59 protein-coding genes and 3 tRNA genes (2 of these 62 running past the window's edge) are annotated in these 54179 nt (G+C 66.4%); 40 read left to right on the forward strand and 22 right to left on the reverse strand.

The window, feature by feature from the left end:
* Positions 1–636 carry the 5' portion of a DedA family protein gene (locus ACHMXB_RS19840; RefSeq protein ID WP_395401217.1) on the reverse strand. 24 nt of this gene lie to the left of the window's left edge, so only the first 636 of its 660 coding nucleotides appear in the window; the start codon lies at positions 634–636; its stop codon lies off the left edge, out of view.
* Positions 637–790: 154 nt separating this feature from the next.
* Between ACHMXB_RS19840 and ACHMXB_RS19845 the strand changes: the two genes are divergently transcribed.
* From ACHMXB_RS19845 to ACHMXB_RS19855, 3 genes are read left to right on the forward strand one after another with little or no spacing between them, the layout of a single operon-like run.
* Positions 791–1993, forward strand: a complete 1203-nt coding sequence (locus tag ACHMXB_RS19845; RefSeq protein ID WP_395401219.1) for an outer membrane lipoprotein carrier protein LolA — start codon at positions 791–793, stop codon at positions 1991–1993.
* Positions 1990–3030 (forward strand): ABC transporter ATP-binding protein, encoded by a 1041-nt coding sequence (locus ACHMXB_RS19850; RefSeq protein ID WP_395401221.1) that lies wholly within the window; start codon positions 1990–1992, stop codon positions 3028–3030. The genes ACHMXB_RS19845 and ACHMXB_RS19850 overlap by 4 nt, the downstream gene beginning before the upstream one ends.
* The gene (locus tag ACHMXB_RS19855) at positions 3017–4012 is read left to right on the forward strand and encodes an ABC transporter permease (RefSeq protein WP_395401223.1); all 996 of its coding nucleotides are present in this window, start codon (positions 3017–3019) and stop codon (positions 4010–4012) included. The genes ACHMXB_RS19850 and ACHMXB_RS19855 overlap by 14 nt, the downstream gene beginning before the upstream one ends.
* 52 nt (positions 4013–4064) lie before the next feature.
* Here the strand turns inward: ACHMXB_RS19855 and ACHMXB_RS19860 are convergent, their stop codons facing one another.
* The 4 genes from ACHMXB_RS19860 to ACHMXB_RS19875 all read right to left on the reverse strand — a co-directional run bounded on the left by ACHMXB_RS19860 (position 4065) and on the right by ACHMXB_RS19875 (position 8068).
* Complete coding sequence (locus ACHMXB_RS19860) at positions 4065–5618, reverse strand: C40 family peptidase (protein WP_395401225.1); 1554 nt, start codon at positions 5616–5618, stop codon at positions 4065–4067.
* A 219-nt stretch (positions 5619–5837) separates the two neighbouring features.
* Entirely contained in the window at positions 5838–6758 is a 921-nt protein-coding gene (locus ACHMXB_RS19865) for a cation diffusion facilitator family transporter (RefSeq protein ID WP_395401227.1), read from the reverse strand.
* A 10-nt stretch (positions 6759–6768) separates the two neighbouring features.
* Positions 6769–7197: a metallopeptidase family protein gene (locus ACHMXB_RS19870; protein WP_395401229.1), complete on the reverse strand. Its 429-nt coding sequence runs from the start codon at positions 7195–7197 to the stop codon at positions 6769–6771.
* A gap of 10 nt (positions 7198–7207) precedes the next feature.
* Positions 7208–8068 (reverse strand): DMT family transporter, encoded by an 861-nt coding sequence (locus ACHMXB_RS19875; protein ID WP_395405366.1) that lies wholly within the window; start codon positions 8066–8068, stop codon positions 7208–7210.
* 364 nt (positions 8069–8432) lie between these two features.
* Between ACHMXB_RS19875 and ACHMXB_RS19880 the strand changes: the two genes are divergently transcribed.
* The 10 genes from ACHMXB_RS19880 (at position 8433) to ACHMXB_RS19925 (ending at position 14385) form a co-directional block, all read left to right on the forward strand.
* Positions 8433–8505, forward strand: a tRNA-Glu gene (locus ACHMXB_RS19880).
* Positions 8506–8599: 94 nt separating this feature from the next.
* Positions 8600–8673, forward strand: a tRNA-Asp gene (locus ACHMXB_RS19885).
* A gap of 48 nt (positions 8674–8721) precedes the next feature.
* Positions 8722–8797 (forward strand) — tRNA-Phe (locus ACHMXB_RS19890).
* Between the two features lie 875 nt (positions 8798–9672).
* Positions 9673–11268: a glycoside hydrolase family 68 protein gene (locus ACHMXB_RS19895; protein ID WP_395401231.1), complete on the forward strand. Its 1596-nt coding sequence runs from the start codon at positions 9673–9675 to the stop codon at positions 11266–11268.
* Between the two features lie 244 nt (positions 11269–11512).
* Positions 11513–11980, forward strand: coding sequence for a hypothetical protein (locus ACHMXB_RS19900; protein ID WP_395405368.1), 468 nt, complete (start codon positions 11513–11515; stop codon positions 11978–11980).
* Between the two features lie 108 nt (positions 11981–12088).
* A complete protein-coding gene (locus ACHMXB_RS19905) occupies positions 12089–12544 on the forward strand; it encodes an Asp23/Gls24 family envelope stress response protein (protein ID WP_307025052.1) in 456 nt (151 codons plus the stop codon).
* Positions 12541–12732 (forward strand): DUF2273 domain-containing protein, encoded by a 192-nt coding sequence (locus tag ACHMXB_RS19910; RefSeq protein WP_190604309.1) that lies wholly within the window; start codon positions 12541–12543, stop codon positions 12730–12732. The genes ACHMXB_RS19905 and ACHMXB_RS19910 overlap by 4 nt, the downstream gene beginning before the upstream one ends.
* Entirely contained in the window at positions 12729–13130 is a 402-nt protein-coding gene (locus ACHMXB_RS19915) for a hypothetical protein (RefSeq protein ID WP_395401234.1), read from the forward strand. The genes ACHMXB_RS19910 and ACHMXB_RS19915 overlap by 4 nt, the downstream gene beginning before the upstream one ends.
* Positions 13127–13777, forward strand: a complete 651-nt coding sequence (locus ACHMXB_RS19920; protein ID WP_395401236.1) for a hypothetical protein — start codon at positions 13127–13129, stop codon at positions 13775–13777. Before ACHMXB_RS19915 ends, ACHMXB_RS19920 begins: the two co-directional genes overlap by 4 nt.
* Positions 13774–14385 carry a hypothetical protein gene (locus ACHMXB_RS19925; RefSeq protein ID WP_395401238.1) on the forward strand — a complete coding sequence of 204 codons (612 nt, stop codon included), beginning with the start codon at positions 13774–13776 and terminating at the stop codon, positions 14383–14385. Before ACHMXB_RS19920 ends, ACHMXB_RS19925 begins: the two co-directional genes overlap by 4 nt.
* 75 nt (positions 14386–14460) lie before the next feature.
* On the opposite strand, the gene ACHMXB_RS19930 is transcribed toward ACHMXB_RS19925, so the two are convergent.
* Complete coding sequence (locus tag ACHMXB_RS19930) at positions 14461–16308, reverse strand: glycoside hydrolase family 13 protein (RefSeq protein ID WP_395401240.1); 1848 nt, start codon at positions 16306–16308, stop codon at positions 14461–14463.
* Between the two features lie 126 nt (positions 16309–16434).
* On the opposite strand from ACHMXB_RS19930, the gene ACHMXB_RS19935 reads away from it, so the two are divergent.
* The 5 genes from ACHMXB_RS19935 (at position 16435) to ACHMXB_RS19955 (ending at position 21062) form a co-directional block, all read left to right on the forward strand.
* Positions 16435–17727: an ABC transporter substrate-binding protein gene (locus ACHMXB_RS19935; RefSeq protein ID WP_395401242.1), complete on the forward strand. Its 1293-nt coding sequence runs from the start codon at positions 16435–16437 to the stop codon at positions 17725–17727.
* A 7-nt stretch (positions 17728–17734) separates the two neighbouring features.
* On the forward strand, positions 17735–18772 hold the full coding sequence (locus ACHMXB_RS19940; protein WP_395401244.1) for a carbohydrate ABC transporter permease: 1038 nt from the start codon (positions 17735–17737) through the stop codon (positions 18770–18772).
* The gene (locus ACHMXB_RS19945) at positions 18769–19668 is read left to right on the forward strand and encodes a carbohydrate ABC transporter permease (protein ID WP_395401246.1); all 900 of its coding nucleotides are present in this window, start codon (positions 18769–18771) and stop codon (positions 19666–19668) included. The genes ACHMXB_RS19940 and ACHMXB_RS19945 overlap by 4 nt, the downstream gene beginning before the upstream one ends.
* A complete protein-coding gene (locus ACHMXB_RS19950; RefSeq protein ID WP_395401248.1) occupies positions 19665–19928 on the forward strand; it encodes a hypothetical protein in 264 nt (87 codons plus the stop codon). Before ACHMXB_RS19945 ends, ACHMXB_RS19950 begins: the two co-directional genes overlap by 4 nt.
* Positions 19929–20006: 78 nt before the next feature.
* Entirely contained in the window at positions 20007–21062 is a 1056-nt protein-coding gene (locus ACHMXB_RS19955; RefSeq protein ID WP_395405369.1) for a LacI family DNA-binding transcriptional regulator, read from the forward strand.
* A gap of 42 nt (positions 21063–21104) precedes the next feature.
* Here ACHMXB_RS19955 and ACHMXB_RS19960 read toward each other — a convergent pair whose 3' ends face one another.
* Positions 21105–22019 carry a hypothetical protein gene (locus tag ACHMXB_RS19960; RefSeq protein WP_395401250.1) on the reverse strand — a complete coding sequence of 305 codons (915 nt, stop codon included), beginning with the start codon at positions 22017–22019 and terminating at the stop codon, positions 21105–21107.
* Between the two features lie 33 nt (positions 22020–22052).
* A complete protein-coding gene (locus tag ACHMXB_RS19965; protein ID WP_395401252.1) occupies positions 22053–22859 on the reverse strand; it encodes an exodeoxyribonuclease III in 807 nt (268 codons plus the stop codon).
* A gap of 287 nt (positions 22860–23146) precedes the next feature.
* On the opposite strand from ACHMXB_RS19965, the gene ACHMXB_RS19970 reads away from it, so the two are divergent.
* The 6 genes from ACHMXB_RS19970 to ACHMXB_RS19995 all read left to right on the forward strand — a co-directional run bounded on the left by ACHMXB_RS19970 (position 23147) and on the right by ACHMXB_RS19995 (position 28752).
* Positions 23147–24646: a CoA-acylating methylmalonate-semialdehyde dehydrogenase gene (locus tag ACHMXB_RS19970; RefSeq protein WP_395401254.1), complete on the forward strand. Its 1500-nt coding sequence runs from the start codon at positions 23147–23149 to the stop codon at positions 24644–24646.
* The gene (locus ACHMXB_RS19975) at positions 24646–25704 is read left to right on the forward strand and encodes an enoyl-CoA hydratase/isomerase family protein (RefSeq protein ID WP_395401256.1); all 1059 of its coding nucleotides are present in this window, start codon (positions 24646–24648) and stop codon (positions 25702–25704) included. Before ACHMXB_RS19970 ends, ACHMXB_RS19975 begins: the two co-directional genes overlap by 1 nt.
* Positions 25697–26653 carry a 3-hydroxyisobutyrate dehydrogenase gene (mmsB, locus tag ACHMXB_RS19980; RefSeq protein ID WP_395401258.1) on the forward strand — a complete coding sequence of 319 codons (957 nt, stop codon included), beginning with the start codon at positions 25697–25699 and terminating at the stop codon, positions 26651–26653. The genes ACHMXB_RS19975 and mmsB overlap by 8 nt, the downstream gene beginning before the upstream one ends.
* A gap of 57 nt (positions 26654–26710) precedes the next feature.
* Positions 26711–27490 carry an enoyl-CoA hydratase gene (locus ACHMXB_RS19985; RefSeq protein ID WP_395401260.1) on the forward strand — a complete coding sequence of 260 codons (780 nt, stop codon included), beginning with the start codon at positions 26711–26713 and terminating at the stop codon, positions 27488–27490.
* Positions 27491–27552: 62 nt separating this feature from the next.
* Positions 27553–28308 (forward strand): type II CAAX prenyl endopeptidase Rce1 family protein, encoded by a 756-nt coding sequence (locus tag ACHMXB_RS19990; RefSeq protein ID WP_395405371.1) that lies wholly within the window; start codon positions 27553–27555, stop codon positions 28306–28308.
* 180 nt (positions 28309–28488) lie between these two features.
* On the forward strand, positions 28489–28752 hold the full coding sequence (locus ACHMXB_RS19995; protein WP_102972959.1) for a hypothetical protein: 264 nt from the start codon (positions 28489–28491) through the stop codon (positions 28750–28752).
* Here ACHMXB_RS19995 and ACHMXB_RS20000 read toward each other — a convergent pair.
* On the reverse strand, positions 28749–29162 hold the full coding sequence (locus ACHMXB_RS20000; protein WP_395401262.1) for an ArsR/SmtB family transcription factor: 414 nt from the start codon (positions 29160–29162) through the stop codon (positions 28749–28751). The two genes, ACHMXB_RS19995 and ACHMXB_RS20000, sit on opposite strands and share 4 nt — an antisense overlap.
* Positions 29163–29492: 330 nt before the next feature.
* On the opposite strand from ACHMXB_RS20000, the gene ACHMXB_RS20005 reads away from it, so the two are divergent.
* Together ACHMXB_RS20005 and ACHMXB_RS20010 are read left to right on the forward strand one after the other, a co-directional pair.
* Entirely contained in the window at positions 29493–29768 is a 276-nt protein-coding gene (locus tag ACHMXB_RS20005) for a YegP family protein (protein WP_395401264.1), read from the forward strand.
* A gap of 17 nt (positions 29769–29785) precedes the next feature.
* A complete protein-coding gene (locus tag ACHMXB_RS20010) occupies positions 29786–30493 on the forward strand; it encodes a PAS and ANTAR domain-containing protein (RefSeq protein ID WP_395401266.1) in 708 nt (235 codons plus the stop codon).
* 6 nt (positions 30494–30499) lie between these two features.
* Here the strand turns inward: ACHMXB_RS20010 and ACHMXB_RS20015 are convergent, their stop codons facing one another.
* Together ACHMXB_RS20015 and ACHMXB_RS20020 are read right to left on the reverse strand one after the other, a co-directional pair.
* Positions 30500–31006, reverse strand: coding sequence for a MarR family winged helix-turn-helix transcriptional regulator (locus tag ACHMXB_RS20015; protein WP_307025083.1), 507 nt, complete (start codon positions 31004–31006; stop codon positions 30500–30502).
* Positions 31007–31009: 3 nt separating this feature from the next.
* Complete coding sequence (locus ACHMXB_RS20020) at positions 31010–32806, reverse strand: AMP-binding protein (protein ID WP_395401268.1); 1797 nt, start codon at positions 32804–32806, stop codon at positions 31010–31012.
* A gap of 187 nt (positions 32807–32993) precedes the next feature.
* Here ACHMXB_RS20020 and ACHMXB_RS20025 point away from each other — a divergent pair, with 187 nt between their 5' ends.
* On the forward strand, positions 32994–34157 hold the full coding sequence (locus tag ACHMXB_RS20025) for an acyl-CoA dehydrogenase family protein (RefSeq protein WP_395401270.1): 1164 nt from the start codon (positions 32994–32996) through the stop codon (positions 34155–34157).
* A gap of 6 nt (positions 34158–34163) precedes the next feature.
* Here ACHMXB_RS20025 and ACHMXB_RS20030 read toward each other — a convergent pair whose 3' ends face one another.
* From ACHMXB_RS20030 to ACHMXB_RS20050, 5 genes are all read right to left on the reverse strand, one after another.
* Entirely contained in the window at positions 34164–34751 is a 588-nt protein-coding gene (locus tag ACHMXB_RS20030; RefSeq protein WP_395401271.1) for a DinB family protein, read from the reverse strand.
* A 79-nt stretch (positions 34752–34830) separates the two neighbouring features.
* Positions 34831–35034: a cold-shock protein gene (locus ACHMXB_RS20035; protein WP_003799085.1), complete on the reverse strand. Its 204-nt coding sequence runs from the start codon at positions 35032–35034 to the stop codon at positions 34831–34833.
* A 185-nt stretch (positions 35035–35219) separates the two neighbouring features.
* A complete protein-coding gene (locus ACHMXB_RS20040) occupies positions 35220–35540 on the reverse strand; it encodes a putative quinol monooxygenase (RefSeq protein ID WP_395401273.1) in 321 nt (106 codons plus the stop codon).
* An 80-nt stretch (positions 35541–35620) separates the two neighbouring features.
* The gene (locus ACHMXB_RS20045) at positions 35621–36247 is read right to left on the reverse strand and encodes a response regulator (RefSeq protein WP_395401275.1); all 627 of its coding nucleotides are present in this window, start codon (positions 36245–36247) and stop codon (positions 35621–35623) included.
* The gene (locus ACHMXB_RS20050) at positions 36244–37458 is read right to left on the reverse strand and encodes a sensor histidine kinase (protein WP_395401277.1); all 1215 of its coding nucleotides are present in this window, start codon (positions 37456–37458) and stop codon (positions 36244–36246) included. Before ACHMXB_RS20050 ends, ACHMXB_RS20045 begins: the two co-directional genes overlap by 4 nt.
* A gap of 222 nt (positions 37459–37680) precedes the next feature.
* On the opposite strand from ACHMXB_RS20050, the gene ACHMXB_RS20055 reads away from it, so the two are divergent.
* Together ACHMXB_RS20055 and ACHMXB_RS20060 are read left to right on the forward strand one after the other, a co-directional pair.
* Positions 37681–38262 carry a heme-binding protein gene (locus ACHMXB_RS20055; protein ID WP_395401279.1) on the forward strand — a complete coding sequence of 194 codons (582 nt, stop codon included), beginning with the start codon at positions 37681–37683 and terminating at the stop codon, positions 38260–38262.
* 10 nt (positions 38263–38272) lie between these two features.
* Positions 38273–39085, forward strand: a complete 813-nt coding sequence (locus ACHMXB_RS20060; RefSeq protein WP_395401281.1) for an ankyrin repeat domain-containing protein — start codon at positions 38273–38275, stop codon at positions 39083–39085.
* A 69-nt stretch (positions 39086–39154) separates the two neighbouring features.
* Here the strand turns inward: ACHMXB_RS20060 and ACHMXB_RS20065 are convergent, their stop codons facing one another.
* A complete protein-coding gene (locus ACHMXB_RS20065; RefSeq protein WP_395401283.1) occupies positions 39155–39829 on the reverse strand; it encodes a CoA transferase subunit B in 675 nt (224 codons plus the stop codon).
* Between the two features lie 13 nt (positions 39830–39842).
* Positions 39843–40574 (reverse strand): CoA transferase subunit A, encoded by a 732-nt coding sequence (locus tag ACHMXB_RS20070; protein ID WP_395401285.1) that lies wholly within the window; start codon positions 40572–40574, stop codon positions 39843–39845.
* A 176-nt stretch (positions 40575–40750) separates the two neighbouring features.
* On the opposite strand from ACHMXB_RS20070, the gene ACHMXB_RS20075 reads away from it, so the two are divergent.
* From ACHMXB_RS20075 to ACHMXB_RS20085, 3 genes are all read left to right on the forward strand, one after another.
* On the forward strand, positions 40751–41533 hold the full coding sequence (locus tag ACHMXB_RS20075) for an IclR family transcriptional regulator (RefSeq protein ID WP_395401287.1): 783 nt from the start codon (positions 40751–40753) through the stop codon (positions 41531–41533).
* A gap of 357 nt (positions 41534–41890) precedes the next feature.
* The gene (locus tag ACHMXB_RS20080; RefSeq protein ID WP_395401289.1) at positions 41891–42847 is read left to right on the forward strand and encodes a plastocyanin/azurin family copper-binding protein; all 957 of its coding nucleotides are present in this window, start codon (positions 41891–41893) and stop codon (positions 42845–42847) included.
* Positions 42848–42936: 89 nt separating this feature from the next.
* On the forward strand, positions 42937–43848 hold the full coding sequence (locus tag ACHMXB_RS20085) for an NADP-dependent oxidoreductase (RefSeq protein ID WP_395401291.1): 912 nt from the start codon (positions 42937–42939) through the stop codon (positions 43846–43848).
* On the opposite strand, the gene nadE is transcribed toward ACHMXB_RS20085, so the two are convergent.
* The gene (nadE, locus tag ACHMXB_RS20090) at positions 43845–44747 is read right to left on the reverse strand and encodes an ammonia-dependent NAD(+) synthetase (RefSeq protein WP_395401293.1); all 903 of its coding nucleotides are present in this window, start codon (positions 44745–44747) and stop codon (positions 43845–43847) included. The genes ACHMXB_RS20085 and nadE overlap by 4 nt on opposite strands.
* A gap of 195 nt (positions 44748–44942) precedes the next feature.
* Here nadE and ACHMXB_RS20095 point away from each other — a divergent pair, with 195 nt between their 5' ends.
* From ACHMXB_RS20095 to ACHMXB_RS20115, 5 genes are all read left to right on the forward strand, one after another.
* Positions 44943–46205, forward strand: coding sequence for an FAD-dependent oxidoreductase (locus ACHMXB_RS20095; RefSeq protein WP_395401295.1), 1263 nt, complete (start codon positions 44943–44945; stop codon positions 46203–46205).
* A 10-nt stretch (positions 46206–46215) separates the two neighbouring features.
* Complete coding sequence (gene pyrE / locus ACHMXB_RS20100) at positions 46216–46797, forward strand: orotate phosphoribosyltransferase (RefSeq protein ID WP_395401297.1); 582 nt, start codon at positions 46216–46218, stop codon at positions 46795–46797.
* An 84-nt stretch (positions 46798–46881) separates the two neighbouring features.
* Positions 46882–47640, forward strand: a complete 759-nt coding sequence (locus tag ACHMXB_RS20105; protein WP_395401299.1) for a GAF and ANTAR domain-containing protein — start codon at positions 46882–46884, stop codon at positions 47638–47640.
* A 91-nt stretch (positions 47641–47731) separates the two neighbouring features.
* Positions 47732–48295, forward strand: a complete 564-nt coding sequence (locus ACHMXB_RS20110) for a hypothetical protein (RefSeq protein ID WP_395401301.1) — start codon at positions 47732–47734, stop codon at positions 48293–48295.
* 121 nt (positions 48296–48416) lie between these two features.
* Positions 48417–49466 (forward strand): thioesterase domain-containing protein, encoded by a 1050-nt coding sequence (locus tag ACHMXB_RS20115; protein ID WP_395401303.1) that lies wholly within the window; start codon positions 48417–48419, stop codon positions 49464–49466.
* On the opposite strand, the gene ACHMXB_RS20120 is transcribed toward ACHMXB_RS20115, so the two are convergent.
* Positions 49463–50293, reverse strand: coding sequence for an HAD-IIA family hydrolase (locus ACHMXB_RS20120; protein ID WP_190604379.1), 831 nt, complete (start codon positions 50291–50293; stop codon positions 49463–49465). The two genes, ACHMXB_RS20115 and ACHMXB_RS20120, sit on opposite strands and share 4 nt — an antisense overlap.
* A 52-nt stretch (positions 50294–50345) precedes the next feature.
* On the opposite strand from ACHMXB_RS20120, the gene ACHMXB_RS20125 reads away from it, so the two are divergent.
* The 3 genes from ACHMXB_RS20125 to ACHMXB_RS20135 all read left to right on the forward strand — a co-directional run bounded on the left by ACHMXB_RS20125 (position 50346) and on the right by ACHMXB_RS20135 (position 52639).
* Entirely contained in the window at positions 50346–51032 is a 687-nt protein-coding gene (locus ACHMXB_RS20125; protein ID WP_395401305.1) for a TrmH family RNA methyltransferase, read from the forward strand.
* Between the two features lie 162 nt (positions 51033–51194).
* Positions 51195–52214 (forward strand): class II fructose-bisphosphate aldolase, encoded by a 1020-nt coding sequence (gene fbaA / locus ACHMXB_RS20130; protein WP_190604383.1) that lies wholly within the window; start codon positions 51195–51197, stop codon positions 52212–52214.
* 2 nt (positions 52215–52216) lie between these two features.
* Positions 52217–52639, forward strand: a complete 423-nt coding sequence (locus ACHMXB_RS20135; protein WP_395401308.1) for a DUF3151 domain-containing protein — start codon at positions 52217–52219, stop codon at positions 52637–52639.
* A gap of 146 nt (positions 52640–52785) precedes the next feature.
* On the opposite strand, the gene ACHMXB_RS20140 is transcribed toward ACHMXB_RS20135, so the two are convergent.
* Together ACHMXB_RS20140 and ACHMXB_RS20145 are read right to left on the reverse strand one after the other, a co-directional pair.
* Positions 52786–53418, reverse strand: a complete 633-nt coding sequence (locus tag ACHMXB_RS20140; protein ID WP_395401310.1) for a uracil-DNA glycosylase — start codon at positions 53416–53418, stop codon at positions 52786–52788.
* Between the two features lie 220 nt (positions 53419–53638).
* On the reverse strand, positions 53639–54179 hold the final stretch of the coding sequence (locus tag ACHMXB_RS20145; RefSeq protein WP_395401312.1) for a cobalamin-independent methionine synthase II family protein. 680 nt of this gene lie beyond the right edge of the window; 541 of the gene's 1221 nt are visible here — the last part of the coding sequence; its start codon lies off the right edge, out of view; it ends in the stop codon at positions 53639–53641.

Below are 54179 nucleotides of genomic sequence, written 5' to 3' on the forward strand. Positions count from 1 at the left end.
TCCGCGCCGGATGTGCCGGACCACGAGCCAGACCACGAAGAGGGCCAGAGCGGCGTAGACGGCGTAGTTGAGGTAGCGGGAGTACTGCTCCACCATCGCGTACTGCCGGCCCAGCAGTACGCCGAAGCCGATCAGCGCGCCGTTCCAGATGCCGCTGCCGGCAATGGTGAAAATGCTGAAGGTGCCCAGGTGCATCCTCTCGGCGCCCGCCGGCAACGAAATGAGGCTCCGCACGCCGGGCAGCAGCCGGCCGAAGAAAATCGCCGACCTGCCGTGGCGGCGGAACCAGATGTCGGCGCGCTCGAAGTCCTCGCGGTCCACCAGCGGTAGCCTGGACAGCCAGCGGATCGAACGCTCCAGCCCCACCTTCGCGCCCAGGAGATACAGCGCAAGGGCGCCCATATATGCCCCCAGCGTGCTGGTCACGAAGACCAGGGCCAGGTTGAGGGACCCCTGCCGGGTCAGGAACCCGGCGAGCGGAAGAATCACTTCGCTGGGAATCGGCGGAAACACCGTCTCCAGGAAAGTGAAGAGCCCCACACCCCATTCCCCGAGCGAATCGATGGCTTGGGCGGCGAAGCCCACGATGCCTGTCAGTTCGTCGGCTGGACTGGATGTGGCACCGGGAATGCGCATTGGCGAAGGCTCCTGGAAGCTGGAAAACGGCGTCCCACCCAGTCTGGCCCACTGGACGCGGCACGCGAAAGCGGGCAGCCCTGCCGGGGGCTGCCACATGGGAGGCCGAGGCGTACCCTGAGGGTATGAGCTGCGACGTCGGAGCGGAGTTGACATGACTGCGACCTGGCTGCGGTGGACACCCGCCGTGGCCGTACCTGCTGTGATAGCTGCCGGAGTCCTGGCGGGGTCGTTGCCCGCGAGCGCCCGGGATCCATTGCCGGAGAAGACACCTGCCCAGGTGCTGGCGATGATCGGGCAACACCAGACCAAGTCCTTCTCCGGCACGGTGGAGCAGTCCTCCGAAGTCGGCTTGCCCGATGTCCCCCAGGTAGGGCCCACCTCCGGTGCAGGAACGGGTTCCCTCGCCGAACTGCTGACCGGGCCGCACAGCGCCCGGGTCTATGTCGATGGACCAACCAAGGCCCGCATCCAGGTGATGGACCGGATGGCCGAGCGCGACGCCGTCCGGCAGGGCAATGAACTGTGGCTGTACAACTCCAAGGACAACTCGGCCACGCACGTCACGCTTCCCGCAGAGGCGTCGAAGGAATCCCACAGCCATGACATGCCGGCAGGTGTGGCAACCCCGGAGGAACTGGCCGCGAAGATGCTTGAAAAGCTGGACGGCAGCACAGACGTGGCGGTGGCCGAAGACACCGAGGTGGCGGGCCGGGCGGCATACAGCCTGGTTCTCACGCCGAGGTCGGCCGTGACTCTGGTGGGCTCCGTGGCCGTGGCCGTGGACGGTGAGAACGGCCTGCCGCTGAGCGTGGAAGTGCGGGCCCGCGGGCAGCAGGAACCTGCCTTCCGGACGGCTTTCTCCAGCCTGACGCTTGGGGCTCCAGATGCGGCTTTGTTCAACTTCTCGCCGCCGCCAGGTGCCTCGGTGAAGGAAGTTGCGGTGCCGGCAAAGCCCAACGGCACGACCGGCCAAGCCGACAAGAACCGAACAGGCAAGGATCTGGCTGACAAGGACATCGCTGACAAGAACATCGCTGACAAGAACATCGCCGGCAGGAACACGGACCATAAGGACCTGCGCGGACACGCCCCCACCGTCACCGGCTCCGGGTGGGAAAGGATCGTCGGCATACCGGCCCCTTCCGCTTCCGCGCCTTCCGAGCCCCGTGAGTCCGGGAAGCTATCAGTCGACAGGCTGCTCAATGATCCCCTTCTTCGCCAGGCGACAGTGACCGTCCAGGGCGGCCGGGCTATCTCCACGTCACTGGTTAATGTCCTGCTGACCGACGACGGCCGGACATTCGTGGGTTCCGTGCCCCTGGAGCGGCTCCAGGCTGCCGCTGCCGCGAGGTGACAGCCGCTGGCCGCGCTCTTGCGCTCGAGACAAAGGGGCTGAGTAAGCGGTTCGGCCACCAGCTGGCTGTCAACAGCATCGACCTGGCCGTGCCCCGGGGCTCTGTTTACGGCTTCCTCGGGCCCAACGGTTCAGGCAAGACCACCACTATCCGCATGATGCTGGGCCTCGCCGCGCCCACCGCGGGCGAGGTAAGGGTGCTGGGGATGGACATGCCGCGGCAGCTGGATGAGGTCCTGCCCCGGGTCGGTGCGCTGGTGGAGGGACCGGCTTTCTATCCTTTCCTCTCGGGTGCGGCAAATCTGCACCGCTTTGATGCCGCGGACCGCCACGCCGCGCCGTCCACCCGCCGCGCGCGGGTGGGTGAAGCACTGGAACGCGTGGGGCTTTCCCACGCCGCCCGAAAGAAGGTGCGGGCCTACTCCCTCGGCATGAAGCAGCGGCTGGGAATCGCCAACGCCCTGCTGGCACGCCGCGAACTGTTGGTCCTGGACGAACCGACCAATGGGCTGGATCCGCAGGGCACGCGCGAGGTGCGGAACCTGGTCCGGTCCCTCGCCGCCGACGGCGCCACCGTGTTCGTCTCGAGCCACCTGCTGGCCGAAGTGGAGCAGATCTGCACCCATGCGGCCATCATGAGCGCCGGCAGGCTGGTGGCGCAGGGGCCCCTGGCCGAGCTCCGCGAGTCGGGCACCGCGCAGCTCCGCCTGGTGACGCCCGACGCCGGTACGGCCTCGGGCGTTTTGGTGCGGTTTGGTCTGACCCCGGTTGTGGGTCATCCAGACGGAGTGGATGCCGTCATTACCTCCAGCCTGCCTATTGGGGCAGGGGTCGACCGGACAGCAGGGCACTCCGGTGGCGCAGGGTTTGACGGTGGGGCGGGGCTCCCAGCCGCCAACGGAGGCGTGGCACCGGAGGCCATAGTCGCGGCCCTCGTGGCGGACGGCGTACGCGTGCGCGGGTTCACCGTCGAGCGTGGCAGCCTGGAGGACCGCTTTGTGGCTTTGACGGGGGAGGGGTTCGATGTCGCACAGTGATCGGCCGCCGGTGCAGAACCATGAAGCGCAAGAGCCGCCAGCGCAGGAGCCTGCAGCGCAGGAGCCCGCAGCGCAGCAACCGGATGGACACGGGCCTGCGGCGCGGGAACCGGCGGTGCAGCGGCTCACCGTGCGGGACAGCCCGGCGCCGGGTACCAGGCGCCGGCCGTCCAGCGGTTCGCTGCTCGCCTCGGAGCTGAAGCAGCTGTTCCGCCGCCGCAGGACCCAGGCCATGCTCCTGGCGCTGGCCGCCATCCCGGTGGTAATCGCCGTCGTCGTACGCGTTTCTTCAGCTGTCCCCCCGGGGAGGGGGCCGGCGTTTCTGGACCGGATCAGCCAGAACGGCCTGTTCGTAGCCGTCACCGCCATGCTGGTTTCCGTCCCGCTGTTCCTCCCGCTGACCATTGGCGTGGTCGCGGGTGACACCATTGCCGGGGAAGCCGGACTGGGCACGCTGCGGTACCTGCTGGTGGCTCCGGCGGGCAGGGTGCGCCTGCTGCTGGTGAAGTATGCCGGGGCCGCTGTGTTCTGTATTTCCGCTCCGCTCGCAGTGGCGCTCGCCGGCGCGGGCATCGGCTGGGTGCTCTTCCCGGTGGGACCGGTGGCACTGCTCTCGGGCGACCTCGTGGAGCCGGACGAGGCGCTGGTGAGGATGCTCCTGATCGCCGCTTATCAGGCCGTGTCGCTGCTCGGTTTATCCGCCATCGGGCTGTTTCTGTCCACGCTGACCGACGTGCCAGTCGGCGCCATGGCCGCCACCATCGTCCTGTCCGTCGTTTCCCAGGTGCTCGACCAGCTGCCCCAGCTGGAGTGGATGCACCCGTGGCTGTTCACGCACAACTGGTTCGGCTTTGCAGACCTGCTTCGCCAACCCATCGGCTGGGATTCGTTCGGTGACAATGCGCTGCTGCAGGCGGGCTACATCGCCGTGTTCGGCGCGCTCGCCTACGGCAGGTTCGTGAGCAAGGACGTGCTGTCCTAGGGGTATCCCTGAGCAGGGTTTCCGGTTTCGGGGGTGGAGTGGCCGGGCCGAGCTAGTACCGCGCGGCGACCGGGTGGAGCTGCATGCCGGCCATCATGCTCAGATCCGTCACGGTGATGCCAGCAGACGGGTTCAGTGCCTGAACTACCTTGCCGCCGCCGAGGTAGATCGCCACATGGTAAAAACCGGGCGCCGATCCCCAAACCAGCAGGTCACCGGGCTGCGCCTGGGACAGCGGTACGTGGACGGGCGCCTGGGCGAACTGCTCCGCAGCCGTGCGCGGAAGTTGCTTCCCGATGGCCGCGAACGCATTCTGGACCAGGCCTGAACAGTCGAAGCCGTAAGCGCCAGTGCCGCCGTACTGGTAGAAGTACGGGGACCCCACCTTGCCCATCGCCACGGAAATGGCCGCCTGGTTGGAACCGCCGGGCGACGGGGCAGGCTGAACCGGCGCCGGCTGAACGGGCGCAGGCTGTGGCGCGGGAGCCGGGGCAGGTGCAGGCTGTGCGGGTGCCGGCCGTGCGGGTGCGGGAGCCGGGCGGGCAGGCGCGGGAGCTGCAGGAGCCGCGGGCGCCGCAGGTGAAGGTGCTGCGGGAGCTGCTGGAGCCGCAGGTGCGGGCGTTGCCTGTGAAGGAGCGGCCTGGGCCGGCGTCCGGGACGGCGCGGAAGCGGACTGTTCCGCCGGAGCCGCATTCCCGCTGTCGGAAGCCGCAGCATTCACTGCCGCTGCTTTGTCTGCGGCCGCCTGGGCCGCGGCGGCACGTTCAGCTGCTGCAGTTACGGCGGCGAGACGGGCCTGCTGGCGCTGGCGTTCCAGACCGTCCACGCGAGCGGACTCAAGCGCCGCCGTCGTGTTTCGCAGCGAAGCAAGCTGCCCCACGAGGACAGTCCGCTGCGCCTTCGCGTCCGCCACCGCCTGCACCTGGGCCGCATTGGCCTGATCGGCCTGTGCCTTGAGCGTCTCGGCGGTTTTGGCGGCGTCGTCTGCAGCGCGGCGGGCGTCGGCGGCAGCGGCGGTGAGGGATTCGGCGGCTGCCGCCGTGGTTTCTGCTGCGGCGAAGGCCCTGCTCCGGCCTGCGGTGAGGGCCTGCAGTGTTGCGGCTTTGGCAAGGACGTCGCCCGTGCCCGCGACCAGGCCGCTCAGCTCGGGATTGAGGCCACCGTTCCGGTACAGGTCCCCGGCCAGCTGCCCCACTGCCCTGCGGCTTTTGGACTGTTCCTTGTCCGCGGCGGCAGCCCTGGCCGTGGCCACGGCGGCCGCGTCCGACCTCGTGTCCAGTTCCACCAGGGCGTTGCTGTATGCGTTGTTGGCTTCGAGCGTGCGTGCGAACGTGACTTCCTGGGCCGTGGCGGCGTCTGCCAGGATGCCCTCGATGTCGGCGACCTTGGCCGCCGTCGAACTTTCACTGGATTTGGCGGAAGCGATGTCCGCGGGGGAGGGGATGTCCGTCGTCGCCGGTGCCGCCAGGGCTGTTGCCCCAAGGACCGATGTGGGCGGGCTGACCGGGAGCGCCCGGTCAGCGCTGGCAGGTGCCGCGAGGGTTCCAAAGAGGACGACGGCGGTGCACAGGACGGCCGCTGTGCGGCCGGGGCCGGTCAAACTCATTCATAACCTCGCAAGTCAGGGCGGGGCGAACGAGTCGGGAGGCAGCACGGAAGTGCTCCTCTGAAGATGCCCAGCCCTCTGAGGTTAGGGGGAGCGTCGCCACATTGGCAACACTAGTCACATGAATAACATAAACAACATCTGTTTCATTTACTTGGAGATGCGGCGTGCGTGTCGCACCACCGCCGCCCGGGGCAACCAACCCGGACCGGGACGCAGTCACGCGTGCTGACGCGATTCGTGCTCGTAGTGGCTGGCCGGTTCCAGTTGGAAGGTGCAGTGCTCCGTATCGAAATGCGAGCCGAGGCAGGTGGTGAGTTTGTCCAGGACCTGGTCCGCGCCCTTCGCGCTCAGCACCTCGTCCTCCACCACCACGTGGGCGGAAAACACCGGCACGCCGGACGTGATCGTCCAGATGTGGATGTCATGGACGGCAACCACGCCCGCCACCGAGAGGATGTGTTCGCGGATCATGCTGACTTCCACGCCTTTCGGAGTGGCCTCCAACAGGACATCGACCACCTCGCGGAGCAGGTGCCAGGCCCTCGGCAGGATCATCAGCGCGATGATCACGGAGGCGATGGTGTCTGCCGCCAGATATCCGGTGAACTTGATGACCAGCGCCGCGGCGATCACGGCGAAAGAGCCGAGGAGATCGCCCAGCACCTCCAGGTAGGCGCCGCGGACGTTCAGGCTTTCCTGCTGGGCCTTGCGAAGGATCAGCAGCGAGACGAGGTTGGCGGCCGCACCGAGGATGGCGGCGTACAGCATGATGTCGGTGTGCACCTCGGGTGCGGAGCCGATGCGGCGGATGGCTTCGGTAAAGATGACAGCCGCTACCACCACCAGGATCAGGGCGTTGGCGAGGGCGGCCAGGACTTCGGCACGCTGGTAGCCGTAGGTCCGTAGATCGCTGGCCGGCAGTGCTGCGATCCATGCTGCCATCAGGGCGATGAAGACGCCGGCTGCGTCAGAGAGCATGTGGCCCGCATCGGCCAGCAGGGCAAGGGAGCCGGAGAGCAGGGAACCGACCAGTTGGATGAGCATCACTGAGAGGGTGATGGCCAGAACCGCGATCAGCCTGCCGCGGTGCCTACCCGTTGCCGTGAGGCCGTGGGTGTGGTTGTGGTCGTGTCCCATGCCTACAAGGCTAGTCCCACCCGAGTTCGTGAAGCCGCTGGTCGTCGATTCCGAAATGATGCGCGATCTCGTGGATCACCGTCACCGCCACCTCCTCCACCACGTCCTCGCGCGAGGAGCAGATGTCCAGGATGGGCTGGCGGTAGATGGTGATGCGGTCCGGAAGCGATCCGGCATCCCACCAGGAGTCACGCTCGGTCAGCGGAACGCCCTCGTACAGTCCCAGTAGCACCGTGTCCGGGTCCTCGCCCGGCTGCGGGACGTAGTCGTCGTCGATGAACACCGCCACGTTGTCCATGGCCCGCGCCACCTCGGCCGGGAGCTGGTCCAGGGCGTCGCTTACGGCCGCTTCGAAGTCGGCCTCGGACATCTCGAAGCCTGGGGAGTCGCCAGCTCCGTCCGGCACAATCGGGAGGCCGGGCGGCAGGTTAGCGGGCATACCCAAAACTTTAGCGGGATCTCCGCCGGGTCAGCCCCACACCGAGGAGGCAGATGGCACCGCCGACGAGTCCCCAGATGGTCGGGATTTCGCTGAGCACCAGCCATGAGATCAGCACCGTGGTGCCCGGGACCAGGTACGTGGTGGCAGCCAGCTTGCCGGCATCGATCAGCGACAGCGCATAGGCCCACGTGGTGAAGGCGATGGCGGTGGGGAAGATGCCCAGGTAGACCAGGCCGAGGGTGGCCGGCAGCGGCGCCGCCTGCAGTTCCTGTCCCAGCTGGCCGGCGAAGGGAAGGCAGCAGACCATGCCCACCATGATCCCGAACCACGTGGCCTGACCGGCCGGAAACTTCCGCAGCACGGGCTTCTGGATGATGACGCTGACCGCGGCGAGTGCAGCAGCGAGGAGGCAAAGCAGTACGCCTGCCACGTCCGCCGTCGAACGCGTCCCCGAACCCAATGCGATGACCGCGACGCCGCCGAACGCCACCAGGCTGCCGATGATCAGCCAGCGCGGAAAGCCCTCCTTGAGGATGATGCCTGCCATCACGGCCACCAGGATGGGGTTCACGTTGATCAGCAAGGCACTGGTTCCGGCGTCGAGCGAATGCTCCGCCGCGTTGAGTGCCACGTTGTACCCGCCGAACCACATAACGCCGTACGCGAGAATCGGCCACCACTCGCGGCCCCGCGGCAGCGCCCGCAGCTTGGGGAGCACCACCGCACCGAGCACGACGGCGGCAATCGCCACCCGACCCAACGTCAGGGCTCCGGGGGAGAAGCTCGGGCCGACGGCGCGGATGCCCACGAAGGCGGAGGCCCAGAGCACCACGGTCACCACGACGGCGGCGACCCCCAGCGCGTTCATGGAGGGTGCGGGCTTCCGGGGAGCGGGCCCTTCGGGCGCGGGTCCTTCCGGCGCCGATCCTTCAGGGGAGGGGCTGTCGGGGGAGTGGGGCTGGAGGGGGCTGGTGCCGGCGGTGGATGCCATGGTGCCAATCTAGCCCCGTTGCCCACGCGGTGGCTGGCGGAAATCGGCCATGTCTAGCCAAGAATCTGCCAATGTGGCGGGCTTCGATTTGCTTGCCGCCTGGGCCCCCGCCGGGCCGATTTTGGATATTCCGGGGAGAGGCTCTATAGTTTTACAGGTCCAGTTCGGAGGAACGCGGAAGGACAAGAACGAAAGGCTTCGGCCCTTTATTTTTGCCCTTGTTCAACCAAATTGAGTTCAGGCCCCCATCGTCTAGCGGCCTAGGACACCGCCCTTTCACGGCGGCGGCACGGGTTCGAATCCCGTTGGGGGTACGCAAGGAAGTGGTCAAAGCAGGCAAAAAAGTCTGGTAGGCTGGAGTTCTTGAAAAAACGCGGTAGCGATACTGCGGAAAGCAAGAAATAGCAAGGCCCTGTAGCGCAGTTGGTTAGCGCGCCGCCCTGTCACGGCGGAGGTCGCGGGTTCAAGTCCCGTCAGGGTCGCTTTGTTTGCCGGAAGAAATTTCGGCATTCATGGTGACATGTCACCTAGGCTCTGTAGCTCAGTTGGTAGAGCGTTCGACTGAAAATCGAAAGGTCACCGGATCGACGCCGGTCGGAGCCACCAGCTAGAACCCCGCTGTTCCATTAGGAACAGCGGGGTTTTTTCGTTCCCATGGGTTTCCCGGTTTCCCTGCCCGTCGGCTTCCCTACCTCACTCCCTGCTGCTTTTCTGCCAACGCGTCCTCAGGTGCTGCTGCTTTTCCGGCAACGCGTTCTCAGGTCCTGCTGCCTTTCTGCCAACGCGTCCTCAGGTCCTGCTGCCTTTCGGCCAACGCGTCCTCAGGTCCGGCGGCTTTTGGGGCAACGCGTCCTCAGATCCTGCGGCCTTTCTGCCAACGCGTCCTCACCTTCCCCGCCAGAGGTCCCTGCACGGTGTGCCACTGCACCCACCCGCCTTCCCCGCCCGGCGTCGGGGGGAGCCGGAGGGATGCCGGCGTATCAGCCCGGTCACTTTGAAAATCCAGGCCTGGCTCTCAGTGCGCCAGCCCTGGTGGGGCAGCTTGGGGCCCCGGCGTCGTGAATCCAGGCGGCGGCCGGCCTGTTCCGTCTCGAAGTGCCCCGTCTTGGTCGGCGCGATCCCTGCTGGCGGTGTGAGCAACGCCATTGATGACGCAATTATGAAGACACATTTGATTCCGGGACCGACCTGCGGCACGCGCGCGCAAAACGAGATGTAAGCGCTTGCACCGTGCGAGGGCCAGCTGAGCGCGGCGACCGAAAACCGTGTTGAACTTGGCTGACAACGTTGTCTAGCGTGGAGTGTGGGCCGCGAAATGTATGACATTTCCGAAGGCCCGCCGCGGGGTCCCACCCAAGCCCCGCTTCTCCCGACACAACGGCGTCCTCGATGGCGCATGCCGTGTCACGGGGTCTCCGGAGTGCGGGGACAAGGGCAGCTGCCCGTCTTCCACGAACGTAACTCCGCGAGAAGAGCAAAACATGCACAAGCACCCCAACACCCCCCGGATGCTACGGTGGCGCCCCGCCGCCGCAGCGCTGGTGGCAACTGTCGCCGCCACGGCATTCCTCGCCGTGCCCCCGGCGCAGGCGAACGAGCCCGCGGATCCGCCGTCGAGCACCCAGATGCCGGCGCCAACTCCCGGCTTCCCGCTGCCGACGCCGCACACCCAGACGGCACACGATCCGGCGTCCGACTTCACCTCAAAGTGGACCCGTGCGGATGCCAAGCAGATCATGGCGCAGAGCGATTCCAAGGTTAAGCCGGGCCAGAACTCCATGAGCCCCGACGTCACCATGCCGGAGATCCCTGAGGACTTCCCTGCCATGAACGACGACGTATGGGTCTGGGACACCTGGTCGCTGACCGACGAGAACGCGAACCAGATCAGCTACAAGGGTTACGACGTGATCTTCTCGCTGGTTGCTGACCGGCACGCAGGCTACGGTTTTGACCAGCGCCACTGGAACGCACGCATCGGCTACTTCTTCCGCAAGACCAACGCCGACCCGGCCAAGGACAAGTGGAATTACGGCGGACACCTGTTCCTGGATAACACTTCCATCGGCAACACCGAATGGTCTGGCTCCACGCGCCTGATGCAGGGCAACCACGTGAACGTCTTCTACACGGCCACCACGTTCTACGACGTCAAGGAGCGCAACGCCGGCGGCGGCGGCATCGCCCCGGACGCCGCCATCGCCAAGGCGCTCGGCAACATCCATGCGGACAAGAACGGCGTGACCTTCGACGGCTTCCAGCACACCAAGCTGCTCGAACCGGACGGAAAGCTGTACCAGAACAAGGCGCAGAACCCGGGCTTCGCGTTCCGCGACCCGTACACCTTCGCTGACCCGGCGCACCCCGGCAAGACCTTCATGGTGTTCGAAGGCAACACCGGCGGCAAGCGCGGCGACTACCGCTGCAAGAACGAGGACCTGGGCTACGCCAAGGGTGACCCCAAGGCCGAGAACCTCGCCGAGGTCAACAGCACGGGTGCCTACTACCAGACCGCCAACGTTGGCCTCGCCGTGGCAGACAACAAGGACCTGACCAAGTGGCACTTCCTGCCGCCGATCCTCTCCGCCAACTGCGTGAACGACCAGACCGAGCGTCCGCAGATCTTCATCCAGAATGAAGGCGGCAAGAACAAGTACTACCTGTTCACCATCAGCCACCAGTTCACCTACGCTGCAGGCATGCGCGGACCCGACGGCGTGTACGGCTTCGTGGGCAACGGCGTCCGCTCCGACTACCAGCCGATGAACAACAGCGGCCTGGCCCTCGGCTCCCCGACGGACCTGAACCTGCCGTCCGAGTCGCCGGAAGCGCCGACGCCGAACCAGAACGGCCGCCAGTTCCAGGCCTACTCGCACTACGTGCAGCCGGGCGGCCTGGTCCAGTCCTTCATTGACAACGTGAACGGCGTCCGCGGCGGCTCCCTGTCGCCCACCGTCAAGCTCAACTTCCGCGACGGCGTGTCGAAGGTTGACCGCAGCTTCGGCAAGAACGGCCTCGGCCCGTTCGGTTACCTGCCCACCAACGTCCACGTTGGCGGCAACGGCCTCTACAAGTAAGCCGTCACTGTTGCAGTAGTCGGGAGGCGCCCGGACCTGGTGAGTGTTCCCGGGTCCGGGCGCCTTTTGCTGCACCTGACTCCCTGTATATACAGAGCCGTTTGAGGCACGACTGCAAAAGCGCACTTGGCCTGTCAACTTGGAAAGTGGCGTGCCAGCCGGGCTAGACTCGCACGCCGGGGGACGGGGCAGGCGTCTTCGGCTGCCCCGCCAGGCCGCCGAGGGCGGCAAAACCACGCCAGGAATGGAAACCGTGAAAAATCTTGCCCGCCCGCTGTACGCCGCCGCCCTTCTTGCCGTAGTGGCACTTACCGCCTGCTCCGCACCTTCCTCCGGCAGTGCGCCGTCGGAGTCTGCAACATCCACGACGGCGGACAGCAGCGCCGCTCCGACCGCCTCCTCGAGTGCGGCGTCCGGTCATTTTGGCGGCTACGCATCGGCGGCGGAGGCCTGCGCCGCCATCTCCACGCAGGCCACGGGGGCATCCCTGCTGCCCCTCTCCGCCGCCCAGGGCAAGACAGCGGAACTGGAGCAGAAGAAAGCCGAGCTTGCGGAGACTGCCCAGCGGGTGCCGGAGGCGCTGAAGGCGGACTTCGGGCGCTTCAACGAGGTGGCACTGGCAGGCCTCTCCGACCAGAGCGTGTATTCCAACGGCAAGTTCGAGGCCGCCATGGCCCCGGTGACCGGGTGGCTCTCTGCCAACTGCAACTAAGGCTCCACGGGGAATGCGCTGCAGGTGCCGCGGGGAACGGGGTGCGCGCGGCCCCTGACGTTGTCCGGCCTAGGGGATAGGGTTGTGTTCAACAGAAGGGGAGTGCTGATGGAATACCAGAATCCACAAACCGCCGCCGTTCGCGTGGACCCTGCCCTGACGCCGGCTGCAGCCGGCGGGCGGACCGTGATCTCCGAGACCGCCGTGGCTAAAGTCGCCGGGATCGCGGCCCGGGCCGTGCCAGGCGTGTACTCCTTGGGGACGGGATCCTCCCGGGCACTTGGTGCCATCAGAGACGCGGTGGGCAGCTCCGATCACGCCGCAGGCGTGCATGCCGAGGTCGGCGAAACCCAGGTGGCAGTAGACATCACCCTGGTGGCGGTCTACGGCGCTCCGCTGCATGCCCTGGCCAACCAGGTACGCGCAAGCGTTTATGCGGCCGTCGAAAAACTGGTGGGCCTGCAGGTCATCGAGGTGAACGTCGAGATTAACGACGTCTACATTGCGCCGCCGGTGAAGCCGACGGGTGCGCCGGCCGTCGCCGAGAGGGAGGCGGTCCTGTGAGCCCCACTGTGGTTGGAATCGCGGCCGGCGCCTTCGTGGCGTTCATGTCGCTACAGTTCGGCCTTTGGGGCTTCCTGATCTCCCTGCTGTTCATGGGAATCGGTGCGCTCCTGGGCCGCGCCGCAGAAGGGAAACTGGACCTCCGCAGCGTCATCGATGCCATCAGCGGCCGGCGCTCATCCTCATGAACGGTGCAGCCGATACGAACCAGGCGGCCGAACCAGCCACGCCCGGCGGGCAGTACAGCGGACACAACAGGATCAGCACCCAGGCGCTCACCAGCCTGGCCAAGGCTGCCGCTGCCGATGCCCTGGGCATTCACGCCCATGACGTGCGCGCGGACTGGTCGGACGACGGCGGCCTGCTGGCTTTGTCGCTCGTCGCCCCCATCCGGATCCCCAGCCTGATAGCCGTCCTCCGCGACCCGGGACGTGTCCCGGCGCTGGGCGGCTCCATCTGGGACAGGACCGTGCACGCCAAGACCGACATCTTGACCAAGGTCACCGAACTCAGCGGTGCGAGTCTGAGCAGGGTGGACATCCGCATCAGCGGGGCCCACGTCACGGAAGAGGGCAGGGTGCGGTGAGTTCCGTCGTCGAACAGCAGCATGAGGCCGGCGGGGACCCGGCGCAGGGCAGCTCCGGTGCGGCGCACGCCGCCGCCATCGACATGCGCCGCGTCCTGCACCGCGAGACCCACGCCTCACGAGCCGTGGCAGCTGTCATCGCCGGTTCCCTGGTCATCGTGCTCTGTCTTTACGCACTCCTGGAATCCGCGGTGCGCGCCATCGGCCAGCCGCCCTGGCTCATCGACCCGCAGACGGCAGCCGAACGGATCGTGGCACTCCCGTCCGGTCTGCCGCCGCTGCTGCTGGGTGCAGCCGGAGCCGTGACCGCTGCCGCAGGTCTCTTCTTTTTCCTGAGCGCGGTCCTGCCCGGGCGCCGGGCCAGGCATCTGCTGACTGACCGGCGGATTGCCGTGGTGGTAGATGATGAAGTCATCGCGGCCGCCCTTGCCCGAAGCGCGCGCCTGGCGGCCAACGTCACTCAGGAACAGGTCATGGTGGTGGTTTCCCAGCGCCAGGTATTGGTCAACGTCCGCCCCACATCCGGAGTACCGGCCAGCGAGAATGCCATCCTGCAAGCGGTTGAAAACGAACTGGCGGCAATGGGACCGACTCCCATGCCCCAGGTGACCGTCAACCTATCGACCTCCGGGGTGGTGGGCGCATGAACAGCACACCCAGGCTCCTCAACCGGATCCTTCTCGGCATCCTTGGCTTCAAGCTGCTGGTGATCGGCGTGCTGCTCGTACTCCTGGCGGCCGTCCCCGCCGTCGCGGCGTGGTGGCACTCCTGGTCCAGGAGCGTCTCGGACAACGTCAGCGCGGCCTTCGAGGGCACGCAGTTTCCCGGCCGGCAGGGGAGCTGGCTGTGGGTGGTCCTGGCCCTCGCAGTGGTGCTGCTGATCGGCCTCATGGTTGCGTGGATCGCGCAGCAGGGCAAGGGCCGCACCGACCTCCTGCTGGCGGCAGAGGATCCGGGCGGCGTCCCCGGTGACATCAGGATCGGCGGGGGAGTGGCCGAGCAGGCACTGAAGAACGCCCTTGCCGACCGCCCCGATCTTGCCGGTGCCACGGTCTCGATCTACGACGTCAAGGGCCAGCCGGCCCTGAAGCTCCGGCTGCACCCACGGCCGGGTGTGGCTCCGCAGGCCGTGGCGGCCGAAGCGGCGGACCTGGTTGACGCGCTGAGCGCTGTGGTGGGCCTGCAGACGCCGGTTCTGGTGCACATCGCGGCAGGCGCGCGAACCCGCTTCAGCCGTGCCGAGCGGGTCCGCTAGCTCCGTTATCAGGAACTCCGACCAGCCGGAAACCGGTGAGTCGGAGTTCCGGTTAGTCGGAGAGCGCCGGGCAGCTTATCCGGCCACCAGGTAGGCCGCACTGTTGGGTGCAACCACGGCTTCATCAGCGCCTGATTCTGCAGCGCTCGACAGCGCAACCCGATAACCGCCGGGGACCGGCATGGGATCCGCCCCGGTGTTGGCGACCACCAGGACATCGCGGTTGTGGAACGCCAGGACGCCCAGTTCGGGGTGGTGGTTGTCCGCCCAGCAGAATGTTCCGGATCCCAGTCCGTGGTTCCGGCGTGCGGTGAGCGCGGCGCGGTACAGCTCCAGCGTGGAGCCTTTGACGCCGTCCTGCCGGTCCGCGGCCAGATCTTCGAAGGATTCGGGCTGGGGCAGCCACGGCGCGGCCGGGTCCTGCGCAGTGGACGCCTCTGCGAAGCCATACCCGGGCGCTGCGGATTTCCATGGCAGCGGCACCCGGCAGCCATCGCGCCCGCGCTCAACGCCGTTGGTCCGGAAGAACGTGGGGTCCTGCCGGGCTTCGGCGGGCAGCGTGGTGTGCTCCGGGAGGCCAAGCTCCTCGCCCTGATAGATGTACGCGGACCCGGGGAGGGCCAGGGACACCAGCGAGGCGGCCCGGGCGCGGGCCAGGCCAAGGGCTGCATCGGGCTGCTCGTCCTCGGCGGCAATCCCCTTCGGGAAGGTGGTGGGATCCTGCAAACCGAACCGGCTCGGATGGCGCACAGTGTCATGGTTGCTCAGGACCCAGGTGGACGGTGCCCCCACGGACGCGGCTGCCTGGAGGGAATCCTCGATGGCCACGGCCATCCGCCGGGCGTCCCAGCCCGCCAGCAGGAAGTCGAAGTTGAAGGCCTGCTGCATCTCGTCCGGCCGGATGTACCGCGCGAGCCGCTCCGCCGGTTCAACCCACGCCTCGGCCACCAGCATGCGGTCGCCGTCGTACGCGGCCAGGACCCGTCCCCAGTCCCGGTAAATGTCGTGGACGCCGTCTTGGTCAAAGAACGGCGACGGCGGATACAGCGGCGACACAGGTTCGTGTTCCGCGCCCTCGGCGGTGTGCGCGCCCTCTGGGTCCCCGACGGCGGTGTGCGCCGTATGCGGCTCGACCGACTCTCCGTGGGCGCCAGGGGGATCCGTTACATGGGCGGCTTCAGCGGAGCCTTCCACCATGGCGGCCACACCTTCCCAGTCCGGAAGGCCGGCCTCCTTCACCATCCCGTGCGCCACATCCACCCGGAAGCCGTCCACGCCCCGGTCCAGCCAGAAGCGGAGCACGGAACGCATCTCCTCCCAGACCTCGGGGTTTTCCCAGTTGAGGTCCGGCTGCTTCGTGTCGAAAAGGTGCAGGTACCAGTCCCCCGGGGAACCGTCGGCGTTTGTGGTCCGCGTCCAGGCCGGTCCGCCGAAGATGGACTTCCAGTTGTTCGGCGCGAGGTTGCCGTCGCCGGAGCCTGGGACCTGGTCCTTCCCGGGCCGGAACATGTAACGCTCCCTGGCGGCCGAGCCGGGTTCAGCGGCAAGAGCCTCCTGGAACCACACATGTTCATCGGAGGTGTGGTTGGGGACCAGGTCGACGATCACCTTCAGCCCGCGGGCGTGGGCGTCCTCCAGCATGGTGTCGAAGTCGGCCAGCGTACCGAACATCGGGTCCACCTGCCGGTAATCGGCGACGTCGTAACCGCCGTCCGCCTGCGGGGACCGGTAGAACGGCGAGAGCCAGACGGCGTCAACCCCGAGCTGCTGCAGGTAGGGCAGGCGCGCCGTGACACCGGGCAGGTCACCCATGCCGTCACCGTTCCCATCGGAAAAGGAACGCGGATAGATCTGGTAAACAGCTGCGTGGGCCCACCACGCCGTCGTCTCGGACGCTGGCGTGCTGATCGGGCGGTGACTCATGGTTGCCTCTCCGGTAACAATTAGGTGTAAACGCTTGCATATCTTCGGGCAACGTTACTAGTGTGACAGTCACCACATCAACCGCACGAATGATTTCCATGTCACTCAGCGAGGAGTCTCCAGCCAATGAAAACCCCTAAATTCTTACTGCCGGTTGCCACTGCCGGCGTGCTCGCCCTTACCCTGTCCGCCTGTGGCGGCGGGGGCGGCACCACGGGCGGCGGCGGTGCCGGGGGCGGTGACGCCGCCAACAACCTCGACGGCCGCGGTCCCATTACCTACGTTCAGGGCAAGGACAACAGCAATGTGGTCCGCCCACTGGTCGAGAAGTGGAACGCCGCCCACCCGAACGAGAAGGTGACCTTCAAGGAGCAGACGGACCAGGCGGACCAGCAGCACGATGACATCGTGCAGCACTTCCAGGCCAAGGATGCCAGTTACGACGTCGTGGACGTTGACGTCGTGTGGACCGCAGAATTCGCGGCCAAGGGATGGCTCCAGCCGCTGAAGGACAAGATGGCCTTCGATACCAGCGCCATGCTGAAGCCGACCGTCGACGCCGCGTCGTACAAGGGAACGCTGTACGCGGCCCCGCAGACCTCCGACGGTGCCCTGCTGTACTACCGCAAGGACCTGGTTCCCACCCCGCCGAAGACGTGGGACGAGATGATGGGCATGTGCTCCATCGCCAAGCAGAACAACATCGGCTGCTACGGCGGGCAGTTCAGCAAGTATGAGGGCCTGACCGTCAACGCTTCGGAAGCCATCAACTCTGCCGGCGGCGCCGTCCTGGATCCGGACGGCAAGCCCAGCCTGAACACCGCCGAGGCCAAGACGGGCCTGGAGAACCTCGCCAAGGCCTACGCCGACGGCAACATCCCCAAGGAAGGCATCACCTTCCAGGAGGAGCAGAGCCGCCAGGCGTTCCAGAGCGGAAAGCTCCTCTTCCTGCGCAACTGGCCCTACGTCTACAACCTGGCAACCACTGAAGGTTCCTCGGCAGTGAAGGACAAGCTGGGCATCGCCCCGATCCCGGGCAAGGACGGCCCCGGTGCCTCCACGCTGGGTGGCCACAGCATGGCTGTGAGCGTCTACTCCAAGAACAAGGCAACGGCCCTGGACTTCCTGAAGTTCATGACGTCCGAAGAGACGGAGAAGTTCTACGCCACCCAGGGGTCGCTGGCTCCGGTGCTGGGCAGCCTTTACACGGACGCCGCCCTGGTGAAGAAGCTCCCGTACCTGCCCGTCCTGAAGACCTCCATCGAGAACGCCGTGCCGCGTCCGGTCAGCCCGTTCTACCCGGCGGTCACCAAGGCAATCCAGGAAAACGCGTATTCAGCCATCAAGGGCGAGAAGCCCGTGGACACCGCACTGTCTGACATGCAGAAGTCCATCGAATCCGCCGGTTCAGGATCGTAGTTCTGCCATGGCAACCGAAGTAGGCCCGACGCCGGTCAAGGCACCGGCGTCGGGCGGCGCCCCGATCCACCACGGCCCCAAGGGCGTGGGTGAGGATAACAAGATTCTGAGTCAGGGAAAGTGGGCCTCGTGGCTCCTTGCCCCGACCATAATCGCCCTTGCCATAGTGATCGTTTACCCGATTATCAGCGCAATCGTGATGTCCTTCCAGAAGGATGCCGGCCTGGATCCGGCCACCGGCCTCTTTACCGCGGGCGGTCCGGCAGGGGTCCAAAACTACGTCAACTGGCTCGCCCAGCAGTGTTCTGCTCCGGCAGGCGGAACGGTGGCTTGCCCGCCGGGTACGCTGGGTGCGCAGTTCTGGTCGGCCACGGCAACAACTTTCTTCTTCACCGTGGTTACCGTTACCTTCGAGACCGTCCTGGGTTTCTGGATGGCAATGATCATGGCCCGCACCTTCAAGGGCCGGAGCATGGTCCGTGCTGCTGTACTGGTGCCGTGGGCCATCCCCACCGCCGTCACCGCGAAGCTCTGGTTCTTCATCTTCGCCTTCGAAGGCATCGCCAACAAGCTGTTCAACACCTCGATCCTGTGGACAGGCAGTGAATGGCCGGCGAAGTGGGCAGTGGTCATCGCGGACGTCTGGAAGACCACACCCTTCATGGCCTTGCTGATCCTCGCCGGACTCCAAATGATCCCGGCCGAGGTTTACGAGGCCGCCAAGGTCGACGGCGCCACCGCCTGGCAGCGCTTCCGGCTGATCACGCTGCCACTGGTGAAGCCCGCCCTCATGGTGGCCATCCTGTTCCGTACCTTGGACGCACTGCGCATGTTTGACCTCCCGTACATCCTCACGGGCGGCGCAAACAACACCACTACCCTGTCCATCCTGGTGATCAACCAGATCAGACAAGGGTTCAATGCCGCCGCGGCGTTGTCGACCATCACCTTCATCATCATCTTTCTTGTCGCGTTCATCTTTGTCCGGTTCCTGGGGGCAAATGTTGTTGAACAGAGCGGCGCCACCGGTAAGGGGAAGAAATGACCGCCGCGACATCCTCCGCCACAAGCCTGCGCGCCGAGCAGGACCGAGGCCGCCGCAACGCACAGAACAAGGAAAAGTGGGCGCAGGGCAGGACCTACATCAGCGCCGCCGTCATCCTGATCTGGTGCCTCGCGCCGGCGTACTGGATGGTGGTGACGGCGTTCCGCGAGGTGGGCTTCACCTACGACACCTCGATCCTGCCCAGCCATGTCACGCTGGACAACTTCAACACCGCGTTCGACACCTCGTTCGGCAACCGGTTCGGCCAGGCACTGCTCAACAGCGTCTTCATCGGCGGCGTCGTCACGCTCGTGTCGCTGGTCATCGGCGTTTTCGCGGCGTATGCGCTGGCCCGGCTGAACTTCCGGTTCAAGTACCTGGTGCTCGGCTTCATCCTGGGCGCATCAATGTTCCCGGGCGTTGCCCTGATCACCCCGCTGTTCCAGCTGTTCACCAACATCGGCTGGATGGGCACGTACCAGGCGCTGATCATCCCGAACATTTCGTTCGTCTTGCCGCTGACGGTGTACACCATGACCTCCTTCTTCCGGGAGATGCCGTGGGAGCTGGAGGAGTCGGCCCGGGTGGACGGATGCACGCAGGGACAGGCCTTCCGCAAGGTCATCATGCCCCTCGCCGCGCCGGCCATCTTCACCACGGCGATCCTGGCTTTCATCTCCTCATGGAATGAATTCCTGATCGCCAGCCAGCTCTCCAGCGATGCAACCCAGCCGGTAACGGTGGCCATCGCCAACTTCGCCGGGGCCCAGCCGAACCAGGTTCCGTACACGGCCATCATGGCGGCAGGCACCATCGTCACCATTCCACTGGTCATCCTGGTGCTGGTGTTCCAGCGCAAGATTGTGGCCGGCCTGACGGCGGGCGCTGTCAAGTGACCCACGGAGCAGCACCACAGGGCAGGAAGCCGGAACCGGTCGCGCCCAAGCGTGTCCGCTCCGGCGAGGACTTCGACATCATCATCGGATTCCTTGGCTTCTGGGCCGTGGTGCTGCTCGTCGTCACCGTCTGGATGGAGGTGACGGCGCAGCCCGCCGTCTTCTGGGCACTGGGGCTGCTGGCCACACTGCTGGCACTGTATGGCATGGTCAGGCTCCGCAGGCGCCTCCCGGCACGCACGGCCACGCGCCGCAAGTAAAACCTGCGGGACTAAAATGGATTCTTGCCGCCGGGAAACTGCACGGCGGAAATCTGCATGACGCTTGGAGAGGACATCGTGGCGCGCACTACTGAAAGGGCACAGCGCGGTGGCCACTCAGGAGTCAGTATCGAGGACGTGGCCGCAGCCGCGGGAGTTTCCACGGCAACCGTGTCACGCGCCGTGCGGGGACTGCCCAGGGTCTCGCCGGCAACCCGGGAGAAAATCCTGGAGGTGGCAGCGTCGCTTGGCTACGTTGCCTCATCTTCCGCGTCCGGCCTTGCCACGGGGCGCACCAAGACTATTGGCGTGCTGGCCCCGTTTGTGAGCCGGTGGTTCTTCTCAAAGGCCATCGAGGGCGCGGACCGCGAACTCCATGCCCGGCAGTACAACCTGTCACTCTTCAACCTGGGCGGCCACGGCAGCCACCGCGAGCGGCTTTTCAGCAAGACAATGGTCTACAAGCAGATCGACGCCCTCCTGGTCCTGTGTATGGCGCTGACCCGGGACGAGCTGGAGCACCTGCAAAAGATCGACATCCCGCTGGTGGTGGTGGGCGGCCACGTGGAGGAATGTGCCTACATCGGCATCGACGACTACGCGGCAGCCTCCACCGCCGTCAAGCACCTGATCGAACTCGGCCACCGGGACATCGCGCTGCTGCACGGCGACGATGAAACCGACCTCAACTTCGATGTTCCCCGGGTCCGCATCCTGGCCTTCCAGGACGTCATGACAGCTGCCGGCCTGGAAGTCCGTCCCGAGTGGGACGAGTGGGGCGACTTCACCGTCCGCAGCGGCCAGGAGGCCTTCCGGCGGCTGTGGGCCCAGCCAGGCGAGAAACCCACCGCCATCTTCTGCGCCTCGGATGAAATGGCCATGGGCGTCATCTTCGAAGCGAACCGCGTCGGCATCCGGGTGCCGGAAGACCTGTCCGTGATCGGCATAGACGACCACGATTTTTCCGACGCCATCGGCCTCACCACTGTGGGGCAGCGGCCCGACGAGCAGGCCGAGCTTGGCACCAAGATGCTGCTGGACGAGCTCCTGGGGATCCCCGGTTCGGTGCAATCGTCCGTGGCACCGCACCGTCTGATCATCAGACGCACGACGGCGCCGCCCAGGTCCGCTTAGCAGCGCACCTTTCGTCTCTAAAAGAGCAGGATGCCGGGCGGGTTACGACGCCCGGGCCAGTTGGCGGATGGGGATCCAGCGGGAAGCCAGCCGGCGGTAAGCGGCCGCCGCGCCCGTCATGTCACCCTCCGCGAGGCACTCGATCCCCAACCGGACGTCCATGGGGGAGTCGTCCGGGTAGACCTTGTCCGCCACCGCACCGTAGTCAAGTTCCACCATCGAGTCCGCGTGGAAGAGCTCCAGCCATTCGGTGAGCTGCGTGAGGTCGTCCAGCATGTCAAGGTCAGGCGCGGCGAGGGCCAGGTTCGCCACGGCGTAGCGCACCCGGTCGAGGGCATCGGAGATGGGCGCCCACACACGCACGGTGAGGATCCTGCCGCTGGCCTCCACGACGTCCTGCGGGTCGGACTCGAGGAACAGCGAGAACCAGCTGAAGGGGATGCCCCAGGTGGAGGCCCGGGTGTGCACCCGCGTGATGCCGTCCCGCGCGTTGACCAGGTCGATGCGTTCCTGGTGCCTGTCCCGCTGCTCCTCGGGGATCAGCAGTTCGGCCAGGGGCCCGTGGATACCTTCGATGAGGGCGTTTGCCGCCAACCCGGCCCGAAGCACCAGCTGGCTGGGGCAGTAAAGCAGCCCGACGCCGTCGGCCGTTTCCTCCCTTGAGCCCTCCTTGCCTGGGCCCTCCTTGCCGGCATCCTCCACCGGGACACCCGGGGCGCGGGTGACCCGCACCAGGTCGGTCCGGCCGGTGGGAAACGGGTCACCGCCCGGCCGGGTGATCCGCCCCAGGGAAGCCAGCAGCTCCGCGTTTTCGACGGCGGCGCGGGACACCGCCCGCTCACCGGCTGACTTGATGGCGGCCTGCTGATCTTCGGGAAACGCGTCCAGCGGTTCATAGACGCGCAGCGTGGAGGAAAACGGGAGCCCGGCCTGGCCCCGGTAGAGGTTGCCCGTCATGAATGCCTGCCTGTCATCAGCCGTCAGCCTCCATCAGTCGGTCAGTTCCACAATCACCGGTGCGTGGTCGGACGCGCCCTTGCCCTTGCGTTCCTCGCGGTCGATCGACGCGCCGGAAACGCGCGAAGCGAGGGCCGGCGAGGCGAGCACGAAGTCGATCCGCATGCCCTCCTTCTTGGGGAAACGCAGCTGGGTGTAGTCCCAGTACGTATAGACGCCCGGGCCCGGGGTGTAGGGGCGTACGACGTCGGAGTAGCCCACCGACTCGAAGGCGTGGAACGCCGCCCGCTCCGGTTCGCTGACGTGGGTGTAGCCCTGGGTGAGGAACAGGTCGATGTCCCAGACGTCGTCGTCCGTGGGGGCGATGTTCCAGTCGCCCATCAGGGCGACCTGCTTGGACGGGTCCTCGGAGATCCACCCGGCGGCGTGGTTCTTCAGGGAATCCAGCCATTTGAGCTTGTAGGGCATGTGCTCGTCGTCGAGGGAGCGGCCATTCGGAACGTAGAGGCTCCACACCCGGACCCCGCCACAGGTGGCGGCCATGGCGCGTGCTTCCTGGACAGGATCCTTGCCCGCCTTGCCGAAGTGCGGCTGGTCGATGAAGCCGCGTTCGACGTCGTCCAGTCCCACCCGCGAGGCGATGGCCACGCCGTTCCACTGGTTGACCCCGAAGTGTGCCACCTCGTAGCCCATGCGCTCGAAGAGCTCCCACGGAAAGTTGTCGTCCTTGCACTTGGTTTCCTGGATGGCCAGGACGTCACAGTCGGAACGCTGCAGCCACGCCTCCACACGGTCGGCACGGGCACGCAGCGAGTTCACATTCCAGGTAGCTATCTTCACAGTCCTAACTTACCGAACTTGGACGCGGATGGGGCTCCCGGCGGATGGCGGCACACTCCTGCCGCAAGCCCTGACTGAACCGCGTCCAAGCCCCGCCCGAAACGGGGCACATTGACCCGGGACACGCCGGATTCAGGCGCCCGGAAGCACCGTTTCCGCCCCAAAGTGCCCCACGACGGCGGCAGCCCACCGTTGCTGCCAACCTCACCGGAGGGACTCTGGAATTTAGTAGGAAGTCCGAGTAGATTCAGCAGCAAAGATGACCGGGGTCATGCAAAGGAGCATCCATGGTTCACGAACTATCCCACTACATTGGCGGCCGGCGGGTAGAGGGCACCTCCGGCCGGTACGGCGACGTCTTTGATCCCTGCACCGGTGAGGTCCAGGCCAAGGTGCCACTGGCGGGCGCGGAGGAAGTCCGTAACGCCATCGCGAACGCCGAAAAAGCCCAGCCGGAGTGGGGCGCCATGAACGCCCAGCGGCGCGGCCGCATCCTGCTCAAATTCGTGGATCTCGTGAACGAGCATATGGACGAACTCGCCGCCCTCCTCTCGTCGGAACATGGGAAGACCCTCGCCGATGCCAGGGGCGACATCCAGCGCGGCATCGAGGTGGTGGAGTTCGCGGCCGGTGCCCCGCACCTGCTCAAGGGCGAATTCTCCGATGACGCCGGCTCGGGCATCGACGTGCACTCCATGCGCCAGCCGCTGGGCGTGGTTGCAGGCATTACGCCCTTCAACTTTCCTGCCATGATTCCGCTATGGAAGTCCGGCCCGGCGCTCGCGGCAGGCAACGCGTTCATCCTCAAGCCGTCCGAACGCGATCCGTCCGTGCCGCTGCGCCTGGCCGAGCTCTACTCCGAGGCAGGGGTCCCGGACGGCGTCTTCAACGTGGTCAACGGCGACAAGGAGGCCGTGGACGCGCTGCTCGAGGACGAGCGCGTGCAGGCAATTGGGTTCGTCGGCTCCACGCCGATTGCCCAGTACATCTACGCCACTGCGGCGGCCCACGGGAAGCGGGCCCAGTGCTTCGGCGGCGCCAAGAACCACATGGTGATCATGCCGGACGCGGACCTGGACATGGCCGCCGATGCCCTGATCGGGGCCGGCTACGGGTCGGCCGGTGAACGCTGCATGGCAGTGTCAGTGGCCGTTCCCGTGGGGGAGGAGACCGCGAACAACCTGGTGGCGAGGCTGCAGGAGCGGATCAAGTCCCTGAAGGTCGGCCACAGCACGGCCAAGGACTCCGACTTCGGGCCGGTGGTGACACCCGCCGCCAAGGAGCGGATCGAGGGCTACATCAAGTCCGGCGAGGAGGAGGGCGCTTCGCTCCTGGTGGACGGCCGCGGCCTGGCCGTGGACGGCTACGACGGCGGGTTCTGGGTGGGCCCCACGCTGTTCGACAACGTCACCAAGGACATGAAGATCTACCGCGAGGAGATCTTCGGCCCCGTGCTCAGCGTCCTCCGCGCCTCCGACTACGACGAGGCGCTGCGGCTCTGCAGCGAGAACGAGTTCGGGAACGGCGTGGCCATCTTCACCCGCGACGGGGATGCCGCCCGGGACTTCGCCAGCCGGGTGCAGGTGGGCATGGTGGGCATCAATGTCCCCATCCCGGTGCCCATTGCCTACTACACCTTCGGCGGCTGGAAGGCGTCCGGGTTCGGTGACCTCAACCAGCACGGCGCCGACGCCTTCCGCTTCTACACCAAGACCAAGACCGTGACCTCGCGCTGGCCCTCCGGTATCCGGCAGGGCGCCAGCTTCATCATGCCGGAAGGAAGCTGATGACTGAACCTGAACGACAGGTGCTGTTCGAACAACGGGGCAGGCTGGGGGTGGTCACGCTCAACCGGCCCAAGGCAGTGAACGCGCTCACGGCCGGGATGGTCACCGCCGTCCTCGAGCAGCTCACCGCCTGGGCAGAGGACGACAGCGTTGCCACCGTGCTGGTCCAGGGTGCCGGCGACCGCGGCCTGTGCGCGGGCGGGGACATCGTGGCCATCTACCGCGACATCCTCGCCGGCGGCGACGAAACGGCCGGCTTCTGGGCGGACGAATACCGGCTGAACTCGCTGATCGAGCGGTATCCCAAGCCGTACGTCGCCTTCATGGACGGCCTGGTGCTGGGCGGCGGCGTGGGCATCTCCGCGCACGGCTCCCTGCGCATCGTCACCGAGCGCACGCGGACCGGGATGCCGGAGACCACCATCGGGTTCGTGCCCGACGTCGGCGGGACACTCCTGCTGTCACGCTCACCAGGGGAGGCGGGCACCCATGCCGCCCTCACCGGCGCCCACCTGAGCGGCGCGGATGCGCTTTTCCTGGGGCTAGCCGACTACTTTGTCCCGTCCGGCAGCCTCGCGGACCTTGCGGCCGGGCTGGAAAACGAAAGTGCGGAAGCCGCCGTCGTACGCTTTGCCGAAAAGCCGCCGGCCTCGCCGCTGGAGGCACAGCGGGACTGGATCGACGCCTGCTACGCAACGGACGACGCCGAGGAGATCGTCCGGCGGCTGCGCGCCGGGGGCAGGGAAGCAGCAGCCGCCGCCGACACCATTGAGGCGAAGTCGCCCACGGCCGTCAAGGTGACCCTGGCCTCGCTCCGCCGGTCGCGCGGGCTGACGCTCGACCAAGCGCTCATCGAGGAATACCGCGTGGGACTGCGCTGCCTCGCCGGACCGGACTTCCGGGAGGGGATCCGGGCGCAGGTGGTGGACAAGGACCGCAACCCGCAGTGGCAGCCGGCCACGCTGCAGGAAGTGCACGCGGACGACGTCGAGCGGTACTTTGCGCCGCTGGGGGACCGGGAGCTGGTGCTGTGGGAAAGGGAGTCGGACCATGCCTGACGAAGCATTCGTGCCCGAAGAAGCAAGCCGGCCTGATGCAGCAAAACCGCGCGTCGCGTTCCTGGGATTGGGCCACATGGGCGGACCCATGGCGGTCAACCTGGTCAAGGCAGGCTACGACGTCATCGGCTTCGACGTGGTGCCCGCCGCGCTGGACGCCGCACGCGGGCACGGCATCCCCGTCGCAGCGAGTGCCGCGGAAACCATCCCCGGAGCAGAGATCGTGCTCACCATGTTCCCGAGCGGGCAGCATGTGCTGGACGCCTACCGGGGCAACGACGGGGAGCCGGGACTGCTGGCCGCCGCGGCGCCGAACACCATGTTCCTGGACTGCTCCACCATCAACGTGGACGAGGCACGGGAAGCCGCCCGGCTGGCCCTCGACGCCGGGCACCGCTCCGTGGACGCGCCGGTTTCCGGCGGCGTGGTGGGTGCGGAGGCCGGCACCCTGACGTTCATGGTGGGTGCGCTGCCGGAGGATTTCGAGACAGTGCGGCCGCTGTTCGACGTCATGGGCAAGCGCGCGGTGCTGTGCGGAGAGCACGGCTCCGGCCAGGCCGCGAAGGTCTGCAACAACCTCATCCTGGGTGTCTCCATGATCGCGGTGAGCGAGGCGTTCGTGCTCGGGGAGAAGCTCGGGCTGACCCACCAGGCCCTGTTCGATGTCGCATCTGCGGCGTCAGGGCAATGCTGGGCCCTCACCACCAACTGCCCGGTCCCGGGACCGGTGCCCACCAGCCCGGCCAACCGCGACTACCAGCCCGGGTTCGCCGGCGCATTGATGGCCAAGGACCTCCGGTTGGCGCTGAATGCCCTCCAGTCCACCGGCGTTGCCGCCCGGATGGGACCGCTGGCCTCCGAGATTTACGACGCCTTCGCTGCGGAAGGCGGGGCCGGCCGGGATTTCTCCGGCATCATCACCGACATCCGGGACAAGTCAGGACAGTAGGCTTAGTTTCAGGACGCACCAACGTTTCACGACCTACCAATCACGTGAGGGGCATGGATGACGCACGAGTACGGGAACATTCTGGTGGAGCGCCGCGGGCGCGTTGGCCTCGTCACCTTGAACAGGCCCGAGGCGCTGAACGCCCTGGACAGGACCACCCTGGAGGAACTCGTGTCCGCGGTTTCGGCCATGGACACCGATCCCGGCATTGGCGCCGTCGTGATTACCGGCTCGGGGAAGGCCTTCGCTGCAGGCGCCGACATCAAGGAGATGGCGGACAAGGGCTACCTGGAGATGTACGACGCCGACTGGTTCCGCGGGTGGGAGGACCTCACCCGGCTGCGCATTCCGCTGATCGCGGCGGTGTCCGGCTTCGCGCTGGGCGGCGGCTGCGAGCTGGCCATGATGTGCGACTTCATCATCGCCGGCGACAACGCCAAGTTCGGCCAGCCCGAGATCAACCTCGGCGTGGTGCCGGGCATGGGTGGATCCCAGCGGCTTACCCGCGCCGTGGGCAAGGCCAAGGCGATGGACATGATCCTCACCGGCCGGTTCATCGACGCAGACGAGGCGGAACGTTCAGGCCTGGTGGCACGCGTGGTGCCCGCCGCGGACACCGTGGAGGAGGCGCTGAAGGCCGCCGAGGTCATCGCGTCCAAGTCGAAGCCAGCCGCCATGCTGGCCAAGGAAGCCGTCAATGCGGCCTTCGAGACAGGGCTGGCACAGGGCGTGCTCTTTGAACGGCGGCTGTTCCATTCGCTCTTCGCCTCCGAGGACCAGAAGGAAGGCATGGCCGCTTTCACGGAGAAGCGCCAGCCGGAGTTCAGGCACCGGTGAGCACTCGGCTGACCGGGGAGCGCACCGTGAAGGGGACTTCCCTGCGCGTTGTCCCGGCGGCCATGGTCTCGCTGGCCGGCTTTGTCCTGTTCGCGCTGGATCAGAGCGTGTTGGGGTATGCCCTGCTCGCTGCAGCCCTCGTGCTCGCGGCCCTGGTGGACCGGCTGCTGTTCCGCGACCTCGCGCTGATTGCGGCCGGAGTGGCCATCATCAGTGCCGTGCCCATCACCACCGACGTCAGCACCTCCCACATGCTTGTTATGGGCTCGGCCATGATCGCTGCCGTGGGGATCCCGTATGCTGTGTCGCGCTTCGTCACCAAAGAGCACGCGGTGGTGTTTCCGGTGCGGACCGGGCAGAAATGGACACGTGCGGAGAAGTGGTACCTGCCCGCCGTCGTGGTGATCGGCTACGCCTTGCTGCCCGTGTACATGATCCGGACCGGGGTCTATTCGAACTGGCCCGCCGTGCACGACCCCGAGGGCATCGCGCGGCTCTTCGTCGGCACCAACGCGCTGGGCATCTGGGATGAGCTGTTCTTCATCTGCACCTGCTTCGCCCTCCTGCGCCGCCACCTGCCGGACTGGCAGGCCAACCTGCTCCAGGCGGTCCTGTTCACCTCGTTCCTGTGGGAACTGGGGTTCAAATCGTGGGCGCCGTTTTTCATCTATCCCTTCGCCCTGCTTCAGGCCCGCATCTTTACGGTGACCAAGTCGCTGTCGTACATCGTGAGCGTGCACCTGCTCTTCGACTTCGTGCTGTTCCTGGTGCTGCTCCACGCGCACAACCGGGCATGGATCGACATCTTCCTGTACTGACTCCCGAGTCCATTCCACAATGCCGGGAATTGACCTCGGCAACTCCAAAACGGGATCTTGAAACACAGCGGGATCCTGAAATGGCCGCCGGGATTTCACACGCAGTTAATCGCGATGCTCTAGCCTTGCACTTCAGGCAAAAGTGTTTATTCAGGCAAACGTGAGAAAAGGGGAACGATCGTGGCCGACATCGCTGCTGTACTGGGACGGCTCACCGCGGCCGAGCTTGAGGAAATCCACGCCACGGGCCCGCAGGGGCACCTGAGCCGCAGGATCGTGGAGGCGCTGGACCGGGCTGCCGGCGGTCCGGGCGGAGGCCGCGGCTATTACGTGCCGGCCGGCAGTGTCAGCGGAACGGGCAGCCCGCACGTCGTGTTGAGGAGCGACGTCGCGGCTTGGCTTTTCGGGCATGCCGCGCCGGCCGCCGTCGCCGACCCCGCCTAGCCTGCGGCCTGTGCTGCCGGCGTCAGAGCGGATGCTGGCGCGGCGCCGGCGTCCGCGTTGGAGCCGTTGCCATCCGCTCCGCCATTAGGTTGCCGCAGGACGCCAATGTCGAGGATGGTGCCCAGCAGGCCGCGGGCCGCTTCGAGGACCTCGCGCACTTCGGGTGACGTCAGTTCGTAGAACAGTCGGCCGTCTTTCCGGGACGGAACAATCAGCCGCTGGCGCCGCAGAATGCCGAGGTGCTGGGAGAGGTTGGAGGCCTCAAGCCCAGTGCAGTCCCGCAAGTTGCTCACGGTCTCGGGGCCGTTGACCAGCATCTCCAGTACCAGGACGCGTGCAGGGTGGCCCATGGACTTGAACAGGTCGGCCTTCACCCCGGTGTGGATCAAGCCGTCGGGCGTGTCGCCCATTCTGGATTCCTTCCACTGTTACTTGCCACGTGCTTCTCGGCCGGATCTTGCCGGCCCGCCAACCTCGGTGCCCCCAAAGGCGTATAGACCCAAGTATAGAGACAGAACGGTCTGTCCCCGACGAGGGGGAGAACTTTTGCTGGCGGACCGGGGACGCAGGGTGCTGGGACCGCGGACCGCCCTTGCCAAGAGCCCGGAACTGGTTCACAATTTCATAAATTCCTCAATTACCGCCCCGGCTCATCCGCGGGAGCGGTAAGGAGAAAACCTCAGCTGCTTCCGGCGACGACGGCGTCCCGGGCGCCGTGTTCCCGTATCCAGGAGGGCTAAATGGCTGGCATGTTCGAACTCTTCATTGACGCAGAGGATTCCTTTAGATTCCAGCTCACCGCCCCGGACGGCACCGTGATGGCAGTATCCCGCCCTTTTCCCAGCAAGGCCGCCGCGGTGGAAGGCATCGCTGCCGTTCGTGAGTACGCCGGGATGGGCCACGTGAAGGAGTTGGCAAAGGCTCCCGTGGACCGCTCCCTCGGTTCCCGCCCCCACGCTGCCGTTCGACCCCATTCCGTGCGTATGCCGCTCCTGTGCCAAAGGATGGCCGGGTAAGGCGGCCGGGAACCGCGATGAGCCTCCCGAAGACCGTACGGGCGTACTCGAGCGCTCTCGGGCCGGCCGATTGTGTTGCCGGCACGTTCCATTACGACGCCATTTCGGGGCGGCTTGAATGGTCCGATGAGCTTTACACGCTCCACGGCTACCGGCGCGGCGAGATCGTGCCCACCGTGGAGCTTCTCTACGCCCACAAGCATCCGGACGACAGGGACCGCTGCCATGACATCTTCATGGCAGCCTGCGAAGCGGGCGGATTTTTCTGCAGCTACCACCGCATCATGGACGCCCGCATGCGGGAACACCGTGTCCTCACCGCCGGGGAGGCGCTCATGGAGGACGGCAGGCTCATTGCTGTGGAGGGGTTCATCGTGGACCTGACCAGCACCCTGCAGTGGGAAACGGAAAGGGCCGCACGGGAAGCGGTTGAAGGTGCCCTTGGCACGCGAAGCACCATAGAACAGGCGAAGGGCATCCTGATGGGCATCCTGCGGATTGGTTCCCAGGCCGCCTTCGACCTGCTGGCCAGGTACAGCCAGGACACCAACATCAAGGTGGCCAGCACCGCTGCCGACCTGGTACATCTGGCCAACAACCCGCAGCAGGCGGCATTGCTTGACACGTTCGTCCAGGAGCTCCAGCGGGGCCCGGACGGCCGGGCAGTCGGTGAAGCCGGTCAGTCCGTAAAGCCCGGTCAGTCCGTGAAGCCGGTCAGTCCATAAAGACGGTCAGTCCGTAAAGTCTCCGGCGCCGCGGCGGAAATCGCCCAGAATCCGGATGAGCTGGTTCACGTCCTCGTCGCCGAAACCGGACTGGCCAAAAACCTCGGCGTTGAGCACCGCCGTTGCTCTTTTTGCCAACGTGCGGCCCTCAGCCGTGAGCTCGATCAGCGTGGTGCGCCCGTCCGTGGGATGCGGTGAGCGGACCACCAGTCCCGCTGTTTGGAGGCGGTCGACGGCGTTGGTCACCGAAGTGGGATGGACCTGCAGCAGGGCACTCGCCTTGTTCATGGGCAGGGCGCCGCTCCTGGCGAAGCTGAGCAGCGCCAGCAGTTCGTAGCGGGCGAATGTCAGACCGAACGGCTTCAGGGCCCCCTCGATGCGGGCCAGCAGGATCTGCTGGGTGCGCATGATTGCCGTGATGGCAGCCATTGGTGCGGCGACGTCACTCCAGCCGTGACTCTCCCAGTTGCGCTGTGCATCGGCAATCGGGTCACGGGGCAGCGGAGGGCTCACAGCTCAGCCCTGGCTTCTCAGGCGCGGGAAATCCGTTTCGGAGTACTCCGTTCCCAAACCGAGGGGGACGCTCCCCTGAGTGCCGTCTGCGTGGCGGAGCTCCTCGCTGTGCCGAAGCTCTACCCGGCGGATTTTTCCTGAGATGGTTTTCGGCAGCTCGGCGAACTCCAGCCGGCGGATGCGCTTGAACGGCGCCAGATGGTCGCGGCAGTATCTGAGGATTTCCTCGGCGAGCTCGGGTCCCGGTTCGTGGCCGGCAGCCAGCACCACAAATGCCTTGGGCACGGACAGCTTCAGCGGGTCGGGGGAGGGGACGACGGCGGCCTCCGCCACCGCCGGGTGCTCGATGAGCACGCTCTCCAGCTCGAAGGGGGACAGGCGGTAGTCGGAGGACTTGAAGACGTCGTCGTCGCGGCCCACGTAGGTGATGACGCCGTGCTCGTCCCGGCTGGCCATGTCGCCCGTGTGGTAGTAGCCGCCGCGGAAGGCTTCGGCCGTCTTTTCCGGGTCGCCGTAGTACGACTTCATCAGCCCGGCAGGGCGGGGATCCAGCCGCAGGCACAGCTCGCCGTCGTCCGCTTCTTCTCCCGTCACCGGATCGACGAGCACCACGTCGTACCCGGGCAGGGGCTGGCCCATTGCACCGACCTTGACGGGCTGGGCCGGGGTGTTGGCCACCTGCACCGTGGTCTCGGTCTGGCCGAAGCCGTCGCGGATGGTCTGGCCCCAGGCGCGCTGGACCTGGCCGATGACCTCCGCGTTGAGCGGCTCGCCGGCCGAAACCACCTTGGTGGGCGGGTTTTTGAGGAGGCTGAGATCGGCCTGGATGAGCATCCGCCAGACGGTGGGCGGAGCACAGAAGCTGGTGACCTTTTCCCGGTCCATCTGCTCCATCAGGGCCTTGGCATCGAAGCGTTCGTAGTTGTAGACGAACACGCAGGCCTCGGCAATCCACGGGGTGAACAGGTTGGACCAGGCGTGTTTTGCCCAGCCCGGAGAGGCCACGTTGAGGTGCACGTCGCCCGGCTCGAGGCCTATCCAGTACATCGTGGAGAGGTGGCCCACCGGGTAGGACGTGTGCGTGTGTTCCACGAGCTTGGCCTTGGAGGTGGTGCCGGAGGTGAAGTAGAGGAGCAGGGTTTCGTCCGCCAGGGTGGGCGCGTCGGGGGTGAAATCGCTGGGTGAGGCATCGGAATCCGCGTACTGCACCGCCTGCGCGGTCCGGGCACCGGACTCAGTGCGGCCGCCGCTGCCGCCACGCGCGCTGCCGACGTTTGCACTGGCGCCTCCGGCGTCGGGCATTTCGATAAGCCGGTAGTTGCCGGGCACCTCGGTGAACTTGCCGAGGTTTGAACTGCCGACGGCGGCCCAGCCCGCTTCCCCGCGCTCCACCCGGTCCTTCAGGTCTGCGGGACCCATGAGGGTGGTGGTAGGGATCAGCACGATGCCAAGCTTGATGCCGGCCAGCACGAGTTCCCACAGTTCCACCTGGTTGCCCAGCATGATGATCATGCGGTCGCCGCGCTTCACGCCCTGGCTGCGGAGCCAGTTGGCCACCTGGTTGGACCGGCCCGACAGTTCGGCGAAGCTGCGTCGGGTGGCCGAGCCGTCCTGTTCCACGATCACCAGAGCCGGCTTGGCGCCGCTGGCAGGATCGGCGGCGATGGCGTCGAACCAGTCGAGTGCGAAGTTGAACTCCGCAGGCCGCGGCCACTCGAAGCTGGCCCGCGCCTGGCGGTAGTCCTGGCGCATGGCGAGCAGTTGGTCGCGTGCGGCGCGGAAGTCGTCGGTGACTGTCATACGGGGCCTTTCGCCTGGGGATTCACGTCCTAGTGATCCACATCACTGTGCAATATACTAGGACATCCAACGGTTTGGAAGAGCGAAGGGACCTAGGCCCGTGCAGCCACAAGGACGTGACAACGGACAGCCCGCAACGGCCACAGCAGGGAAAACGGGGGAAACCGCAGCAGGGGAAGCAGGGACTATGGCCCCGCCGTTTGCCGATGCGGATCTCATGTATGTTGCGGACCTGCTTCCGCCCGCTGAGCGGACCCGCTATCTCGAAATCCGGGACTTCCTGCAGTCCAGGGTCAGGGCCCAGTCCATCGAATACTGGAACCGGGAAGAGTTCCCGTTCGGCCTGCTCGCGGAGCTGGGGAAGCACGGGCTTGGCGGGCTGCAGACGGACGGGACATCCACGCTCTTCAAGGGCCTCATGTACGTCGAGGTGGCCCGCGCCGACGTCTCGCTGTCGGCTCTGGTTGGCATCCACAACGAGCTGATCATCGGCATGATCGACGCCCTGGGGTCGGAGGAGCAGAAGCAGCGGTGGCTGCCGGGGCTGACCGCCTTCACCCAGCTGGGGGCCTTCGCGCTGACCGAGCCGGAACACGGCTCGGACATCGCCGGCGGGCTGGCCACCACTGCCCGGCTGGAGGACGGCGAGTGGGTCATCGACGGGGCCAAGCGGTGGATTGGCGCCGGAACCATTGCAGACTTTGCGCTCGTGTGGGCCCGGGACGCTGCCGACCAGCAGATCAAGGGCTTCATTGTCGAGACGGACCGCCCCGGCTACACGGCCACCAAGATCAGCAACAAGATCGGGCTCCGCATCATGCAGAACGCCGATATCCAGCTGGACAGCGTCCGCATTCCGAAAACCAACATGCTCCCCGGCGCCACGGATTTCACCAAGGCCAACGAACTGCTGAGGGATTCCCGTGCCTGGGTGGGCTGGCAGGCAGCAGGCATTCAGCTCGCGGCCTTCGACGTGGCCCGCTCCTATTCGCTGCAGCGCCGCCAGTTCGGCAAGGAGCTGGCACGCTTCCAGCTCATCCAGCAGCAGCTCGCCGAGATCCTGGGCAACGCCTCGGCCTCGCTGGCCCTGATGGCACAGCTGGCCCGGATCCAGGAGGAGGGCAGGCTGGAAATGGCCCAGGCGGCAATGGCCAAGGCCACCACAACCCGGCTGGCCCGCGCCTCCGTGGCCCTGGGCCGGTCGCTGCTGGGCGGCAACGGCATCAGCAGCGACTTCGAAATGGGGAAACTATTCGGTGACGCCGAGATTCTCTACACCTACGAGGGCAGCTACGAGATCAATTCCCTGATCGTGGGCCGGGCCGTGACAGGGAAATCGGCCTTCGTTTAGGGCGTTCTACCCGGCCAGCGCGGCAGCTTTCCGCGCCGCCGCCTCCAGTTGCTCCACGTAGGCGGCCTGCTCCGCGGCGCCCCGCTGCGGGAGGTTGGGGTCGCTGGGGCCCTGCCCGGCGGAGCCGTCGATGAGTTCGCGAATGATGTCCGCGTGCCCCAGGTGCTGCGCCGTCTCGGCACACATGTGCACCAGCATCTGGTGCAGGGTCACGTTCCGGCGTTCTTCCCGCCACCACGGCACGACGCCCGGAGCGTCGAGGGGCAGCGCTTCGATGGTGGCATCGGTGTGCGCCGCCGAGAAGTGGTGCAGCTCGACGATCTCGGCACGCGTCTGCTCCGGGGTGGCCCACATGTCCGCGTCCGGTTCGGCGCCGTCGGCGAACCAGGGCAGCACCCGACCGCTGGGCCGGCCGAACACCTCACCGAAATAATCCAGTTCCACGCTGGCCACGTGCTTGACCAGGCCCAGGAGATTGGAGCCGGTGGGCGTCATCGGCCGGCGGACGTCGTACTCGCCCAGGCCGTCGAGCTTGGCGAGGAGCTGGGCGCGCCGTGTCCGGAGGTAGTGGTGCAGGGTCGCTTTTTCATCCATGGCCGCACTCTACCGGGCTGAAAACCGAAAAACTCCCCTGTGCGTGCCAGGCACGGACAGGGGAGTCTTTGGAAAGCCGTTACAGCGGGCGGATGTTCTCTGCCTGCGGACCCTTGGGGCCCTGGGTCACCTCGAACTCGACCTTCTGGTTTTCATCCAGGGAGCGGTAGCCGCTGCTGGCAATTGCTGAATAGTGTGCGAATACATCTGCTGATCCATCATCCGGAGCGATGAAGCCGAAGCCCTTTTCGGCGTTGAACCATTTAACTGTGCCTGTTGCCATTGCTAACTTCCTTTGTAACCCTTTTTCTGGTCCTGCTCCGACAGCAGGCAGACGCGGAAATTGTTCTCCGCTGTCTCCAACCTATGGGCCATCCGCCGGGCGTGCAATAGTTTCCGTCATCAGGAGTCCCACCTGTAACGGGAGATTCTGTCCACAAACGTCATTCGGAGAGGCTGTTTCCGGATCTAGGGTGTGCTGCCCGGCTCCTGGCCGGTGTCCTCCCACTGCACGTCGAGATTGCGGAAAACCGGTGGTCCGTCACACAGGGCCGCCATCTGCGCGGCGAACTCTGACGTCTCAGGCCGGTTGGAATTCTCCATCGCCGACTCGTAGGAGTCGAATTCCACGATGGTGAAGTATGTCCCCGGACGGTCGCGGTCCGCCGTGGCGGTGATGCGGCGAAATGTCGGTGTGGTGGTTCCCTCGGTTCTCGACGGGCGGCCCAGCGCTTCGACCTCCTCGATTCGTGAGGTCTGGAATTCAATGATCTGCACAAACCCGGCCATGACGGCTCCTTGACGGCGGTGGTGACTGATGCCGCTCACGGTAGACCCGGCGACGGGCCCGCGCAACCGTTTTGCGCCTGCTAGCGCATCCCCTCCCGGCGGATGGCGGTGGCGATGGCCGCGGCCCTCGTTTCCACGCCCAGTTTGGCGTAAATGTGGGCGAGATGGGTCTTGACGGTGGCCTCCGAAATGAACAGCCGCTGCCCCAGCTCCCGGTTGCTAAGTCCCTCGGTGAGGAGGCTCAGCAGCTCGGCTTCCCGCGGTGTCAGCACCTCATCAGGGTTGCGCAGCTGCTGGAACAAGCGGGAGGCCACGGGCGGGCTCATGACACTCTTGCCCTGGACGGCACCCCGGACGGCGGCGAAGATCTCCTCGGGCGCGGCGTCCTTCAGGAGGTAGCCCATGGCCCCGGCATCCACGGCCCGGACAATGTCGGCGTCGGAATCATAGGTGGTGAAGACCAGCACGGCCTGCCTGCGGTTGCGTTCGCGGAGCTTCCGGATCGCCTCGATCCCGTCCATGCCCGGGCCCATGGCCAGGTCCATCACCACGACGTCGGGGGCGTGCCCTTCCACAGCGGTCAGGGCTTCCTCGCCCGAGGAGGCCTCCGCCACCACCTCGATGTCCGGCTGCGTCCCCAGCAGGGCCTTCAACCCGCTGCGGACCACGAGATGGTCGTCGACCAGGAGCACAGTGATGGCGCTCATTCTTCCCCCTTTGCCGGCAGCTGGGCCGCCACAACAGTTCCTTCGCCCGGGGCGCTTTCCACCGAGAAGGCGCCACCCAGCTGCTCCACCCGCTGCCGCATGGCCCGCAGTCCGTATCCACCGGCGTCCGACGGCGGTGCTACCGCCGCCGGGTCGAAGCCCGTGCCGTCGTCGTAAATGTCCAGCGTGACCGCATCCGGCAGGAAGCCGAGGGTGATGGTGGTGGTGTCCGCGCAGGCGTGCAGCTTGATGTTCGAGGTGGCGCTCTGCACCACCCTGAGGAGGGCATGGCGGACTTCGGCGGCGACTGCCCGGGGTTCGCCGGTGACCAGCAGCCTGGCGTCCGGCACGTACTGCGAGGCGGCCTGCAGGAGGGCGTCCGGCAGCGGCGAGGCGTCGAGGCCAGGGGAAGCGAGTTCGTGGACCAGGCTGCGGGTGTCGGAGAGGTTCCGGCGTAGCAATTCGCTGGCCTGCCGAAGATCCTGCCGGGACGCCGGCTCCGGCCAGGCACGGTTCGCGGCCTCGAGCAGGAGCAGGCTGCTGGCGAGGCCCTGGGTCACGGTGTCATGGATCTCCCGGGAGACGCGCTCACGCTCCGCGATGGTGCCCGCCCGGCGCTCGCTGGCCGCCAGCTGCCTTTGGGCGAGCGACACCTCACTGTGCAGGCGCCGCTGCTCGGCGGCGTCGTGCTCAATGCGGTCGTAGATCAGCGTCAGCAGGACGCCGACGGCGAGCGGTCCGAGGAGCATCGCCAGATCAGTGCCGTCGCTGAGCCGGAACAGTCCCGCGGCGGTGGCTGCCGCCGTCGCCCCCGCCGCCGCGTAGGCGACCACCCCGGTGAAGGCGATGCGGCACAGGAAGAACAGCGCAAACGAGCACCAGGCGAAGCTGGGTGCGGAGACCACCAGGACGGCCCAGACGGCGACCAGGACGAACATCCACACGGCCCAGGGGCGCCGGCGCTGGGCGAGCACGGCAATGACGGCGTACAGGCCGCAGGCGGCGACCGCCAGCGCGAGGACCAGCAGGTTGTCCGAGGCACTGTGCCGCATCACGTAGCGCACCACCGAAGCCACGATGAGCACGGCAAACCCCAGATGGACCGCGGCGTCGATCCGTCCCAGCCGGCTGCCCGGAACATGGCCGGTGCGAGCAGCAGAGTCAGCGCGTGAGGGAGGCAGTTCCGGTGCAGCGGGGGCGGTGAAGGGCATGGTCGGGTCCGGTTCCGGTGGGAGACGTGCTAGGGACCATGCTATTGCCCGCACCGTTGCTGGTCTCTCAGCCTTATGGCTGATAGCGCTAGCCCTAAGTACCAGCCGGTCCCAACTGATGGCCTGATGCGCCCGCGGCGGCACAGGTTCACCATGGACATGTAACCGTTTGGCTGCGCCCGCAAACATGGGCTGCGCCCCGCTTATCGAAGGAGAACCACCGTGAAGAAGTCCCAGAAGATTTTTGCCGCCGCGGCGGCCGGAGCGCTCGCCATCACGGCCGGTGCCGCCGCCCTCACGAATTCGGGACCAGGGCCTTCCCCCGCAGCTGCTTCGGTCGAACCCGCGGCGGCTGTGCCCGCCGCAGATGTCCAGCCGGGTGCGGACAACGTCGTCGCCCAGAACCGCATCACCGTTGGCGCCTCAGCGAAGGCAGTGGGCGCTGCGCTCGCCAAGTGCCAGGCCGACAAGCTGCCGTTCGTCACGGTGGCCCTGGTGGACCGGTTCGGCACCGTCCAGGCCCTCCTGCGTGGCGACAACGCAGCCGAGCACACCATCGAGTCGGCCAAGCGCAAGGCGTACACGGCCGCAGCGTTCGGTACCCCCACCAGCGAACTTGCCAAGCGCATCTCCGGCAACGGGCCGAGCATCGCTGACCTTCCCGGCACTCTGTTCCTCCCTGGCGGTGTCCCGCTGAAGGTGAACGGCGTCTCCGTGGCGGGCATCGGTGTCGGTGGCGCCCCCGACGGCAAGCTGGACGAAGCCTGCGCCGAGGCTGGCGCCGCCGTGATCGCCGCCAAATAGGTTGCGGGCTGTGGTTGAGGACGGGTACGACGGCGGCCGGCCGGCCAGCGTTCTTCCGCTCGCCGTCCTGGCGCTGCTCGTGGCGTCCCTGCTGGCCGGGTGCGCTGCCGGCACCCCGTCTCCAGCCAGCTCAAGCCCCGGGGGCCCGTTCCCAGCCGGTTCAAGCCCGGCCAGTTCCAGCCCGGCCAGTTCCAGCCTTGGCGAAACGACGCCGGGAAGCCCGGGCCCGGGAAGCCCGGGCGCGGCGGGCGGTTCCGGCGCGAGCGGCACCGTGCGGCCGCCGTCGTCCGCTCCCGCCGCCTCACGTCCCTCCCTGTCCCCGGCTGAGCAGCAGAAGCTGGACCAGCGACTGGTTCTGGCCGCGAAAGCCAACGACGCGGCGCTCGTGGCCCAGCTGATCCGGAAAGGCGGCAACGTCAACGCCAAGGACTCGATCCAGGATTCGGCCTTCCTGTATGCGGGCGCCGAAGGCTTCAACGATATTCTGCGGCTGACCCTGGCCCACGGTGCGGACGGCAGGAGCACCAACCGTTTCGGCGGCACCGCCCTGATCCCGGCCAGCGAGCACGGGCATGTGGAGACAGTGCGGATCCTCATTGCCGCCGGCGTCCCCGTCAATCACGTCAACAAGCTCGGCTGGACCGCCATGCAGGAAGCCATCCTCCTGAACAACGGAGGTCCGAGACAGCAGGACGTGGTGCGGCAGCTGCTGGACGCCGGGGCGGACCCCAACATCCGGGACCCGCAGGGCAGGACGGCTTTGGAGAACGCCGAGCGGCTGGGATTTGCGGAAATCGCCCGGCTTATCCGGTCACGGAACTGACGGTGCTGAACTGGCCCGGCTTTGCGACCGTCAGCCGCAGGGTTCGGCCTTTTCACCGGGCCAGCAGGGTCAAACCTGGGCCGGTTCGGCGAGGTTCGGGGCAACCGTAAACTCCGCCTCCGTCTTCTCACGAATTTCCGCCTCCGTGATGCCGGGGGCGAGGCGGGTGAGGGTGAGTTGGCGGCCGCCGTCGTCGTTTTTGTGGAGGTCGAAGACGGCGAGGTCGCTGATGATGCGGTCCACAACGCTCACGCCGGTCAGGGGGAGGGTGCACTCGGTGACGATTTTGGGGCTGCCGTCTTTGGCGTTGTGTTCGGTGAGGACCACGACGCGCGGTGTGCCGGCGACGAGGTCCATGGCGCCGCCCATGCCTTTGACCATTTTGCCGGGGATGGTCCAGTTGGCGAGGTCGCCGGTGCCGGAGACCTGCATGGCGCCGAGGATGGCGACTTTCACGTGGCCGCCGCGGATCATGCCGAAGGAGGTGGCGGAGTCGAAGATGCTGCCGCCGGGCAGGATGGTGACGGTCTGCTTGCCGGCGTTGATCAGGTCTGCGTCCTCCTCGCCCTCGTAGGGGAACTGGCCCATGCCGAGCAGCCCGTTCTCGCTCTGCAGGACCACACGCACGCCCTCGGGCAGGTTGTTGGCCACCAGGGTGGGGATGCCGATGCCGAGGTTGACGTAGTCGCCGTCGTTCAGTTCTTCGGCCGCGATTGCGGCCATTTCATTCCGGGTCCAGGCCACGGGGGTCTCCTTGCTAGTTGTTGACGAGTTCGGGGGTGGCCGGTACGGTACGCGGGCGGACGGTGCGCTGTTCGATGTCCTTGACCCTGTTGCTGGCCTGCACGAGGTGCTGGACGTAGACGCCGGGAGTGACGATGTGGTTCGGGTCCAGCGCGCCGGGTTCGACGACGATCTCCGCTTCGGCGATGGTGACGTCGCCCGCGGTGGCGACCACCGGGTTGAAGTTCCGGGCGGTGTGGCGGTAGATCAGGTTGCCGTCCGTGTCGGCGGTGTGGGCGTGGACCAGTGCAACGTCGGCGAGGATGGCGCGCTCCCGGACGTACGTTTCGCCGTCGAACACCTCGTGGGGCTTGCCCTCGGCCACCAGGGTGCCCACCCCGGTCTTGGTGTAGAAGGCGGGGATGCCAGCCCCGCCGGCGCGCAGCCGCTCGGCCAGGGTGCCCTGCGGTGTGAACTCCACCTCCAGGACGCCGGCGAGGTACTGCTCGGCGAAGAGCCTGTTCTCCCCGACGTAGGAGGCGATGACCTTGCGGACCTGGCCGGCCTCGATCAGGATGCCCAGGCCCTTGCCGTCCACGCCCATGTTGTTCGATACCACGGTCAGGTCCTTCACGCCGGAGTCACGGACGGCCTCGATGAGGTCCACCGGTATCCCACTCAGGCCGAAGCCGCCCACGGCAAGGGTGATTCCGTCCCGGAGGACATCGTGCAGGGCCTCGGCAGCGGCCGACTTCAGTTTGGACATCGCATCTCCTCGTCGAGCTGTCTTGCAGTCCACTTTATGGACGCTGGTTCTGACTGTGGAGCGTAGGCGGGCCGGCGTAGGAGTGTCAAGGCTCTGCAGCTTCCCGCCGGTCGCGCTTTTACACTGTGGACGGTAGGCTGTGAGGTGTCCACAATATGGATTATTCAGGAGCAACTGTGAATCAAGCACCGGTCCAGGGCGCACAGGTGGTCAGCCGCATCGCAGGCCTCCTGCGCATCGTGGGACGCAAGCCGGAAGGAAGCCCTCTCGTGGAGTTGGTACGGGACTCGGGGCTGACGCGCCCTACGGTGCACCGCCTGCTCACGTCGCTCGCGGCTGAGGGCCTTCTCGACCACGACCCCCTGAGCGGGAACTGGGTGCTCGGCCCCGAGGCCCTGCTGATGGGCTCGGTTGCTGCCGCGCGCTTCCCGCTGGAGGACCTCGCGAGGCCCAGTCTGCGCCGGCTTGCCGAGGAGACCGGCGAGAGCGCCTTCTTCTCCATCCGCCGGGGCTCTGAGACCGTGTGCCTGCTGAGGGAAGAAGGCAGCTTCCCCGTCCGCTCCTTCGTGCTTCATGAGGGTGTCAGGTTTCCGCTGGGCGTGGCATCCGCAGGAACGGCGATCATGGCGTTCCTGCCCGTGGCGGAACAGGAGCAGATCCTGGCCGACTGGGCTGCGCATGCCGGCAAGTACGCCGACGGGCACCGGGAAGACGTGGTCCGGAAGAACCTGCAGCAGACCCGCCGCCGGGGCTACTCCGTGAACCCCGGCTTGGTGCTCGAAGGCAGTTGGGGGATGGGCGCAGCAGTCTTCGACCAGGCTGGCCGTCCGTCCTGGGCGTTGTCCCTGACCGGCATCGAACCCCGGTTCCGTGAAGACCGGCGCGAACTGCTGGGGCGGCTCCTGCTGGAGGAGGCCCACCGGCTCACCGTCCGGCTCCAGAGGCGCAACGCCAACTGAACATTTTGCACCTCGACAAACACATTGAGGCGGAGCACGATAAGGACTGTATCTGTAATATCGGGCCGGGCGGCTACGGCCGCAAGCCGGTCACGAATCAGGGCTCTGACGGCTCAACAGAACCGCAACTTATCCCTTCGAGAACCGGAAAGTCCCGTGTTGTCGCCTAGTCCGGTGGCGGGTCCGGTTCCGGGGCCTTTTTTCCTTCGCTGGGCTGGGTGACAAGGGAAAACAGAAGGGTCCCGCTGGCCCCCGTGCCGCTCTGGCATCGGTCCGGCGCCGCAATCTGCGGTTCGGCACCTTCCTGGCCCGCCGCATAGCGGCTGCCAACATCCAGTGCAATAAGGAATGAGTCGCATGACTCTCGAAACAACAAACCACGGAAGGCCGCACCTGCTGCGCCTTCTCTTCGCCTCCTTGGCGGCCATGCTCCTGCCCCTCTCCCTCAGCAGCGCAGCCTTTGCCGACGATGAGGATTCACCGAAAACCTGGACCGTCCAAGTCGGCTCGGAATCCTCAGATCAGGCCATCCAGGGCATGTCCTTCCTTCCGTCGAACATCTATATAAACGCCGGAGACAGCGTTAAGTGGGTTGCAAACTCCGCCGAAATTCATACGGTCACATTCCTGGCCAAAGGCCAGCCGCTCAAGCCGTTCAACCCCTTTGACCCGAAGCAACTGGGCCGACAGGGCGGCACGGGCTATGACGGCCACTCCTACTACAACTCCGGAATCATGGCCAATGTCTCCAACACCGGCTTCAAAGCGGTCGAGCAGTACAGCCTGAAGTTCACGCACACCGGCAATTTCACCTACTACTGCATCGTCCATGGCATGGCAATGAAAGGTGCCGTGCATATCCGGGCTGCCGGAACCGGCTACCCGTTCACGCAGTCGCAGTACGACCGTCAGAACAAGAAGGAGGAACGGAAGATCGTGCGGGACGGCGAGAAGCAATGGCAAGCTGCCCGCAAGCAGGCCAGCAACCACAAAGTGATCGCCGGAACGGATAACGGAACTGCCATGCTGATGCGGTTCGTCCACCACGAGATCGTGGTCCGCCTCGGCGACACTGTTACCTTCGTGAACAGCGGAATGGGTGCACCGCACACCGTGACGTTCGGGCATGAGCCAGCCAATGTGTTCGCTCCGGTGGGCAATCCCAAGAACTTTAGAGGCGGGAATCTCAGCTCCGGCCTGATGGAGCCCGGGAGCAAATTCACCGTGACGTTCAACAAGGTGGGCGAGTTTGACTACATCTGCGCTCTGCATGACTACATGGGTATGGTGGGCGAGGTGGAAGTCCGGCGCTGACTGGACGCCCGGACGCTTTCTTGTGGCGCCTGCAGTGCCGTGCCTACCCTTGCACTACGGCGCGGGACAGCAGCAAAGGAGCCACGGCCATGAGCACACGGGTCTACTTTGAGGAATACGGCGGTCCGCAGGTCCTGAAGGTGGGTACGGAGCAGTTGGCCGAGCCGGGTGTCGGCCTGGTCCGGGTGGAATTCCGGGCGGTCAGCGTCAACCCCGTGGACTGGAAACTCGTGGCCGGCTACCTGAAAAAGTGGACGCCCCTGGACTTTCCGGCGGTGCCCGGCTGCGAAGCGGCCGGCGTCGTGACCGCCGTCGGGCCCGCTTTTGAGGGGTTTGCGGTGGGTGACGAGGTCATTTGGAACGGACTAATGGGCGGCTACCGGACAGAGGCCGTGGTGCCAGCCGACCAGCTGACGCCCCTGCCGGCGGGCGTGGACTTCGAGCAGGCTGCGTGCATTCCAGTGGCAGGAGGCACGGCGTATTCGGCCCTGAAGCAGCTCGCGGTGGGAGCGGGGGACACAGTGCTGATCCATGGAGCCGCCGGAGGGGTTGGCTCGGCCGCGGTCCAGATCGCGCAGGCCTTCGGCGCACGCGTGATCGGCACGGCGTCGGAGGCCAACCTGGAGTACCTCAGCGAACTGGGCGCCGAACCCGTGACGTACGGCGGAGGACTGGCCGAACGGGTGCGTTCCGTGGCCGACGACGGAGCAGTCACGGCAGTCCTGGACACGGTGGGGAGTGAGGATTCGCTGGCAGCAACAGCCGAGCTGCTCCAGGGCGCCGGCCGGGCGGTGACCACTGTTCCGGGCGAGCAGTCAGCGGCGGCCGGTCTGGTGGCCGTACAGCAGCTGGAAGGCCGGGCGGCGGAAGCGGGGACGCTCGCTGCGGAGGGCCAGATCACCTTCACGATCGCGCACCGGATGCCGCTGATCGAGGCCGCCGACGCTCTGGAAATCAGCCGCGGCGGCCACGGCCGCGGGAAGATCCTGCTGCTGCCCTAGGAGCAGCATGCCGCTGCCCTAGACGTGCCCGGAGGCCGGGGGCCTAGAGACCCACCCTGGCCTCTTCCGGCCCCCTCCTGCTTCCACCAGGTGTCGAAGATGCTGACCGGAACTGTGCGCTTGTGCCGGGTCTGGAGGTACTTCTGCTCGATCAGCTCCGCTGCGCTGTCGCCGACGTCGCGGCCCTCCAGGTAATCGTCGATCTGGTCGTAGCTCAGGCCCAGTTCGTCCTCGTCGGTGCGGCCGGGCCGGTCGTCCAGGAGGTCGGCCGTGGGCACCTTCTTCCACACCCGCTCCGGGGCGCCGAGGTGTTCCAGCAGGGCCCGGTTCTGCCGCTTGTTCAGGCCGAACAGCGGCAGGATGTCCGCCCCACCGTCGCCGTACTTGGTGAAGAATCCGGTGACGGATTCGGCGCCGTGGTCGGTGCCGACGACGAGGTAGTTGTGTTCCCCGGCCAGGGCGTACTGCGCGATCATGCGCGTGCGGGCCTTGGTGTTGCCCTTGTGGAAGTCGGAGATCCCGTTGCCGACCGTCTTTTCGAACTCGTCCTCGAAGCCGTCCACGGCGGCGGAAATGTTGAACGTCCATTCCTTCGAGGCCTTGATGAAGTCCAGGGCGGCCTGCGCGTCAGCCTCGTCGTGCTGGACGCCATAGGGGAGGCGGACCGCCACGAACTGCGCGTCCACGCCCTCGGCCTGCAGCTCTTCGACAGCGAGCTGGGCGAGCCGCCCGGCGAGCGAGGAGTCAAGGCCGCCGGAGATGCCCAGGACAAAGCCCTTGGTGCCGGTGGCCTTGAGGTACTCCTTCAGGAAAGTGACGCGTTTGCGCACCTCCTCTGCGGGATCGATCTGGGGCTGAACGCCCATTTCTTCGATGATCTTGGCTTGGAGTGTGCGCATGTGGTCCACACTAGCCAGCGGAATCCGCAGGGCTCAACTGTTTCCGCCGGGGTCACGGACGCGCGAACTGGCAGCTGATGACCTCAAATGCGCCGTTTGGGGTCATCAGCTGCCAGTTCGCGCCTGAGGACCGGGGGCTTTAGGGTCAGTTGGCGCTCTGTGCTGGCGTGTACCGGGAGGCGTACCGTATGGCTCATGGAGAGTACAGGGTGCGCGGTGGTGGGGGGCGGGCCGGCCGGCATGATGCTTGGCCTCTTGTTGGCGCGGGCCGGCGTCGAGGTGACCGTCCTCGAAAAGCACGGCGACTTCCTCCGCGACTTCCGCGGTGACACCGTCCATGCCTCCACCATCAGGCTCATCGACGAACTCGGGCTCGGCGCCGAGTTCCGCGAGCTGCCCCAAAGCCGGCTGCGCAACGTCGCATTCCCGGTGCCCGGCGGCGGCCTGGTCACGCTGGGCAATTTCGCCGCGCTCCGGCCACCGTACAACTACATCGCCATGATGCCGCAGTGGGACTTCCTGAACTTCCTCGCCAGGGCAGCTGAGCAGGAGCCCACGTTCACGCTCCTGATGGAGCACACGGCAACGTCCCTGATGTCCGACGGCGGACGGGTCACCGGCATCCGGTACCTCACCAAGGACGGCGCCGAAGGTTCACTCCGCGCGGACCTTGTGGTGGCCACGGACGGCCGGCATTCGGTGCTCCGCGAGGCGGCCGGCCTGGCGTCGAAGGAATACCCGGTGCCGTTCGACACCTGGTGGTTCAAGCTGCCGAGGTCCGAGTCTGAACAGGGGGAGGTGGCCGGGATCGTTCCGGCCTTCGGTGACCGCGCCGGCGTCATCGCCCTGTTCCGGGAGACCTACTACCAGATGGGCTACTTCGCCCAGAAAGGCTCCGGTGACCGCATCAAGAGCGAGGGAGTGGAGCGGTTCCGGGAACGCATCGCGGCGCTGCGCCCGGACCTTGCCGACAGGGTCGATGCGATCCGCACCCTGGACGACCTGCACTGGCTCGATGTCCGGCTGGACCGCCTGCGGCGCTGGTATGTCGACGGGATGCTGTGTATTGGCGATGCTGCGCACGCGATGTCCCCGGCCGGCGGGGTGGGGATCAACCTGGCCATCCAGGACGCCGTGGCTGCGGCCGCCCGGCTTGCCCCCGCGTTGCTGCGCGGCAAAGTCACGGTGAAGGATTTGGCGGCGGTGCAGCGGAGGCGGCTGCTGCCCACCGTGGTCATCCAGTCTGTCCAGCGCTTCATGCACCGCGGCGTCTTCGTCCCGCTCTTTACCGGCAAGAGGTCGGGAGCGCCGCCGGTGATGATGTACCTCGCCCAGCACGTGCCCGTCCTGATGCGGCTGCTGCCCCGGATGATCGCGATCGGGCCCCTGCCCGAGCACGCGCCCGCCTTTGCCCGGCGGGTGGATGCGGGGCCCGGCAGGGCGTCCAGCACCGACTAAACTGGAGCCCATGACTTCCACCCCGGACTCGCTTTCCAACACCGCTGCCCGTGCCCGACTTCTGGAACTGATCAAGGAGCTCGCGGTTGTCCGCGGCAAGGTCATCCTGTCCAGCGGTGCCGAGGCCGACTACTACATCGACCTTCGCCGCATCACGCTGCACCATGAGGCCTCCAAGCTCGTTGGCCAGGTCATGCTGTCCCTGATCGACGACGCCGGCATCGGCTTTGAGTGCGCCGGCGGCCTCACGATGGGGGCAGACCCGGTGGGCACCGCCGTCATGCACGCCGCCGCCGACGCCGGCCGGACGGTCGACGCCTTCGTAGTCCGCAAGGCGCAGAAGTCCTACGGTATGGGCCGCCAGGTGGAAGGTCCGTCCGTCGAGGGCCGCAAAGTCCTGGTGCTTGAGGACACCTCCACCACCGGCGGCTCGGCCCTGACCGCCGTCGAGGGCGTCCGCAACGCCGGCGGCAACGTCGTCGCTGTCGCCGTCATCGTCGACCGCGACACCGGCGCCAAGGAAAAGATCGAAGCCGAAGCCGGCGTGCCGTACCTGTACGCCTTCAGCAAGGACGAGCTCGGCCTGAGCTGACCGGCCGCCCATGGTGGACGGCACACCCCGGGTGGCCTAGTATTTCCGTATCCCGGAACAGTCCCTTCACTTGGAGTACCCGTCATGCGCCCGTCGGATCAAGCCCTGAGCAGTGTTGAGCAGATCCAGAACCTCATTCTGGAGAGCGCTGATTTTGAAGACTTCCTCAACGAGCTGGCGCGGTACTCGGCGCACCAGGTGGCAGGCGACGGCGACGACGCCCTCTGCGGTATCACGCTGCTGAGGGACCGCAAGGCGGCGACGATCGGCTGGAGCAGCGACTCCGCCCGCGAGGTGGATGAAATCCAGTATTCGCTGTCCCAGGGGCCCTGCCTGACTGCTGCGAAGGAAGAACGGGAAGTCCACGTTCCGGATCTCTTCGAAGAAGACCGCTGGGGCCCTGACTACGCTAATGCGGTGGCTTCGCACGGGCTGCGTTCGGTGTTGTCGCTGCCCTTCAACCTGCAGGGGGACGCGAAGGCCGCTCTCAACCTCTACTCCGACGTTCCCCACAAGTTCAACGAGGTTTCCGCAGCCCGCGCCCGCGGATACACCCGGGAGATCTCCCAGGCCCTGCGCCTGGCGGTCAGGTTTTCGCTGCACACTGACAGCGCAACGAACCTCCGCGCCACGTTGGAATCACGGACCGTCATCGACATCGCCGTCGGCATCGTTATGGCGCAGAACCGGTGCAGCCAGGCGACGGCCGTGCGCATCCTCACCGATGCCTCGAGCCACAGCAACGTCAAGCTTCGCGACATCGCTGCGTCGCTGGTGAATTCGGTGGGAGGCGCCGAGGCCAGCACCCACTTCGAGGAGCCCGGGAAGGTCCAGACGGGGTAGCTTGGTTGCCGGCTGGTTGTGCGGCGGGACTAGCCGGGATAGGCTGTCGGAGGTTGAGCCGTCGGCCATAGACACCCCGTTTGGAGTACCTATGGACAACCAGCTTAATCCCCTCATTAAGATCGACGAGGCCGCCGGCACCGCCCGCATTGACGTCCGCGGGAGCCTCACCCTGCAGTCCCGCCCGGAGTTGATGCACCAAATCCAGCGTGTCCGCCGGATGGGCATCTCTTCGCCCATCACTGTGGATCTTTCCCACGCTGCCTTCGTCGAGTCATCCGCCCTCGCCGGACTTCGCTTCGACCTCAACGCCCTCGACGCGGGCACACGGCAGGTTGCCGTGACAGGCGCACCAGGGGTGTTCCTTGAGGTCATGTCCGCCCGCGACCACGCCGTGGCGGAATCGCGGCCTGACTTCACGGCGCTGACAAACCCGTCAGAGCTGTCCCAGGCGTTGGAGGAGGCCGGGCTCCGCCTGCTCTCCGACTACTCGCCTAGCGAGCTGCTGGCCGCGAGCGATTTGGTCTTCGGAATGCTGGACGATCCTGCGGGGCATTCCGGACATGAACTGCTGGCCCGGTACGAGGCAATCGGCGAGGAGATTGCTCGCCGGGAACCGGCCGACCCGGCCGAGAAACACGCCTCCAGCAGCTGACCAGGCGGCCAGGCGGCCCAGACCCCAACGTTCCGATCAACAGCCTGCCGGGCCGTGAGTCCTGCCGGGCATCTGAGCTGTGACTTGTGCTGCCCCCGCGGGCTGTGCCTAGGGTAGTTCAGTGCCGTATGAAGGGGCCGCCGGCCAGACGGGCCGGCAGAAGGCGCCGGGCGCAGACGCTGCCCGGTTGCTTTGGCGCGCCGCGAACCTCAAACGCTTCTCCCGCCGGACCTTCCTCACCGGAGCCGGCGCCTCCACTGTCCTCGCCGCAGACATGCTCTTCACGAAGCGCGTGCAGGAGGAGCGGCAGGTCCACAAGATCCTCGTGGTGGAGGACGACTTCGCGGAGAGCTACTTTCCGAACGCCAGCTGGATCCTGTTCCCCGGCTACAAGACAAGCTGGGAAGAGGCCCAGTGGATCCTCAACTCGCTCCGCGGGAGCCTCCGGCTGCGCGGCCAGCTCGCGGCGGCCGGGTATTCGAACCTCGGACTGGACATCGACCAGCTGGTCATCGCGGTGATTGAGCACGTCCGGGCTCGCAACCTCACCACGCTGTACTTCTACGGCCACAGCTTCGGCGGGATGGTGGCGACGCAGGTGGCAGCCCGGCTGCTGGAGCTGCACGGGGTCAAGGTTGAGCTGATCGTGCTCGACTGCAGCCCCTACAGCAAGTTCGACGTCCTGGACCAGAGCTGGTTCGACGGCGTGGTGTTCCTCTACGAAAGCGGCTTCCGGATCCCCTCCGTGCTGCGCGGGGGCTACGAGCTGGGGGAGCGGGTGGTCCACAAGGACGAGCGCTCGTGGCGGCAGATCCTCGACCAGACGCTGGAGCAGCTGTCCCCGATCGCACCCTCCAGCGTGCTGGTCCAGACTGAATCCGCCTACATCTACCACTTCGATGCCACGCGCTTTGCGGGCCAGATCGGCGATGCCCGCATGGCCTACATCGGAAATCCCCGGGACCAGACCGTCAACTACCGGACGGCCCGTGATTCCTGGGCGCACACGTTCGCCGCCAACATGGTCACAGCCGACCGGCAGACCACGGGCGCACTGCCGGCACACGCGAGCCCGGGCTGGAACCCGTTCGTGTACCGGCCCATCCTCGAGGACCTGGAGAACGAGATCTTCCCACTGCCCGGAGGCGGCGGGAAGATGACACCGTTCTAGATCTGGTTCTTGAGGTCCGCCACGGAGTTCAGCACCTGGTTGGGACGGAACGGGTAGGAGGCGATTTCGTCGCGCTGCGTGATGCCGCTGAGCACCAGCACGGTGTGCAGCCCGGCCTCCATGCCCGCGATGATGTCGGTGTCCATGCGGTCGCCGATCATCGCGGTGGTCTCCGAGTGGGCATCGATCTGGTTCATGGCCGAGCGGAACATCATGGGGTTCGGCTTGCCCACAATGTACGGTTCCCGGCCGGTCGCCTTCGTGATCAGCGCGGCGATGGCGCCCGTGGCGGGCATCGGACCGTCCTTGGAGGGGCCGGTAGCGTCCGGGTTGGTGGCGATGAAACGCGCCCCGGCGAGGATCAGCCGGATCGCCATGGTAATCGCCTCGAAGGAGTACGTGCGGGTTTCGCCGAGCACCACAAAGTCGGGGTTCTGGTCGGTGAGGATGAAGCCGGCCTCGTGGAGCGCCGTCGTCAGTCCTGCCTCGCCGATGGTGTACGCGCGGTTCCCGGAATCCGAGCCCTGCACCTGGTCCTTCAGGAACTGGGCCGTGGCCAGGGCCGAGGTCCAGATGTTCTCCTCTGGGATTTCCAGGCCGGAGGCCCGCAGCCGGGCGGCGAGGTCGCGCGGGGTGAAAATGGAGTTGTTGGTCAGGACCAGGAAGCGCTTTGAGGTGTCCACCCAACGCTGGATCAGTTCCGCAGCCCCGGGTACGGCCTGGTTCTCATGCACCAGGACGCCGTCCATGTCGGTGAGCCAGCATTCAATGTCCTGGCCGCTGCGGTACACGGCCGCCGATGTCTTTACCTTGTCCGCTTCTGCCATGTCTGTCCTTAACCGAGGTGTTTGCGTTCGGTGCCCAGTCTAGTGTTGAGGGGTGACGCAAACGCCCGGGACACCCGAACCGCAACCAGAACCATCCCAGCCGGAACAGAACGGGACGCCGGATCCAAAGCCGGAGGTCGGCGTCGGCCCCTGGGAAGGTGAATGGCCGGAGGGCGGCCACTGGGATCCGGACCTCCTGACCGATGGCGACCGGCGCAACGTCGTGGACAAGTACCGGTACTGGAAGCACGAGGCGATCGTCGCGGACCTGGATTCCAAGCGGCACGACTTCCACATCGCCATCGAGAACTGGCAGCACGACCTTAACATCGGCACCGTGGTGCGCACCGCCAACGCGTTCCTCGCCAAGGAGGTCCACATCATCGGACGACGGCGGTGGAACCGGCGCGGGGCCATGGTCACCGACCGCTACCAGCATGTCCGCCACCACCCCACAGTGGAGGACTTCGTGGCCTGGGCGCAGGGGGAGGGGCTGGCCATCATCGGGATCGACATCTTCCCCGACTCCGTGCCGCTGGAGACGTACGAGCTGCCGCAGAAGTGCGTGCTGGTCTTCGGGCAGGAAGGCCCGGGGTTGACGCCCGAGGTGCATGAGGCTGCGGAGGCCACCCTCTCGATCGAGCAGTTCGGCTCCACCCGGTCCATCAACGCAGGCTCGGCCGCGGCGATCGCCATGCACGCCTGGGTGCGCCGGCACGTGTTCGGCCAGCACGTCTGACTCCCGCCGAGATGGCGGCGCCGGCGCTCGGTGGCAAGTGTTACCGGGCTGGGTGACCCAAACCACGGCCCGGGGAAAGAAATGGCTAGGATGGTTCCTAGCCGACGAGGTTCACTCCAGGGTCAACAAAACCCGCAGACGAAATTCACTTTAGGAGTCAGCATGCCCATTGCAACCCCAGAGATCTACTCCGAGATGATCGACCGCGCAAAGGCGGGCGGCTTCGCATTTCCCGCCGTTAACGTCACGTCCTCGCAGACGCTGAACGCTGCGCTGCGCGGCTTTGCCGATGCTGAGTCTGACGGCATCATCCAGGTTTCCACCGGCGGTGCCGCGTACTGGTCCGGCGCCTCCACCAAGGACATGGTTGCCGGTTCGCTGGGCTTCGCCGCCTTCGCCCGCGAAGTGGCCAAGAACTACGGCGTAAACATCGCGCTGCACACGGACCACTGCCCCAAGGACAAGCTGGACGGCTTTGTCCTGCCGCTGCTGGCAGCGTCCGAGGCCGAGGTCAAGGCCGGCCGCAACCCGCTGTTCAACTCGCACATGTGGGACGGCTCCGCCGAGACCCTGCAGGAAAACCTGCGCATCGCCCGTGAACTGCTGGAGCGCACAGCCGCTGCCAAGATGATCCTCGAGGTCGAGATCGGCACCGTCGGCGGCGAGGAAGACGGCGTCGAGCACGAGATCAACGAGAAGCTCTACACCACGGTGGAAGACGCCCTGGCCACCATCGATGCCCTCGGTGCCGGCGAGAACGGCCGCTACATCACCGCGCTGACCTTCGGCAACGTGCACGGCGTGTACAAGCCCGGCGGCGTGAAGCTGCGCCCGGAGATCCTGAAGGACATCCAGGCCCAGGTCGGTGCGAAGATCGGCAAGGAAAACCCGTTCGACCTCGTCTTCCACGGCGGCTCCGGCTCCTCGGACCAGGAAATCGCGGACGCTGTTTCCTTCGGCACCATCAAGATGAACATCGACACCGACACCCAGTACGCCTACACGCGTCCGGTGGCGGACCACATGTTCCGCAACTACGACGGCGTCCTGAAGGTTGACGGCGAGGTCGGCAACAAGAAGACCTACGACCCCCGCGTCTGGGGTGCCTCGGCTGAAGCTGGCCTGGCAGCCCGCGTGGTCGAAGCCACCAAGCAGCTCGGCTCGGCCGGAAAGACCTTCTAGTCGTGTCCGACGAGTTCCGCAGGAACCTGATGGGTCCTGAGCCCACACTCCTGCCCGCCGAGACCGAGGTCTACCAGCACCTTGCGCTCGGTGCTGAGGCACTGGACCTCGTGGAAAAGCACCCCACGTCGTCGCTGTTGTGGGCCGTGCTGGCCGAGGAGGCGTGGTCGGAAGGCCGCACCATCGACTCCTATGCCTACGCCCGGGTCGGCTACCACCGTGGACTGGACTCGCTCCGCCGCAACGGCTGGCGGGGCGTGGGGCCCATCCCGTGGGAGCACGAGCCCAACCGCGGCTTCCTGCGGGCGCTTTACTCGCTGGGCCGCGCCTCCGCCGCCATCAACGAGGCGGAGGAACCCCAGCGCATCGAGAAGTTCCTCAACGACTCGGACCCCGCGGCCAAGGCTGCCATCGAGGGCAAGTAAAACAACTGAGTTAAATACGACGGCGGGCGGTCACCTTCTCCAAGGAAGGTGACCGCCCGCCGTCGTTCCCCATCCGCGCCCTCGCCTCGCAAGCTCGGCCAGGGAACCCTGCGGGCGTGGGCCCAAGGTTCAATCAGCAGGGGGGATTAGCTCGCCTTCGCCAGGCCGGTGCGGGCCATGGCGTCGGCGTAAGCCACGTGCATCTCGTCGAGGTACTGCTTCTGCCGCTCGGGGCTCCCGGCGAAGGAGCGGCCGCTCAGCGAACGGACCTTGTAGGTCTTGAGCCCCCGGCGCCAGAGCAGCGGAACCTCGGTCTTGAGCAGCAGGCCCGCGAGGCGGTTGGCCTCCGTGCCGTGGGCCACGATGACCGAGGCACGGGGGACCAGTGCCAGGAACTTCAGCAGCGGCTTGAGGCCGGCCTGAATCTGGTCGGGAGTGAACTTGCCGTTCGGCTCATCCGGCGTGTGCCACGGGTGGACGTTCCACGGCATGATGTACTCCGGCCGCAGGCCCAGCTTCCACTGGAGGCCAAGCATGCGGGTGGCAGCATCGTCGTCGCCCGGCATGATGAAGCCGGTGGGCGATGCCGTGCCGATGTTGGAGAAGAGGCTGATGATGCGGCATTCGTCGACGTCGTGCGCGGGGTCGACGTACGGCACCTGGGTGCCCGGCTTGGCGCTCTGCAACGTATCGCAGAGCTCATTGACAGCGGCAACGTTGGGCTCGTAACGGCGCCTTAGAAGCTGGTCATGGAAGGATTCGGTAGCCAGAGCGGTCATATGGTGCTGTGTCTCCTGCAGGTGGGTCGCGCCGCCGCGCCGCAGTCCGGCACGCCGCTGGCATGCCGAGTGCGGCGTGGTGAGAAATGAGATGTGGACCGGTACCTGACCGGTCCTTCCCAGTTTAGCAAGGCGTTCGAACCGCAGGGTCCCGCCCCGCGCGCCGCCGTGGCCGACACGCGGGGGACAGGGGCCTGCAGGGCAGTAAACGAGGGCTAAATCACTTCCAGAGCCGTTTGGTGGCGAGGCGTGCGCCTTCTCCCAGAGCCTCAAGCTTTGCGACGGCGATCTGCGGGTGGACCCGGCCGCCGAGACCGCAGTCAGTGGAGGCGATCACGCTCTGGCGTCCCACGAGCCTGGCGAAGCGTTCGATCCGGTCAGCCACCAGTTCCGGATGCTCCACGACGTTGGTGGCGTGCGAGACAACACCGGGAATGATGACCTTGCCCTCGGGAAGCTTGGTGTCTTCCCACACGCGCCATTCGTGCTCGTGCCGGACGTTGGCTGCCTCGAACGAGTAGCCGCCTGCATTGACCTGCAGGACGGAGCTGATGATGTCGGCAAACGGGATGTCCGTGGTGTGGGGGCCGTGCCAGGAACCCCAACAGACGTGGAGCCGGATCTGCTCCTGGGGCAGGTCGCGGAGTGCCCAGTTGGTGGCCTCGACCCGGAGCTGGATGAAGTTGAGGTAGTCCTCGAGGCTGGGCTCCGGGTTGATTTGGTCCCAGCTCTCCGCCAGCGACGGGTCATCGAGCTGTACG

Source organism: Arthrobacter sp. UC242_113, from assembly GCF_044054585.1.
GTDB lineage: Bacteria > Actinomycetota > Actinomycetes > Actinomycetales > Micrococcaceae > Arthrobacter.

Coding starts and splice junctions, on each gene's coding strand:
- ACHMXB_RS19845 (WP_395401219.1), top strand. CDS start 791: ATGACTGCGACCTGGCTGCGGTGGACACCCGCCGTGGCCGTACCTGCT.
- ACHMXB_RS19855 (WP_395401223.1), top strand. CDS start 3,017: ATGTCGCACAGTGATCGGCCGCCGGTGCAGAACCATGAAGCGCAAGAG.
- ACHMXB_RS19860 (WP_395401225.1), bottom strand. CDS start 5,618: ATGAGTTTGACCGGCCCCGGCCGCACAGCGGCCGTCCTGTGCACCGCC.
- ACHMXB_RS19865 (WP_395401227.1), bottom strand. CDS start 6,758: ATGGGACACGACCACAACCACACCCACGGCCTCACGGCAACGGGTAGG.
- ACHMXB_RS19870 (WP_395401229.1), bottom strand. CDS start 7,197: ATGCCCGCTAACCTGCCGCCCGGCCTCCCGATTGTGCCGGACGGAGCT.
- ACHMXB_RS19875 (WP_395405366.1), bottom strand. CDS start 8,068: ATGAACGCGCTGGGGGTCGCCGCCGTCGTGGTGACCGTGGTGCTCTGG.
- ACHMXB_RS19895 (WP_395401231.1), top strand. CDS start 9,673: ATGCACAAGCACCCCAACACCCCCCGGATGCTACGGTGGCGCCCCGCC.
- ACHMXB_RS19900 (WP_395405368.1), top strand. CDS start 11,513: ATGGAAACCGTGAAAAATCTTGCCCGCCCGCTGTACGCCGCCGCCCTT.
- ACHMXB_RS19905 (WP_307025052.1), top strand. CDS start 12,089: ATGGAATACCAGAATCCACAAACCGCCGCCGTTCGCGTGGACCCTGCC.
- ACHMXB_RS19915 (WP_395401234.1), top strand. CDS start 12,729: ATGAACGGTGCAGCCGATACGAACCAGGCGGCCGAACCAGCCACGCCC.
- ACHMXB_RS19925 (WP_395401238.1), top strand. CDS start 13,774: ATGAACAGCACACCCAGGCTCCTCAACCGGATCCTTCTCGGCATCCTT.
- ACHMXB_RS19930 (WP_395401240.1), bottom strand. CDS start 16,308: ATGAGTCACCGCCCGATCAGCACGCCAGCGTCCGAGACGACGGCGTGG.
- ACHMXB_RS19935 (WP_395401242.1), top strand. CDS start 16,435: ATGAAAACCCCTAAATTCTTACTGCCGGTTGCCACTGCCGGCGTGCTC.
- ACHMXB_RS19940 (WP_395401244.1), top strand. CDS start 17,735: ATGGCAACCGAAGTAGGCCCGACGCCGGTCAAGGCACCGGCGTCGGGC.
- ACHMXB_RS19945 (WP_395401246.1), top strand. CDS start 18,769: ATGACCGCCGCGACATCCTCCGCCACAAGCCTGCGCGCCGAGCAGGAC.
- ACHMXB_RS19960 (WP_395401250.1), bottom strand. CDS start 22,019: ATGACGGGCAACCTCTACCGGGGCCAGGCCGGGCTCCCGTTTTCCTCC.
- ACHMXB_RS19970 (WP_395401254.1), top strand. CDS start 23,147: ATGGTTCACGAACTATCCCACTACATTGGCGGCCGGCGGGTAGAGGGC.
- ACHMXB_RS19975 (WP_395401256.1), top strand. CDS start 24,646: ATGACTGAACCTGAACGACAGGTGCTGTTCGAACAACGGGGCAGGCTG.
- mmsB (WP_395401258.1), top strand. CDS start 25,697: ATGCCTGACGAAGCATTCGTGCCCGAAGAAGCAAGCCGGCCTGATGCA.
- ACHMXB_RS19985 (WP_395401260.1), top strand. CDS start 26,711: ATGACGCACGAGTACGGGAACATTCTGGTGGAGCGCCGCGGGCGCGTT.
- ACHMXB_RS19990 (WP_395405371.1), top strand. CDS start 27,553: ATGGTCTCGCTGGCCGGCTTTGTCCTGTTCGCGCTGGATCAGAGCGTG.
- ACHMXB_RS20000 (WP_395401262.1), bottom strand. CDS start 29,162: ATGGGCGACACGCCCGACGGCTTGATCCACACCGGGGTGAAGGCCGAC.
- ACHMXB_RS20005 (WP_395401264.1), top strand. CDS start 29,493: ATGGCTGGCATGTTCGAACTCTTCATTGACGCAGAGGATTCCTTTAGA.
- ACHMXB_RS20010 (WP_395401266.1), top strand. CDS start 29,786: ATGAGCCTCCCGAAGACCGTACGGGCGTACTCGAGCGCTCTCGGGCCG.
- ACHMXB_RS20020 (WP_395401268.1), bottom strand. CDS start 32,806: ATGACAGTCACCGACGACTTCCGCGCCGCACGCGACCAACTGCTCGCC.
- ACHMXB_RS20025 (WP_395401270.1), top strand. CDS start 32,994: ATGGCCCCGCCGTTTGCCGATGCGGATCTCATGTATGTTGCGGACCTG.
- ACHMXB_RS20030 (WP_395401271.1), bottom strand. CDS start 34,751: ATGGATGAAAAAGCGACCCTGCACCACTACCTCCGGACACGGCGCGCC.
- ACHMXB_RS20035 (WP_003799085.1), bottom strand. CDS start 35,034: ATGGCAACAGGCACAGTTAAATGGTTCAACGCCGAAAAGGGCTTCGGC.
- ACHMXB_RS20040 (WP_395401273.1), bottom strand. CDS start 35,540: ATGGCCGGGTTTGTGCAGATCATTGAATTCCAGACCTCACGAATCGAG.
- ACHMXB_RS20045 (WP_395401275.1), bottom strand. CDS start 36,247: ATGAGCGCCATCACTGTGCTCCTGGTCGACGACCATCTCGTGGTCCGC.
- ACHMXB_RS20050 (WP_395401277.1), bottom strand. CDS start 37,458: ATGCCCTTCACCGCCCCCGCTGCACCGGAACTGCCTCCCTCACGCGCT.
- ACHMXB_RS20070 (WP_395401285.1), bottom strand. CDS start 40,574: ATGTCCAAACTGAAGTCGGCCGCTGCCGAGGCCCTGCACGATGTCCTC.
- ACHMXB_RS20080 (WP_395401289.1), top strand. CDS start 41,891: ATGACTCTCGAAACAACAAACCACGGAAGGCCGCACCTGCTGCGCCTT.
- ACHMXB_RS20085 (WP_395401291.1), top strand. CDS start 42,937: ATGAGCACACGGGTCTACTTTGAGGAATACGGCGGTCCGCAGGTCCTG.
- nadE (WP_395401293.1), bottom strand. CDS start 44,747: ATGCGCACACTCCAAGCCAAGATCATCGAAGAAATGGGCGTTCAGCCC.
- ACHMXB_RS20095 (WP_395401295.1), top strand. CDS start 44,943: ATGGAGAGTACAGGGTGCGCGGTGGTGGGGGGCGGGCCGGCCGGCATG.
- pyrE (WP_395401297.1), top strand. CDS start 46,216: ATGACTTCCACCCCGGACTCGCTTTCCAACACCGCTGCCCGTGCCCGA.
- ACHMXB_RS20105 (WP_395401299.1), top strand. CDS start 46,882: ATGCGCCCGTCGGATCAAGCCCTGAGCAGTGTTGAGCAGATCCAGAAC.
- ACHMXB_RS20110 (WP_395401301.1), top strand. CDS start 47,732: ATGGACAACCAGCTTAATCCCCTCATTAAGATCGACGAGGCCGCCGGC.
- ACHMXB_RS20120 (WP_190604379.1), bottom strand. CDS start 50,293: ATGGCAGAAGCGGACAAGGTAAAGACATCGGCGGCCGTGTACCGCAGC.
- fbaA (WP_190604383.1), top strand. CDS start 51,195: ATGCCCATTGCAACCCCAGAGATCTACTCCGAGATGATCGACCGCGCA.
- ACHMXB_RS20140 (WP_395401310.1), bottom strand. CDS start 53,418: ATGACCGCTCTGGCTACCGAATCCTTCCATGACCAGCTTCTAAGGCGC.